The organism is Peribacillus kribbensis DSM 17871, from assembly GCF_000430765.1.
Classification (GTDB): domain Bacteria; phylum Bacillota; class Bacilli; order Bacillales; family DSM-1321; genus Paraperibacillus; species Paraperibacillus kribbensis.
Genome location: NZ_KE387240.1, coordinates 1 through 57,671, shown reverse-complemented (window position 1 = coordinate 57,671; position 57,671 = coordinate 1). Strand labels below are relative to the sequence as shown.

Here is a 57,671-nt window from a genome sequence, read left to right as displayed (position 1 = left end):
AAATTCCTCATCTTTTTCAGTCTGTATTCCACAGAATATATAAATGCCCATTGACTCTTCTTGACTCATAACAAAACTCTCCTTTATTTCTCATTGACCTTTACATTTTGACAAGCTTCCAGGATTAGTTCTTCTGCTTTCTTCAACGGCTCTTCCGCTTCGATACACCGGCTTATCCCATGCCCTAAAATATCTATGCACAAGCGCTGGAAGCTGGAGCTCTCCCCATCTATAGGAATTTCTTCTTCAGCTGCAAGTTTTGCAATCATAAGCGATGCTCGAAGGCTTGGCCCGCTTTCGGCTTTACACTTACTGCGCAGGTCGGCAACCAGGGATGTAATGGCTTGGGCCCGGTTCTCGGGGATATCCATCTTATCTGCCACGATAGCCGCCTCGCGGTCACGGTCTTTGTGATCGATATAAATGGTTATCAGTCGATCAAGCAGTGCATCCTGCGTCTTATAAACACCTGCATACTCTTCAGGGTTGCTGGTAAAGATGACAGAAAATTCAGGGTGTACACGGACAAACGGTTCCGTAAGCTTCGTCCCGTACAGAGGGAGAATCCCTTCCTCCAAAATGGACAAAAAGATATTATTTGTGGTTGGCTGTGACCGGGTAAACTCATCGTATATGAGCGTATAGCCGTTTTTCACTGCCTCCAGCAGGCGTCCGTCCCTCCATGTTTCAGTGACACTTTCATCCTTTTTATAGACTGAACGAATATAATTATCGACGACTTTTTTACTTGTATATCCGGTAAAATCTCCAATTAAGTCTTTATTGTTCAGTTCATGGTTTCCATGTATGAGCATGACTGGTCTTTTTCTTTTTTTGGCGAGAGCAAGAGCGAGTGAAGTTTTTCCTGTCCCGGAAGGACCTATAAAATGGACCGGATAGCCGGCTTTTAGGTACTGCAGTGTCCTGGACAGCAGATTTTCTGTCTGTTCATCCTTAGAAATGGCTCTTGAATCCCTGTTAACTGTTTTCTTTAGTACCGTCACATTGTTTCCTCCTGCTCCAATCCTACGCTTCATATTTAATGGAACTTCTGTAACGGATATCCCTTCTTTTATAGGAGATGACTTCCTGTTCCTGATTTAAGTGCACATCATATACACCGAGCATTTCGTCCTTTGCGTATTTTTTCATATATTCCTTTTCTTCAATGACCTCCACCGTCAGCTTCCAGCCATTGGGTTCATCAGCTTCCACAGAAGTGATTTTATGGACAGGAGCCACGAACTCATTGAAGAATCCCGTTACATTTCCAATGATTTTTTTGATTTCCATATTGGCCTCCTGCTGCAGAATGCAGGCCAGGGTTTAACCCTGGCGTTGCCTTCCACTTCTAGATACTAAATCGGGCATTGCTTCTTTCATTAGACTGAGACGGAAGTCCTCTCTCCTCCACTTCGTCACGGAGCAATCCGACTGCCTCAGCATACCGCAGCCAGGTATCCACACTTGCAATTACAACACGTGCTTCCACCGTTAAAATCTCGATACCCACTACCGACACTCTGACAAATGCGTCGATTACAATCCCTTTATCCAGGATACGGTCGATTACTTCGGCTAAGCTTGAACTGTCGGTACTCTTTTGAACTGCCATTATTGAAATCTCCTTTCGTAAAAAGGATGGATAAGAACTCTCCCCCTTACCTATCCTTTTTTGATGTTTTCATAGCTTTTAATCTTGGTTGCACCTTTAATGTCCTTAGATGTTTTTATACTGCTGATACCTTTAATATTTTTGACACCCCTCACTTTCTTGTCTTCGTCTTTATCGCCGGAGACCTTCTTTTGGAAATTCTCCCCCGCCTCTTTTACTTTTCCAAGCTTATCCCGGGCTGTAAGCAAAACATCCTGGGTTTTCCCTTTCGCTTCCCCTGCTTTATCGTACAGTTTATCAGCGAATTCATCTCTCGCACCCTCTAGATGTTCAGTGAATTCATGGGCCTTATCCTGGATATGCTCGACAACCTTCTCTTTTGCCTTGTCGACTATAAATTCTTTAGCTTTCTCCTTTACAGGTTCGGGAGCATGCTCGATAACTTTCTTTGCTGCTTTTGCCGCAGTTTTTTTAATATAATGCAATCAATCCCCCCCCTTTCAATCACACGAAAAGAGGATTCGGCTTACTTGGATCCAGCCAGGTCGCTGAGCATTTTCTCAATTCGTTCCAGACGGCCATTCAAATTTTTATTCTCTTCTTTGATTTCTTCATACTTTTGACCAACCTGGCTGGATTCATTGCTGCCTTTCCCCTTTTTTGGTGATAGCAGGTTCTCTTCGATTTTGCTTAAATAGCCCGAAGCCAGTTGTTTCACACTATTCTGCGCCTGGCCAGCCAAAAGCTCCTGGGCGGTTTTCCTGAATTCTTCTCCTGCAATCTTAAGGAATTCAGATTCTCCCAAGTTCTTCATTACTTTCTTGCTTGTTTTTGGATTAGCAAGAAGTCCGATTCCGGCTCCGACCACACCTCCAAGTAAAGCTAGATTCATAGAGAAATTAGCGCCTTCCTTTTTTTGTTCTCCCTGCTGGTTATTCTCATTTCCTTGCGTCTCAGCTTTCCGGCTTAACTCCGATTTCGTGCCTTCTGTCTGCTGGTTTTGATCTGTGTTCTTATTTATATCCTGCTGGTTCTCTACTTTCTCGTAATTCATTTTCCCAATACATCCCTTTCCTTGTTAAAATCCATCATTTAGGTTTAAAAACTAAACTGCTCGTTCTGGGTTTGTCTTCTATTACTTAGCCCCTCCTCTTGAACTTCATCTCTGAGAAGCCCAACAGCTTCGGCGTACCGGAGCCATGTATCCACACTGGCGATAACCACCCGTGCTTCCACTGTAAGAATCTCAATCCCTACCAGCGATACTCTAACAAATGCATCGATTACGATTCCTTTATCCAGGATTCTATCGATGACTTCTGCAAGACTTGAACTGTCTGTACTTTTCTGAACACTCATCTCTATTTCTCCTCTCTTAAATAGTTAATGGGGGAGTTACTTGGACAATTCAGCTTCCGGCTCTACTTTGTATATACCTTCACTGCAGAAGCAAAAACGAGGCAATAGTAACCACAGCAAGCATATTTAAGTATGATTTGAGAACATTACCTCTACTGGTAATTAATAAAGTAGTTTTCATAGAGTTTTCCCAACTTTTTATCCATGTGTTACAGATTTATTACATAATTTTAAAAATAAAACGATAATATGATGCACTTTTTGACAATAAAAAAACGTCCACTCATATAGTAGAGGACGCTCCCAAAAATTCTCGAACCAATTTTTTTGCCGGCTGGTTTTCATGAAATTCCTATAATGTGAACGGAATTTAAAATGAGATCCTCTTGAGGGACTCTCAGAATGTAGAGGATTAAGACTCCAATCATTTTTAAATTTTTGTTTTTAGCAAACTCGTCCTGAATGGAAAAATTCAAATGTAACTCGTGTAACAAAAAATCCGGCCGATAAATACCACTGTATAGTCATTTATTCCTTCATCCTCTTCATTTTTTTAATGAAAAGCAGTTTTTCATTTACCTTGTTCAACTTGTATGGGTATATAATGAAAATAAGAAAGTTTAGTCCAGTTACTTAAATGGAGGTATTTATATGGCAGAGATCACAATAAACGCAATTCTAAAAGCAAAGCAGGGAGAAGAAGAAGCACTCCGGGCCGCTATGATTAAGGTTCTGGAGCCATCAAGATCTGAAGCTGGCTGCATTCAGTATACTCTTCATGAATCGGAGGAGGATGCAGGAGTATTTGTGTTTTATGAAAAGTGGAAGGACGACGCTGCACTGCAGGCACACATTCAGTCTCCTCATTATGTGGAATATCGGGCAGTAACAAAGGATCTGCTGGCCGAACGTGAAGTGTACCGTCTTCGCCAAATTTAAGTCTCTCAGAAATTGTCGAACCAAATTTCCAATAAAGGGATTGACAGGAAGCTTGTCCATCGTGCATAATCATGTAAAATTATACGAAATCGCTATGATTAAGATTAGTAAATGAAATTATGGCAAAAGAGAGTGAAGCTCACCGGCTGAAAGGCTTCACGGCCCTCTAGTTCGTTGAACCTGCCTTATGAGCATTAGGAAAACCTAAACGCGTGATCCAGCGTTACCGGATATCAGTGCATTTCCCCATGGGAAATGAACAAGGGTGGTACCACGGAAGAAGCCTTTCGTCCTTACAGGATGGAAGGCTTTTTTATTTTCCGGCTGAGAATAGGGCTTCCCGGTTTGGGCATCCTGTGCAAAACACCCCATCTAAAAAGGAGGATTTACAATGAATAAGCTTGCATTTATCGGCGGAGGTTCCATGGCTGAAGCAATTATTTCTGGAATAACAGCAAAGGGCATTATAAATCCTCCTCAAATTTCTGTAATGAATAAAATAGATAGAATCAGGCTGGCCTTTCTGGAGGAAACCTATGGAATTACAGCCGTAGGGAACATGAAGGAACTGTTGGAAGGAGCAGAAGTCGTTTTTCTCGCGGTTAAGCCAAAGGATGTACTGGCAGCATTGACCGCAGCCAAGGACCATCTGTCAAAGGGACAGCTGATCGTTTCCGTCGCAGCCGGCGTTTCCACCGCCTGTATTGAAACCATCATCGATCAAAAAGCTGCCATCATCAGGGCTATGCCCAATACCTCGGCAGCCATCGGCAAATCGGCAACAGCCCTCTCGGCCAATGCCTTCGTAGCTCCTGGGCAGCTTGCTTTCATCAACGATATCTTCTTAACCATCGGCCTTGTCTCCCCGGTGGAAGAAGAACAGCTGGATGCCGTCACCGGGCTGTCTGGAAGCGGTCCAGCCTATGTCTATTATCTGGCGGAAGCCATGATGAAATCCGCCCAGGAAATCGGACTCCTGGACCAGACAGCCAAGGAACTGACCATTCAAACCCTGCTTGGGGCTGCTGAAATGCTCAAGACCTCCTCCAAAACTCCTCAGGTTCTCCGCAGGGAAGTAACAAGCCCTGGAGGGACCACTGAGGCAGGAATTAAGGTCCTGGAGCAATACGGTGTACAGGACGCCGTGATCACCTGTATAAAGGAAGCGTCCATGCAATCCAAAAGACTTGGAGAAAACTTAAGCAGGCAGATTTTCAGTGAATCTGTTTCCCAGGATTAACTCCAAATTCTTTCTATTTTCTTTTCAGCATCTGAATAGGTAATTTTAAACACATCCGGATTGGTCATGGCCATCAGGTCATGAAATCCATATTTAGAATCAATATAATGAAGAATCAGGGTACTCAGGTTGCCATGACTGACCAGAATCACCGATTCTTCGGGAGACGCCAGGAGATCCTTTATCAGGGATTCAACCCTGGCCAGTCCCGAATTATTGGTTTCACCGCCTTCGAGGCAAAAATCCATATCGCGGAAGGTCTGCTCAAGAAGCTCTTTCCAATTTTCCATCTCCTTCGGACTGAACACTCTCTCAGAAAGCCGGTCATCGATTTCAACAGGGATTCCCAGCGACAAAGCAAGCGGCTCTATCGTCTGCACCGCCCTGGTGAAGGGGCTGGAAAGAATTCGATCAATCGGCTTATTACGGAAGAAACGTTTCAGGTCCAGTGCCTGCTGCCTCCCTAATCCCAAAAGAGGAGCTTCAAATGCCTGGCCATCCGCTTTCGCATGACGGACGAGATAGATTTTTTTCATGAATTCCTCCTTGATTCCATCGGTATTTTCACGATTGTATAATCTTCTGCCATCATGGTTTGAGGAAAAATTTCCTTTGCTTCCTTTAGCAGTTCCCTCGATTCCTGAATCGTATATCTTGAGCTTATATGGGTAAGAATCAGATTCCCCGCTTTGGCAGCGGCTGCAGTCCGTGCCGCCTGCCTGGTGGTAGAATGAAAGTAATCATGGGCCATCCTTTCCTCATCTCCAGCAAAGGTGGCTTCATGAACCACATAATCAGCCCCATCAGCAAGCTTTACCGAATTCTCACATGTTCTGGTATCTCCAAGGATCGTAATGATCCTCCCTTTCCGCGGCTTTTCCATATAGTCCTCTCCATGAATGGTCCGTCCGTCCTCCAGTTCCACAGAAAGCCCTTCCTTCAATTTCCGGTATATCGGCCCTGGCTTGATTCCCTCCTCTTTCAGCTTGTCCGCTTTCAGTGAGCCGGGCAGATCTTTTTCCGTAATCCGAAAACCAAATGTAGGCAGGGCATGTTCCAAAAGCTTTGCCTCTACGATAAACTGATCGTCCTCGAAAACGAGTCCTTCGTGGATTTCAATTACCTTTAGCGAATACTTCAGATGCGTTTCGCTGATTCTAAGGCTTGTATGGATAAAATCTGCTATCCCCTTAGGACCGTAAACGATTAGCTCTGAAGTCCCCCCCTGGAAAGATCTGCTTCCAAGGAAGCCAGGCAGCCCAAAAATATGGTCGCCATGAAGATGGGTAATAAAGATTTTCTCTACTTTCCTAGGCTTGACCGCCGTATGCAAAATCTGATGCTGTGTGGCTTCGCCGCAGTCGAACATCCAGACAGTCCCTCTTTCCTCCAGAAGCTGAAGGACAAGAGAGGAGACATTCCTTGCTTTCGCAGGAACACCTGCACCTGTCCCTAAAAATACAAAGTCCATTAGCTCGTCCTCCATTCAGGGCAGTTAAGCCCTCCATTTTCCGTTCCGTTATGTATTAAGGCGACTTATAATCCCTGTTCATTGTTTTTGTAGAAAATTTATTAAATATTACTCAGAATAGTGTTCAACCACGTGGTCAGGCAGCTTCTATGAAGACGGTCAAACCGCTTTCCGGGGAACATCTCAATGATCCGCTGGCTGGCTGCATGAAACGACGGCATCATGCGAAGCGTTTTGAATAAGATTAATCAAGTCTACCTATACCTGCCCCCTAATTAAAAATTTTTGTGAAATTATTATTTTATTTTACTTTAAATGAGTAAACAATTAAACCAGGGGAAAATAATAGGAGGATGCCGTCTTTTCGGCAGCCGAAATAGAACAAAATACTAGACCGTATATTTGATTAATACCTCTACAATCATTTAAAATTGTATAGGAAAATGATTCCAAGGTCTAATGAAAAGTGAGGGTTCAATTGTGGCAGAAAACCATACACCGACAGCATTAATCATGATATTTGGCGCTACCGGCGACTTGGCGCACCGAAAGCTGTTTCCTTCTCTGTACAGATTACATAAGAAGGGAAGGCTGAGCGAGCGCTTTGCAGTACTTGGCGTGGCCAGGCGGTCACTTACACAGGAGGAATTCCGGGAATCCGTCAAGAAATCGATTTCTTCCGCCCTAGGCGAGCATGCGGAGCTTGAGGATTTTGTTTCCCATTTTTATTATCAATCCCATGATGTAACAGATTCCGGCTCATACATCCAGCTTCGCGAGCTAGCCAATCAACTTGATGAGCAGTATAGTCTTGAGGGCAACCGCTTATTCTACCTTGCGATGGCACCGGAATTTTTCGGTACGATCGGCGACCACTTGAAATCGGACGGCCTGACGGATACCACCGGATACAAGCGCCTTGTGATCGAAAAGCCGTTCGGGCATGACTTTGAATCTGCCCAGGAGCTGAACACCAGGCTTCGCCAGGCGTTTGCGGAAGAAGAAATCTATCGGATCGACCACTATCTTGGAAAAGCAATGGTCCAGAATATACAGGTCATCCGCTTTGCCAACGCCTTATTTGAGCCGCTTTGGAATAACCGTTATATTTCGAATATTCAGGTAACCTCCAGTGAAACACTTGGCGTGGAGGAACGCGGACGTTATTATGAAAACAGCGGTGCCCTACGGGATATGGTTCAGAACCATATGATGCAGATGGTGGCCCTGCTTGCCATGGAACCACCTATCAAGCTGAACACCGATGAGATCCGGAGCGAAAAGGTACGGGCCTTGAGGTCTCTCCGTCCGTTGGAGAAGCATGAAGTCAATGATTACTTCGTCCGCGGGCAGTATAAAGAAGGCTTGATCAATAGTGAACGGGTGCCGGGCTACCGTGAGGAGCCAAATGTGGATCCAGATTCGAACACAGAGACATTTGTAGCCGGAAAGCTCGTGATCGATAACTTCCGCTGGGCTGGCGTCCCTTTCTATATCCGTACAGGAAAACGCCTGGGCTCCAAATCAACCAAGATAGTCGTACAATTTAAAGATATTCCGATGAATCTTTACTATAATACAGAAGAGACACTCTCCCCTAACCTGCTGGTCATTCATATCCAGCCGGAAGAAGGGATCACTCTTCATCTGAATGCCAAAAAGATCGGTGCAGGGATGAAGACCACTCCCGTTAAACTGAGCTCCGCATCCAAAAGCGAAGACCGCATGAATACGCCGGAGGCCTATGAAAAACTGCTGTATGACAGCATGATGGGGGATGCAACGAACTTTACCCACTGGGATGAAGTCGCCCTTTCCTGGAAATTCGTCGATACCATCTCATCCGTATGGGAAACACAAAAAGAGCCCTCCTTCCCTAACTACGGAGCAGGCTCTGACGGCCCGAGAGTAGCAGAAAAACTGCTCGAAAAAGACGGACATTACTGGTGGCCGGTGGAAAATCTCGATATAGACAACTGCTGACAAGAAAAGCGGAGAACGGTGCTTTTCAACAAAACACACAAAATAATCACCATGATGCAGAAAACCCAGTTTAAAAAACAATCTGTATAGAAAAGCAGCCGCCTGACAGACATAAGACGAGCAGGCTGTGGGAAGCGCTTTTCTTCCCATGGACTGTTTGGCTTATGTCCGATGACGGCAGTTCGGAGCTGTACATCAAGAAAAGCGGAGAACGGTGCTTTTCAACAAAACACACAAAATAATCACCATGATGCAGAAAACCCAGTTTAAAAAACAATCTGTATAGAAAAGCAGCCGCCTGACAGACATAAGACGAGCAGGCTGTGGGAAGCGCTTTTCTTCCCATGGACTGTTTGGCTTATGTCCGATGGCGGCAGTTCGGAGCTGAACATCAAGGAAAGCGGAGAACGGTGCTTTTCAAACTAAGAACAATATGATGACAAACAAAAGGGCTGGATCCCCTCCAGCCCTTTTTGGTATGTATCATCCATGATATATTTCTTCTTTGACCCTTGTATCCTTGTAGGATTTCCCTGCCTCTCTGGCCGGGGCTTTTTCTGCCTGTTCATCGCTGTTAAGCCAGTAGGATATGCCGGTTTCCAAGGTGAAAATTAAGATAAATAAAATAATGGCAGCTATCAGTAAGGCAGTCAAGCTTTTCCCCTCCTATAGGTAAACTTACATTTTTATTACCACTATATGTATGAAGGAAAACGGTTTGTAACACAAAAAAAATGTTTTTACAGCAAAAGCCGTAAAAACATTTCTTTGTCTACTCTCGTGATTTTGAAGGCATCAGCTCCAGAAGGCTTCCCTTTTTTTCGTTGAGCTTTGTGGCATGGTAGGTCCCATTCACCCAGTCGTCAAGCTGGTCATGGTACCACTTGCTTTTAAAATGCCCCGACTGTCCGGGCCCGACAAGATGGTATCCTTTGTTGAGGTCTGCCGTGTCAATGGTAAATCTCCAGGAGCCTCCATGGTTGACGATTCCATTCTCATCAGCGGAAGCAGCCTGGACCGTCACGCTGCTTCCTCCTACAGGAAGGCCGCCGCCCCGATTAAAAATATATTTTAGGAGAGAGATGCTTGAAAGCGGATGATCAAATCGCACCTTATGGTAGGTACCCCACTTCCATTCGTCCGGATTGCTTCCCTGCATGCTTTTAATATCATCCAGAGCGTCAGCGAGGCATTTGTTAAGATAAGCTGAAAGTCCGCCCTGTTCTTTAATCCAAATACTCTCTTTGCCATTGAAGGCATTCCGCAGGAGATTATCTACAGCAGCCCTTCTGCCATCAAATAAATCCAGCATTTCATCAGAAATCTGGCCGTTAAACATTTCATCATTCAGCCGGCCCATCCATAGATTAAAAATCAGGGGAGCTGCTTTATTTTTATCGTCTTGATAGTTCCATCCGCGAAGGATCTTAAGCGCCTCTCTTTCCAGGCTTGTGAGCTTTTCCTTTTCGAGCTCTTTCAAAAATAATGGAGTAAATTCTTCCGCCTGAAGATCCAGCTTATCCATTTGCAGATTTTGCATATCCTTCACGGTTAATTTATCCTTTGACTGCAAAACTTGCTGGATCCTCATCTGCCTGTATGGCTGTGCCCAAATATTAGAGATGTGATAAGGATACTCATCCCCGGCAACCTTATTATTGGCTGTCGAGATAAACCCAGCCGCCGGATTGACCGTCTTAGGCAGCTGATTATAAGGGATAAATCCTTTCCATTCGTAATCATCATTCCATCCCGGCACCGGCAGGAGGGCCTCCCCCTTCTTGCGTATCGGGATATTTCCATTTGCCTTATAAGCGATGGTTCCGTCATTAGAAGCAAAAACAAAATTCTGGGCAGGAACCTGGAATTTCTCAAGTGCTTTTTCAAATTCATTCCAATTTTTGGCTTTATTCATATTCAGAACGGCCTCAAGCTCCCCAGAAGGATCAAGTGCTGTCCACCTTAAGGAAAGACGGACATTTTTTCCCGAGTCCCCTGCAAATTCTGATATGATCGGCCCATGGCGGGTAATGCTGACTTGATAAGGAATCGTTTTTGAATCTTTGACTTTTATCGGTTCCTTCACCACCTCTGCCTTTTCCCATTTTCCATTATGAAGAAATTCATTTTTGGCAGCAGGATTTTCCTTTTCTATGTACAAATCCTGCACATCAGGTCCGGTATTGGTCACCCCCCAGGCGATATGGTCGTTATGTCCCAGGATGATCCCTGGAATCCCAGCAAATATGACACCGCTTACATTTATGCTGTCTGTTTTAAGCTGCATCTGATACCAGATTGAAGGAGTCGCCAAAGAAAGATGAGGATCATCTGCCAGGAGAGGTTTTCCCGATCCAGATTTACTGCCCCCTACCACCCAGTTATTGCTTCCATTGAATTCATGAGGAATCACTGCCCCGGCAAAGGCAGTTTCCATATCCAGATCATTTTTTGCAATGATAGTCGGAGCGTTCTCCGGATAAGACGGAAAAAGGTCCATTGCCTTCTCCTTTGAAAACTTTTGAAGAAGATATTGATTAAAAGCCTGCGACTGCCAATGCCCTCCAAGGTCAAAGGCCATGTATTTTCCAATTGTCAGTGAATCGATCGGTGTCCACTCTTCCGGAGTGTAGCCTGCAAGCTTAAATTCTACTGGCCATTTTCCGTTCTTCTTTAAAGAATGGATAAATACATTCACCCCTTCTGCATACCATTTCAAGGCATTTTTTGCCTCTTCGGAATACGCTGCATAGGATTTTTCTGCCGCCCTCCTCAATCCAAGTGTCCTAAAATATTTATCGCGGTCGACTGTTGCTTTTCCGATGACCTCGCTCAAGGTGCCAGATGCCTGCCTGCGGCTCAGGTCCATCTGGAACAGTCTGTCCTGTGCCTGAACATACCCCTGCGCAGTAAAAAGATCATGCTCATTTTGAGCTGTGATATGAGGAACGCCGGATGAGTCCCTGAGCACACTGACAGAGCCCTTTAACCCTGTAAGCCGGATTTCCCCCTCTATCTTCGGAAGAGAACGGGATGCATAATAGTTAGCCCCTGTTATTGCCAGGATGGCAATGAACAGAAGGGCTGCCATGGACCAGGCTGCCCACTTCCAAACACGATACCTTGTTTTTCTTTTTCTGATTTCTATTTCCATCTATTCCCCCCCTTTTTCTTTTTATAATTCGACAAGCCCAGCTAAGGACCTGCCGTAAAGGATAAAATTATAAAACAGAACAGAACGAAAGAACATCAAAAAGACCGGCTCCATGAGCCGGCCCTTCATACATTTTTAACCTCTATTTAACCTCTATGGAAAGACCCCATAACTTCCTTGGTCTCTGTAACATTCACGAAAGCTTGTGAATCAGTTTCACTAATAATCTGTTTGACATCTGTAAGCTGATATCGTGTGATGACGGTCATAAGAACCTTTTTTCCGTCTCCGGAATAAGCTCCCTGCGCATCCATGATCGTTACTCCGCGGTAAAGGTTCTTTATTAGCTGCTGTCTCATTGCTTCCCCTTTCGAGGTAACAATCATGACGGTCAGCTTAATATGATTCGTGTGGATGGCATCAATGACTTTTCCTGTCACATAGATCCCTACCAGCGTATTAAGGGCAGCGTCCCAGTTAAATACAAATCCTGATACGACGACTACGATGCCGTTCATGGCTGAAATCAGGGCCCCCAGCGGAAAATCCTTATTTTTATTGAGGAGCATGGCGATAATATCAAAGCCTCCGGAAGATCCTGAAGCACGGAAGATCAAACCAATTCCCAGCCCTGTCAGGGCACCGCCAAATACAGACGACAAAATAGGCTCAGAGGAAATGGTTATGACCGGGATGACATATAGGCTTAAGGTCAGTACCACTACGGATATGATCGTATAGCTGATAAACTTCTTTCCCAGTTTCATGACGCCCAGAATCAACAAAGGAAGATTTAAAAGCAGGTTGATGATGCCTGTCCCAAAGGGTGTAATAATTCCCAGCAGAATTGCAATCCCCGCCAGTCCGCTTGACAGGACCTTATGAGGAATTAAGAAAAAATTATAGGCAAAGCCGATGATAATGGATCCAAGGATGATTTGAAGAATTCTAGACATTTTTCCCTCCGGTCTGTATACGTAATATCATAGTCTTTATTATAGTAGAGAATTAAATAATCTATAAAATAATAGTTTTTTCAGAAATATCCAGCCTGAAAGGCCGGAGCAAGATGTGCTCCTTTGCAATCAATATGTACCTTAGTATTCGCCAGTTCAAGGAGTTTGAGGCGGGAAATATGGAATAATTATATGATCGGATTAAGTTCAGACCAGAGGAGGCTGCCGCTCTGAAGAGTCTCGGGAGTCGGAGCGGGTTCGGACAGGTTCACCTTGATTCTCTGCAAAGTTGTCCCAAGTCCTAAACCAGATTCGTCCAACAGGCCTCAATAAATCCAATCACATATCCCTTCCCGCCTGAACAAAAGCAGCATGCAAAAAGAGCGTTGAGAAATCTCAACGCTCCTTCATTATTCCATCCATTCTGTATGAAAAATTCCTTCTTTGTCGGTCCGCTGGTAGGTGTGGGCTCCGAAGTAGTCACGCTGTGCCTGGATAAGGTTTGCCGGGAGTGTCTCAGTCCTGTAGCTGTCATAGTAGGCAAGTGCTGCCGAGAAGCAAGGCACTGGTATTCCCTGAGTCACTGCGGAAGCAATGACTTCGCGCAGCGCGTGCTGGTAGCTTTCCACGATTTCTGTGAAGTAGGAATCGAGAAGCAGATTGTTCAGCGCTGGATCTCTGTCATAGGCTTCCTTGATTTTCTGGAGGAACTGCGCCCGGATGATACAGCCGCCCCTGAAGATCATGGAGATTTCTCCGTATTTAAGGTTCCATTCATATTCTTCGGAAGCTGCTTTCATCTGGGCAAATCCCTGGGCATATGAGCAGATTTTGCTCATGTATAAAGCCTTGCGGACCGATTCGATAAAAGCCTGTTTGTCCCCCTTGAATTCTTTCCTTTCGGGTCCGTGAAGCACCCTGGCTGCCTCTGCTCTTTCGTTCTTTAAGGCAGAGATGAACCGGGCGAATACCGACTCTGTGATAATTGGCAGCGGGACACCCAGGTCCAGGGCACTTTGACTGGTCCATTTCCCTGTTCCTTTTTGTCCGGCCGTATCCAGAATCATATCCACGAGAGGCTTCCCTGTTTCCTCATCATACTTTTTAAAAATATCTGCCGTGATTTCGATGAGATAGGAATCCAGTTCCCCCTTATTCCATTCGGCGAAGGTTTCGTGCAGCTCCTCTGCAGACAGGCCGAGTAGATTTTTCAATAAAAAGTAGGATTCGGCAATCAGCTGCATATCACCATATTCTATTCCATTGTGGACCATCTTAACATAGTGACCGGCCCCATTCGGACCGATATATGTACAGCACGGATCGCCGTGGACTTTAGCAGAGATTTCCTTGAGGATAGGCTCTACCAGATTATAGGCTTCCTTCTGGCCGCCCGGCATAATGGAAGGACCCTTCAGCGCCCCTTCCTCTCCTCCTGACACACCGGTTCCGATAAAGTTGATGCCAAGCTCGCTTAATTCCTTATTCCTGCGCTGGGTATCCCTAAAAAAGGTATTTCCTCCATCAATCAAAATATCCCCTTTATCAAGAAGAGGCTTCAATTGTTCAATGGTCGCATCTGTCGCGCTGCCTGCCTTGACCATTAACAAGATCTTCCTTGGAGCCTCAAGTGAGGAAACAAACTCCTCCAGGGAGTATGAAGGCACCAGTTTTTTATCACTATGCTCCTTCATGACCTCCTCTGTTTTTTCACGTGAACGGTTATAAATAGAAACAGAATAGCCCCTGCTTTCAATATTCAAAGCAAGGTTTTTACCCATTACCGCCATACCGATGACACCGATCTGCTGTGGCACTGTCATCCATCCTTTCAGAAATTAGTCGTTCACAGGTGCGGTTCATGATGGTGAGATAAAATAAAGGCTTTCAAGCCCTGTATATTCTTTACACGAAAAATACATAAGTCAAACAGCATTTCCGGAGATTCATCCCTTTATTCTCCGCGGTCAAGAAAATCTTTGCTGAAAGAGGTTTGTGCTGCCCCATCAGAAGGCTTTATGGAGATGCCCTTTTGTATCACCTTTTTCCCATACTTCCCCTGGATTTTTTCCAGGGCATCAAGGAGAGGCTCTTCTTTTGCATCCATTTGATAGGAAAATAGGTCAAGCTGTTTATAGGCTTCTTCTATTTCGATCACTTCGAATGCCGTCACTCCTAATAAACGCAGCGGATCGCCGTTCCAATGTGTTTGGAACAGGGAAACAGCTTCTCTTAGAATATCTTTTTCAAGGCTGACGGGGTTGATCAGCTTTTTGCTTCTGGTTATGGTCCTGCGGTCCTTAAACCGGATGGTGATCCCGATTTTTTGTCCGGCAAGCCCTTTGCGCTTCAGCCGTTTAGCCACCTGTGAGGAGAGCCGCTCCAAGACGGAAAGAAGCTCCTTTTCATTGGCAATGTCCTGCGGCAGTGTCGTTGAATTGCCGACACTTTTGTGCTCAAAGATGGATTCCGGGTCGACCTGCCTGTGGTCCTCCCCATTTGCCCGCTGCTTAAGCTTCAAACCGATAATACCAAGGGTATGCTTTAACTGGATTTCGTTTGCCGCTGCGAGCCTGCCAATGGTATCTACGCCGATTGCCTTCAGCTTTTCCGCTGTTTTTTCCCCGACACCATGCATTTCACCAACATCCAGTGGCCAAAGCATGGAAGGTACATCTCTTTTTCTTAATATGGTGATCCCCATAGGTTTTTTCATGTCAGAGGCTGTCTTTGCGAGGAATTTATTGGGGGCAATCCCAATACTGCAGGGAAGGTCCAGCGTCTGCCTGATTCTCTGCTGTATACTTTTCGCAATCTCTACCGGAGAGCCCAGTTCATGGCATTCCGTAATATCCAGATATCCTTCATCGATGGAGACCGGCTCAACGAGAGAGGTATATTGGCGCAGAAGATCGAACATCGCCTGAGAGGCCGTTCTATATTTATCAAAGTCGGGCTCCATAATGATTAAGGATGGACAAAGCTTCTTTGCTTCCCAGAGAGGCATCGTTGTTTTGACGCCAAACATCCTGGCTTCATAGCTGCATGTGACAATGATTCCTCTCCGTTCACTGGCATTGCCCGCAATAGCCAGAGGCTTCCCCTTTAAGGATGAATCATAGGCCATTTCAACCGAGGCGTAAAAGCTATTCATATCCACATGCAAAATGACTCTGCCTTTTTTGGGGTACATCTCCTGCATATGCAGCACCTTCTTGCTAAAAAAATGATCGTTTTGCATCCAGGTCACGCCTGGTCTTCTACATAAACCTTTAATTCTTTTATTCCTTCTAGTGAATCGATCAGCTTAACCGGATTGATAAGAGGAATTAAATCCCTCTCAGGCATACTTGCCACACCGCTTATATAACTGGTTTTATGATAGGAGGCAAGCCCTATCTGCTTAATATTTTCTTCAGGAATTTCCATGATTTCCCTGGCGTCTTTGACTGCGAGTCCGGCTGTCAGATTTTCAGCCTGAATCAGTATCCATTTATAGTCGCCGGAATTCATATCCGCCTTTGTCCCATAAAGGATTTTCTCTAAATCTAGCAGCGGCAGCAATTCATCCCTTACCTTGGCCAAGCCCGCTACATATCCGGGCATCTGGGGAATAGGAGTAATATTTACGGGCCGTTCTATTGAGTATACATATGTTACCGGAATTGCATATTCGTCTTTTCCCGCAGTAAAAATAACTGCCTTTTGCATGCTGGTCATTCTGTTTGCCCTCCTGGATGGTATTCCTGTACAAAATTGATGAACAAAAGTTCACGGTTGTTTACACAAACTAGGTTGCTTTGGAACATGGTGGTTGATTTCCGCTCCAATCAACCTGACAATTCTTTAAAAAAGAGCCAAATTTTAAAAAGGAGAAAGAAGCTGTCAACGTCTTTCTCCTTTTCCTAGGGTTATCCTTGAGCTACTTCCTGTACGATGGCTACTACCATTTCAGCAAGTTTGCCAAGCTCTTCAACCGGCATCTTTTCATTAGTAGTATGGATCTCTTCGTAGCCCACTGCAAGGTTGACAGTCGGAATGCCGAAGCCTGCAATGACATTGGCATCGCTGCCGCCGCCGCTCTTTTGAAGCTCTGGTGTACGGCCGATTTTTTCAGCAGCCTTCTTAGCTACTTCGACCACATGGTCCCCATCGCCGAACTTAAATCCAGGATACATGACCTCAACTTTCACATCTGCCTTGCCACCCATATCAGATGCCGCAGATTCAAACGCTTCCTTCATTTTAGCCACCTGAGCTTCCATCTTTTCAGGCACCAGGGATCTTGCCTCTGCCAGGATATCCACACGATCTGCTACAATATTCGTCTGTGTGCCGCCCGCAAAGCTGCCAATATTGGCAGTTGTTTCTTCATCGATACGGCCAAGAGGCATTCTTGAAATGGCTTTGGACGCAATCGTAATCGCTGAGATGCCTTTTTCAGGAGCAACACCTGCATGAGCTGTTTTGCCATGGATCACAGCCGTAATTCTTGCCTGTGTCGGCGCTGCGACTACAATATTGCCGACCTTGCCGTCACTGTCCAGAGCAAAGCCATATTTTGCTGTAACCAGGGAAGAATCCAGTGCTTTTGCACCTACGAGGCCGGATTCTTCTCCGGCTGTAATAATAAATTGAATGGTGCCGTGCTCGATATTCTGCTCTTTCAAAATACGGATTGCCTCAAACATGGCAGCAAGTCCGGTCTTGTCGTCCGCACCAAGAATCGTTGTGCCGTCTGTTACAACATAGCCGTTTTCGATAGAAGGTTTAACACCTTTCCCCGGTACAACAGTGTCCATATGGGATGTGAAGTAAATGGTGTCCGCTCCCTCTTTTGTCCCTTTCAGCGTGCAGATCAAGTTGCCTGCGCCATGGCCGGTTTGTGCAGTTGTATCGTCCTCAAAAACCTCCACTCCAAGAGCCGTAAATTTCTCTTTGAGCACTTTAGAAATTTCAGTTTCGAATTTTGTTTCAGAATCTACCTGGACTAATTCCAGGAATTCGTTTAATAATCGATCTTGATTGACCATCTTGTAAAAACCTCCAATATGTATGTTCATCCCTTAGTATACTCTTAAAAGGAATTTACGGGCAAATCGCCGGATCATAAAGCGTTTACAACGGAATATTCCCATGTTTTTTACGCGGACGCTCTTCCTGTTTATGTTTCAGCATCTCCAGCGAACGGATCAGAACTTGTCTGGTCTCCCTCGGATCAATAACATCATCGACCATTCCCTGGCTTGCGGCTACATATGGGTTGGCGAACTTTTCCCGATATTCTTCTATTTTCTTTTCCCGGGCCGCATCTGGGTCTGGACTGCTGCTTATTTCCCTTGCAAAGATGATATTGGCTGCCCCCTGAGGACCCATTACGGCAATCTCCGCATTCGGCCAGGCATAGACGAGATCGGCCCCAATAGATTTGCTGTTTAAAGCCACATAAGCTCCGCCGTATGCTTTTCTCAGGATGACAGTGATTTTCGGGACTGTCGCTTCAGAATACGCATACAGGATTTTTGCTCCATGCCTGATGATCCCCCCATGTTCCTGTTTGACTCCTGGGAAGAAGCCTGTCACATCCTCAAATGTAATAATAGGAATATTGAAGGAATCGCAAAAGCGGATAAACCGGGCAGCTTTATCTGAAGAATCAATATCAAGGCCTCCTGCAAGCACCTTCGGCTGATTGCAGACCAGTCCTGTGACCTGGCCTTTTATCCGGCCAAAACCAACGACAATATTCTTTGCAAAATCCCTTTGGACTTCCATGAACGAGCCCTGATCCAGTACTTCCTGAAGGATGATTCTGACATCGTAAGGCCGGACGGCATCGAACGGAATTTTATCTGTGAGATCCGGGCGGTAATCGTCTTCCTCCTCAATCTCTGTTTCTACTGGTGCCTGCTGATTATTTAACGGAAGATATCCAAGGAGCTCCCTGACCATTTGCAGCACCTCTTCCTCGGTTTCTCCGCTGAAGTGGGCATTACCGCTGATCGAACTATGGACCCTTGCTCCGCCAAGGTTTTCAGAAGTGATTTTTTCCCCAGTAACGGTTTCGATGACTTTAGGTCCTGTTATAAACATCTGGCTCGTTTTTTCCACCATGAATACAAAATCCGTTATGGCCGGGGAGTATACGGCGCCGCCAGCACAGGGTCCTAATATAACAGAGATTTGAGGGATAACGCCTGAATAGATGGCATTCCGGTAAAAAATCTGCCCGTACCCGTCAAGCGAGACCACGCCCTCCTGAATTCTGGCACCTCCTGAATCATTTAATCCAATAAAAGGAGCTCCATTTTTCGCGGCAAGATCCATGACGGCCGCAATCTTTTTCGCGTGCATTTCACCAAGGGCGCCACCAAAGACCGTGAAATCCTGGGAGAACAGATAGATTGGGCGTCCATTTACTTTTCCATAACCGGTGACCACGCCATCTCCCGGCCCCTTTGCTTTATCCAGTCCAAAATCAGTTGAACGATGCTTGATAAAGGGATTCAATTCCACGAAAGATCCTGGATCCACCAGCAGGTCGATTCTCTCCCTTGCGGTCAGCTTTCCTTTTTCATGCTGTTTGGCTAACTTTTCATCTCCCCCGCCTAATTCAATTTCTCTCTTCCGGTCATAAAGCTCATTTATTTTTTCATAAATATCCATTTACCGCTCCCCCTGACTCTCTGTTTCGCATAGTTCCATTAATACTCCCCCGCAGGATTTAGGATGAAGAAAGGCAATCTGCGTATGATGCGCACCTTCTCTGGGCTCCTTATCAATCATCTGGACCCCGTTTTTGGTCAGATCTGCGATTCTCTCTTTAATAGACTTCACGCCCAAAGCGATATGATGAATGCCTTCTCCCCGCTTTTCAATAAATCTGGCCACTCCGCTGTCTTCAGCGGTACTTTCAAGCAGTTCAATCCGGGTATTGCCTGCCAGCAAAAAGGCGACTTTAACTTTTTGGCTTGCCACTTCCTCTGTCCCTTCAAAGGATAGGCCTAAAACATCCTGGTAAAAAGGCAGAGATTGCTCGATAGACTTTACTGCGATTCCGATATGGTTGATTTCCTGAATCATATTCTACCTCCAGTCTCTTAATGAATACGCTGTCATGATGAGTGTGATTTTGTCGAACTTTATTAAATATTCTATAATATATAAAAGATTCCTGCATGTCCTAAACACCGGCTGCTTGTCAGGAAGTATGAATTCAGTTAAAATAAGTTGAAAATTTCTCTAAGGAGAGAGAGACGGAATGCGCAGAAGAAAAAGATTTCAAAAAACGGTTGTCTATATCATGCTGATCACCCTGCTGCTTACCACTCTGTTAGCAGGATTGTCCATATTCTTTTAATTGATAAAACTGCAGGGATGAAAAAAGCTGTCCGCCAAGGCGGACAGCTTTTTCGTTATTCTATTATTTCGGGAATCAGCATTGCCCCGTACTGCCTGGCCAGCTCTTCAAAGCTTTTTGGCGAATTCACCACCAGGACCCTGCTCCCAATGGGGGCCATGCTGTACAGCTGCTCCACGTCCTTATTATTCATCCTGATACAGCCTTGGGATACACTGGTGCCGATCAGACCCGGCTGGTTTGTTCCGTGAATGCCGTAGATCCGTCCGTCAGTCTCCTTCGCATTAAAGCCGATCCATCTAGTGCCGAGCGGATTCCTCGGATCTCCCCCGGGAATATTTTTCTTACGGAAATAGGGATTTACAGCCTTAACCGTTACTGTAAAAAGACCTTCCGGCGTAAGCTCCACGGTTTTTCCTGTTGCAGCCTTGTATACATGCTGCACTTTATTATTTTCAACAAATGCCAGCTTGTGAACCTTTTTGTTTACAATAATCAAGGGCATGTTCTTTGAGTGGACTGGAAGGGCAAATGAAATCATACATATAAGGAAAAGGGCCATCAGGCGTTTCACATCATCGCCACCTAATTTTTTCCCTTATTATTTACGGTTATTTTAGGTTTGATTCTCGTTTTCTCATGCGGAAAACCTCGATAGGAATCCTTGATGCTGAGGTACAGCTCCAGTTCCTTAATCAGCTGAAGCAGGGCAGCCCGGATTTCAAACTCCTCTCTTGACTTAGGCAGGTCCATGTCACTGAATTCTTCTCTCATCACAGACAGTTTCTCTAAAAAAATCACCGCTGTATTGAAGGGATGAATATGATTGCTTAATTCATCTACAAAATCTGCAACCTTTTGACTATGCTTCACCGAAGCCGGAATCGAGGATACAAGAGGAAGGATCCGTTCGATAATTTCAAACTGTTTTTCCCTCATTTTAAAATACACATAAAATGTATCTTCATTTCTAAGAAAGTGATTTTCTACTTCCTTGGATGCCAGGGCCTTAGCCTCTTCCAGCAAAAGGGAGAGTTGGGTTATTTCCTGCCCGGACCATAGAGGTTCATTGGTCCTTAAATAATGAACGATTTCTTTAAAAATAGAATGGAAATTTTCTTCTATTTTTTCCTGATAAGTCATTAATTTATGATCCACACTCGGCATATACAAATTCATCAATAAGGCTACCCCTATCCCAATAATGATGAGAGATACTTCATTGTAAAAGATCTGCCAGGAAACCTGACCTGCCGAGTAAAAGTGAAGGATAATTACACTGCTTGTGACAATTCCTCCCTGAACCCGCAATGCCACCGTGACAGGTATGAACAACAAGAGCATGGCCCCGATGACAAGCGGGCTGTATCCCAGGAACTCAAAGAACAAGGATGAAAACCCCATTGCAATCAGGCAGGCAAGAAACCTGTCCCAGGAGGTACGCAACGATCTCTTCTTCGTCACCTGGATGCAGAGAATGGTAATGATTCCGGCCGAAGCAAAGTTATGAAGTCCGGCTAATTGGGCAAGCCATATTGCGAGTCCAGTGCCAATAGACGTTTTTAATGTACGATATCCAATTCTAAACATGAAACAGCTCCATTTATTTGGTTTTCCTTTTTGATTCTATCATGATCCTATTCCTACATTATACAAAACAGATCCTTCCGTAAACAAAGAAGCACCAAAAACCGGGCAGCCTAAAGGAAAAAAACAGGATGGCCAAAAGCCACCCTGCCCTTATAATACTTTTTCCAAGAATTCTTTTGCTCTTACTGTCTTTGGCATAGAGAAGAACTCCTCAGGGGAAGCATCCTCTACAAGCTGTCCTCCATCCAGAAATAACACACGGTCTGCAACTTCTCTGGCAAACCCCATCTCGTGCGTCACAATGGCCATCGTCATCCCGGTCCCTGCCAGGGATTTCATGACTTCAAGCACTTCCTTGACCATTTCGGGATCAAGGGCAGAGGTCGGCTCATCAAACAGCATGACTTCCGGATCCATGGCAAGCGCCCTGGCTATGGCCACCCTTTGTTTTTGTCCCCCAGATAGTCTGTTTGGGTATTCCCCTGCTTTTTCAGCAAGCCCGACTCTACGCAAAAGATCCATCGCTTTTTCTTCTGCTTCTTTTTTAGGCATCCCCTTCACTTTGACAGGGGAGTATGTCAGGTTTTCAAGGACCGTCTTATGCGGGAACAAATGAAAATGCTGAAAAACCATCCCGACATTTGTACGGACCTTTGAAATATTTGTTTTCTTGCCCGTGATTTCCTGGTCTTTAATCCAGATGGAGCCTTCTGTAGGCTGTTCCAAAAGGTTGATGCAGCGAAGGAAAGTCGATTTACCGGAGCCTGAAGGACCGATGATGGCTACGACTTCCCCTTCTTTGATAGAAGTATTAATGCCCTTCAGCACTTCAAGCCTGCCAAAATATTTATGAAGATTATCTATTTTAATCACTTCGTCTCATTCTCCTCTCAACCAGCTTACCAACGATGGTCAGAATCATAACAAGCACATAATAAATGAGCCCGGCCAGCATAATCGGCTCGAAAAATCTATAGCTCTGGCCGCCCACAATATAAGCTCTTCTCATAATATCATTTAATCCGATGATCGTAACCACCGCGGACTCTTTTGTTAGAGTGATCATTTCATTCATTATGGCAGGAAGGATATTTTTCATTGCCTGCGGAAGAATGATATCCATCATCATCTTCCTATAGGGCACTCCAAGTGCCATTGCAGCTTCTTTCTGGCCTTTATCGACCGCAAGGATCCCAGCCCTGATGATTTCAGAGATATATGCTGCCGAATTTAAACCAAAGGATAAAAAGGCTGCCGTAAACGGCTCGATCTGGATTCCAAATACCTGCGGCGAACCGAAGTAAATCAGCATCAGCTGCAGGACTAGGGGAGTCCCCCTGAATATTGAGGTATAAAAGTCCGCAATCCAATTTAAAACCTTAATAGAACTGATTTTGCATAAAGATAGTATGATCCCCAGTGCAAAGCCGAGCAATGCGGCCAGGACAACTACCTTTAAAGTTGTGCCTATTCCCTGGAGGATATATGGCAAAGAGGGGAGAACCCCGCTGAAGTCTAAATTCAATGTGCAAGCTCCTTTCAAACGTAATCAGGTAAAAAGGAATGACTTTATCAAAAAAGTCATTCCTTCAAAACTATATTTTATATTGGGGCTGTTATTTCGCGTCAGCGCCAAACCATTTGACGATCAGCTTATCCAGCTCGCCATTTTCTTTCATTTTTTTCAGCTCAGCATTAAACTCTTTTGTAAGCTTGCTTCCTTTTTGGAAGGCAATCGCTGAACCAGCTTCTTCTACCACGGGAATTTCATAGCCTGCGAGCTTTTTATCGTTTTTCAGGTACCCTTTGGCAACTGTATCCTCAATAATCGCTGCATCATAACGGCCAGCGGTTACTTCCTGAATCAATTCAGGGATTCTGTTACGGCTCTCAATTTTCAAATTGATTTTTTCTTTATTTTTAAGATCTTGTGCGATCCCTTCCTGTATGGACCCCAGCTGAACACCCACTGTTTTTCCTTTTAAATCCTCTTTTGTTTTAATTCCGCTGTCCTTCTTACTAATAATTAGATGATTAGCAGAATAATAGATATCACTAAAGTCTACGCTTTTTTTACGTTCTTCATTTGGAGTCATGCCGGCAAGCACAAAATCGATCTGTTTATTTTGCAGAGCCGTTACAAGTCCGTTGAATTCCATATCCTGGATTTGCAATTTATATCCAAGCTTCTTTGTAATCGCCTTTGCAATGTCCACATCAAAACCAATAATATTGTCACTTTTTGCAGTATCGATATATTCAAAAGGCTTATAATCTGCAGAAGTTCCCATTTTTAATACCTTTTCTTCTTTGCCGCCGTCTCCGCTTGATTTATCTGAAGTCCCGCATGCTGATAGCAAACCCGCTAGCAGTACAGCCGAGACAACCATCATCAGCCATTTTTTCATTTCATTTCCTCCTCCAATAATCTGAAAATTTAAAATTAAGTCCATTATGTACTATACTACCATAATTTTCAAGTAAATATAATGAGTAATATATATACATTTCTCTGTATTTTAACACGTCTCTTTATATATGAAAATACATTTTTAATCATTTTTACCCATAAATTATTAATATTTCACTATATTTTTTTATATTTATACATATTGTTTATAGAACAGGTGTTTCAAATTGAATAATCATACACTTTTTTATGGGATTGTCGAATATTATAGAGGAATACATGCAGAAAAAAAGCCGGCTCTCCTGATTATTCAGGTCAGCCGGCTCTTTGAAAAACAAACTATTAATATTCTTCGCAGTACTCGTCAAAATAAGTCTGAAGTTTATTGACTACTGACATTGGGTCATGTCCTTCGATTTCATGGCGTTCAACCATTTTAATGAGCTTCCCGTCCTTCAGAAGAGCAAAAGATGGAGAAGATGGCGGGTAGCCAACAAAATAGCTGCGCGCTTTTTCAGTAGCTTCCTTATCCTGGCCGGCAAATACCGTAACCAGCTGTTCAGGCCGCTTATCAAAATGTATAGAATGGGCAGCTGCAGGGCGTGCAATCCCTCCTGCACATCCACAGACAGAGTTGACCATAACAAGTGTGGTGCCGCTTTTATTCAATGCCTCATCCACTTCTTCAGCAGATTTCAATTCCGTATAGCCGGCAGCCGTAATCTCCTGCCTTGCCTGGCTCACTATATCATTCATGAATAAGTTAAAATCCATGCTCATTTCTCTTCCTCCTTAAAAAATACTTCCATTTATACTATATCAATTCAGTATGATATTCACAACAGAACAGTTTCGCTTTCATCATTTACATATACTGCCGGCATTCGAAGCTATATGCCATATAATTACAAAAAAAATCAAAAAAAATCCCTATTTACAGTTTAATTCCACCCAGGGCGGGAATCATATAACTACATCTAGTACCATACCCCTAAACTCCCTAGATTCGGATAGCGCAGCATAAGCGCTATCCATTTTTTTATGAAAAGCGGAAAGCGGTGCCTTCCGTATCATCTATTTTTAAAATCCATGTAACTCGAACATCGTTTTTTATCCTAATCTTTTGGAAGGCAGAGGCCTGATAAAGAAGACTTGCTGATTGGCGAGCGATAGCGAAGACAGAAGCTTAGTCGTACTTATGCTTTAGTGCAAGCATAAGACGAATCAGCTATGGAAAGCGCCCTTTCTCTCCATAGCTGATTTGGCTTATGACTCGAGGGCCTCAGCTTGGAGCGTGACACCATGAAATGCGGAGAGCGGTGCCTGCATACTAAAAACTTTTTAAACAGCTATGTGGATCCATCTTATAAAAAAATCATTCCTAATTGCAGGCAGAGACCCGACAAGCATAAGACGAGCAGGCCGTGGGAAGCGCTTTTCTTCCCATGGACTGATTGGCTTATGACTCGAGGGTCTAAAGTCTCGCAGCTGGACAATTGAAATGCGGAGAACGGTGCTTTGATTTCATTTAATGCCGGCTATGAAAGCAGCAAACAATTCTTCTACCGCCAGCGGGGCGGTCTTTTGTCCTGCGAGGACATCGTTTTGAAAGGAAGAGAGCCTTCCATGGACTGCTTCGCTTTGATAGAACAGGGAATGAAGTCTGTCGGTAATCAGAGCCTGCATCCAGTCCTTCAGCTGTTCTTGCCGCCTTCCATCAAACACTCCCGAGTCCTTTGCCGTCCGCTGAAAGGTTTGGATGACTTCCCAGAATTCTTTGATCCCCTGTCCGGTGGCAGCGGAGCAGGTATAGGCCTTTGTCGTCCAGCCTTTAGTGGCCGGCTGGATAAAATGAAGGATACCGTTATATTCCCCCATCGTCTTCCGGGCGGGTCCCAGGTTGGCTCCATCCGCCTTGTTTACGAGAATGGCATCGGTGAGCTCCATGATTCCCTTTTTCATTCCCTGCAGTTCATCTCCGGCGCCGGTCAGCACCAGCAGTAAAAAGAAATCGACCATTTGCCGGACTGCCGCCTCACTTTGTCCCACACCAACCGTTTCCACCAGAATCACATCATAGCCCGCTGCTTCGCAGAGGGTGATGGTTTCCCGGGTTTTCCTGTGGACCCCGCCAAGCGTTCCCCCTGTAGGAGACGGTCTGATAAAGGCACGGGGATTCCTGGAAAGCTCCTCCATCCTCGTTTTATCGCCGAGGATACTGCCGCCGCTAAGATTGGAGCTCGGATCTACGGCAAGGACGGCTACTTTATGGCCCTTGGAGCAAAGGAAGCTGCCCAGGGCTTCTATAAACGTGCTTTTGCCAGCGCCGGGAACCCCTGAAATACCAATGCGGATGGAGTCCGATTCGATATCTGAAAGCTGCTGAAGAAGGATTTGGGCCATTTCTGCATGATGAGCCGAATGGCTTTCAACCAGCGTAATGGCCTTTGCTAAAATAGCACGGTCTCCTTTCAGGATGCCTTCCCGGAAAAGGCCGGCATTAAAGTCTGCTGTTTCTTTTTTTCGGAACACTCTTTTTGGCTGATTACCCATTACGGAGACACTTCCTCATAGCCAAGCCTGCTATAAATCTCCTGAATCAGCAGCACAGCTGCTCTGGGTATGACTGTTCCAGGTCCAAAGACCGCCGCCGCTCCGTTTTGCTTTAGAAACTCGTAATCCTGGGCAGGTATGACTCCTCCTACAATAATCAGGATATCTTCCCTTCCGAGCTTCTGTAATTCTGCTGCCAATGCAGGCAGCAAGGTTTTATGTCCTCCGGCAAGCGAGCTCATCCCGATGACATGGACATCGTTCTCTACAGCCTGAAGCGCTGTTTCCTCCGGTGTCTGGAAGAGCGGCCCTATATCTACGTCAAAGCCTAGATCGGCAAAGGCAGTGGCAACCACTTTTGCTCCTCTGTCATGGCCGTCCTGTCCCATTTTGGCAACCAAAATTCTTGGCCTTCTCCCTTCATTGTTCATGAACTCCTGAGTCATTTCCTGTACTTCGGTGATTTCTTCTTCATTCGAATAGGCACTGCTGTAGATTCCGCTGATCGACCTGATCACCGCCTTATGCCTGCCGCACACTTCTTCAATGGCTGCTGAAATTTCTCCTACGGTGGCCCTTTCCCTAGCTGCTGTTACAGCCAGCTGAAGCAGATTGCCTCCGCCTGTTCTTGCTGCTTCTGTCAGCGCTGCCAGTGCTTGCTGGACTTTACCATTGTCTCTTGATTCTTTGACCTGCGTTAATTTCTGAAGCTGGCTTTGCTTTACAGCTGTATTATCGACTTCCAGAATATCGATTTCATCTTCCTGACCGGGCTTGTAGGCGTTCACTCCAACAATTACTTCTTTTCCAGAATCAATCTGGGCCTGGCGCTTTGCTGCGGCTTCCTCAATCCGCATCTTAGGCAGGCCTGTTTCATTTGCCTTGGACATTCCGCCAAGCTCCTCTATTTCCTCCAGGTGCTGCCATGCACGTTCAATCAAGCCGTTTGTCAGGGACTCAACATAATAAGAACCACCCCATGGATCAATGACAGATGTGATTCCTGTTTCCTCCTGAAGGTACAGCTGTGTATTCCTGGCAATCCTGGCCGAAAATGGGGTAGGCAGGGCAATCGCCTCATCCAGGGCATTGGTATGAAGGGACTGCGTATGTCCCATGGCCGCGGCATGTGCTTCAATCAGCGTCCTTGTGACATTATTGAACGGATCCTGCTCTGACAGGCTCCAGCCTGACGTCTGGCTGTGTGTCCTCAGTGCCATGGATTTCGGATTTTCCGGATTAAATTGCTTCATCAGTTTAGCCCAAATAAAGCGTGCCGCCCTCAGCTTAGCCACTTCCATGAAATAATTCATGCCGATTGCCCAGAAAAAGGAGAGACGCGGCGCAAAGGTATCAATATCAATGCCCGCTGCAAGTCCGGTCCTGACATATTCAAGGCCATTGGCAAGGGTATAGGCCAGTTCGATATCTGCAGGGGCACCTGCCTCCTGCATATGATATCCCGAGATCGAGATACTGTTAAATTTCGGCATATACTTCGAAGTATAATCGAAAATATCCGCAATGATTTTCATGGACATTTCAGGAGGATATATGTAAGTATTGCGAACCATGTATTCTTTTAAAATATCATTTTGAATCGTACCGGACAGCTGTCCTGTACTGACCCCCTGCTCCTCAGCTGTTACGATGAAAAACGCGAGGACCGGCAGTACTGCCCCATTCATCGTCATTGAAACCGACATCTGATCCAGAGGGATTCCGTCAAAAAGGATTTTCATATCATTGACTGAATCTATCGCCACGCCTGCCTTTCCAACATCACTGACAACCCTTGGATGATCGGAATCGTAGCCCCTGTGTGTAGGCAGGTCGAATGCAACGGATAATCCCTTTTGTCCCATAGCCAGGTTCTTTTTATAGAAGGCATTGGACTCTTCTGCCGTTGAAAAGCCTGCATACTGTCTGACAGTCCAGGGTCTGTTTACATACATGGTCGGATACGGCCCTCTTGTGTAGGGGGCAATCCCCGGAAAACCCTCATGATGGCTGAGCCCTTGCAGATCATCTGCCGTATAAAGCGATTTCAAGGGGATACCCTCGTTTGTCTGGTATATATGCAGCTCTTTTTGAAGATCTTCTTTTCCATGTGCACCGCCTGTTATATCTGCAGGGTTTATTTTCTTAAAGTCTGGTTTAGCCATTATGCAGCGCCTCCAAATCACTTAAAATCCCATCAAGGATTTCAAAATCGGAATATACGGAAATAAAACCGGAAAGCCCTGTTGAAAGGGCCTGCTCTACCAGCTCTCCTTCCATCCTTCCCGCAAGATACAGATTTATTTCAGGGAAATCCCTTCGAATTGTTTTCATGAGCTGCATGCCCTCTTCCTTGTAGGAAAAATCGCTGCCGCAAAGAATATAATGCTTAAATCCAGAGGAACGAATAAACTCGCAGGCCTCCTGAACAGAAGTGACAGGTGGACTCCACGCTCCTTCGATGCCTCCTGCTGCCAGGAAAGCAGAGACAAAATCTGCTCGCGGCTTAAAGTTTTTAAGAGTACCAAGGCAGATCAGCCCTGCTCTGGACCCGCCGGGTATACTTTCTGCACGGATTCTGATTCTTTCAATCTTTTCAGAGAGTCTTCTTGGCACCACTCTATCCAAGACTTTTCCTTTATCTGTTCGATTTACAGGATCAGCTTTCAGTTCTGCTGATTTTTGTGATAAATCCGCATAGACATTTGTGCCGACAATCCGTTCTTTTCGTGTCATTACGTTTTTTCCTCTTGCTTCATAAACCTTTTGGATCTGCCCCTGTATCCAGCCGCTCTCAAGTACAGCAAGGGCTCCTCCTTGACTTTCTATTTCCAAAAAGAGTTTCCATGCCTCCGATACGAGTGCATCTGTCTGTTCTTCTATGTACCAGGATCCTCCTGCAGGATCGGACACCTTTTTCAGATGGGCTTCTTCCCGCAAAAGAAGATGGATATTCCTCGCGATCCTTTCCGAAAGCCCGCTGCTGCTTTTCTGAACAGCATCATAGGGAAGAACCTCCAAATACTGTACTCCACCGAGAACCGCAGCAAATGCCTGATTGGCTGTCCGGAGAATATTTACATGAGGATCAAAAAGAGTCTGTGTAAAGGCGGAGGTTCGTGCGTGAATATCCATTCTGAAACCTGCCCCGTCTGCCCCATAGGCTTTTCCAACCATGGACCAAAGTTTCCGGGCTGCTCGAAGCTTGGCGATGCCTCCGAAAAAATTGGAGTCCAGCGAGAAAGAGAATATTATTTTCTCTGCGAGAAGTTCCGCCGCAAGGCCCTGTTCATGCCCTTTATCCAGGTATTCCACAGCGAGTGCAAGCCCCATGGCCAGTTCCTGCACAGCGTGGGCACCCGCATCATGGTATACATCTGTTTTAATCAGAATGGTCTTTGCCAAGGGAATGGCTTTGTGTAATTTTTTTACCCTTTTAGACCATTCTGAGAAAAAACCTGCTTGTTCCTCAGGAAGGCTCCCCTCTTTTGCCCATTCGGAAATAGGATCCTCCGCTGCAGCTCCTGTAAAACCAGCCGCTCTGCTGTCCAATAGTACGCTGAACTGCTCCTGCGCTCCCTTTAGGTCTAAATAGAAAGGAAGATTTTTTTCCAGCAGAGGTTGAAAAAAGCGCTCCATTTCTTCTTTCCCGCCTTCCTCCAGAAGCGTGAAATCAAAGGCAATCACGTTTTGCCCCCTGGAGATGGACTCTTCTATCTTTTCAAGCAGCTTTTGCGGGTGTTTTTCGCGATGAGTCTGGCAGATCCCCCATGGTTTTGTATCATAAGGGGCTGCTGTAACGCCGCGGGTATATGGAAACACCCCTGGATTTCCTGGATCGATGCCTCCTTTCTCATATATGGGCTGGATTTCAATTCCCTCGTATGTATTCGTCCGTAAACTTTCCATACTTTTTCCTTTTAAGCTTGAGGCTGCAGACTTTTTCCAAGTTTCATAATCTGCTGCAGGAAAGGTAAATTGTTTGATTTCCTTCATTTTCATGTAATCGCTTTCAGTTCCTGAAAGCTCCCTCCCTTTGGTTATTTAAAGGTTGTATTCTACAAGATAATAGCGGATAAAAACAGGTCAGAATCTGGCTGATCATGGTCATCAGTGCGAGTATGCCGGCACGACAAATCAAGCTGCTGCTTTAAAGCAGCCTACTTTGCGAAGCTCGTTTAAGAAATCATGTACTCATGTATATTTTAGAACAGTCAGTATATTTGTGCAATTATAGGCTGAGTGAGCCGGGGGCTTTAAAAAAGCGCCGGAAATTCCTTCCGGCGCGATGGAGTTTTATTAATAAATCGGTGTATTTTCCTTTGAAGTGTTTTCCAGGATTTCCTTCACTCTTGCCAGGAAACGTCCGCAAACCAATCCGTCCAGCACTCTGTGATCCAGGGACATACAAAGGTTAACCATGTCACGGACCGCAATCATGCCATTGATGATCACAGGTCTTTTAACGATGGATTCAACCTGAAGAATGGCCGCCTGCGGGTAATTGATAATCCCCATAGATTGGACGGAACCAAAGGAGCCAGTATTGTTGACTGTAAAGGTTCCTCCCTGCATTTCATCAGATTTCAGTTTCCCTGCTCTCACTTTGCCTGCAAGCTCGTTAATTTCCCTTGCGATTCCTTTTATGGTCTTTTCATCTGCATTCTTGATGACAGGTACGAACAAGGCATCCTCTGTCGCAACGGCGATGGAGATATTAATATCCTTTTTCTGGATGATTTTATCTCCTGCCCACATGGAGTTGATCTGCGGGAATTCCTTCAGCGCCTGGGCAGCAGCCTTAACGAAGAAGGCAAAGTAAGTCAGATTATAGCCTTCCTGCTTTTTAAAGCCGGCTTTCAATGAATCCCTGTATGCGACAAGCTCTGTAACATCGACTTCAATCATGGTCCATGCATGCGGAGCCTCGTGCTTGCTTCTCAGCATATTGGACGCAATAGCCTTTCTAACACCTGTTACCGGAATCTCGACATCACCGGCTGCTGTTGGAATGTAGACTTCCGCCGGCTTCTGTTTTTTCTCAGGAATTGGAGCAGCAATCTCAGACTTTGGTGCTTGCTCCACGTCAGCCTGCTCCGGCTCAAGGGATGCAGGAACACCGCCTGAAGCTGCAATGGCCAAAACATCTTTTCTCGTAATCCTGCCGCCGGCTCCTGAACCGTTGACCTTGGTTAAGTCAATACCATGCTCCTGGGCGATCCTCAGCACGGCCGGGGAAAAACGGGCTTTATTCGGGTTTGCTGGCGGGGCTTCAGCTTCGGCCGCTTTTTCTGCCGCTGCAGCCGTAGGACGAACGTCCTTCACTTCTGCAGTACTGCCTTCTGTTTCAATGGAACAGATGATTTCACCAACCGAAAGAGTTTCTCCCTCTTCTGCGATCAATTCCTTGATTGTACCTGTAAAAGATGACGGCACTTCAGCATTCACTTTGTCTGTCATCACTTCTGCAATCGGATCGTATTTGTTGACTTTATCCCCGGGGGAAACAAGCCATTTTGAAATGGTCCCCTCTGTGACACTCTCGCCAAGCTGGGGCATTTTTAAATTTTCGACAGCCAATGTATATGCCTCCTTTCACATCCAATGATTAAAATTCTGCAAGCTCCCGCATTGCTTTTTCCACTTTATCAGGGTTTACCATAAAGTATTTCTCCATGGTCGGAGCATACGGCATAGCAGGAACATCAGGGCCGGCCAGCCTTTTAATAGGAGCGTCCAGGTCAAAAAGGCAGTTTTCAGCGATAATGGCAGCCACTTCCCCCATGATGCTTCCTTCTTTATTGTCCTCTGTAACAAGAAGGACCTTTCCTGTTTTCGATGCTGCTTCGATGATGGCTTCCTTATCGAGCGGATAGACCGTTCTAAGATCCAGAATATGGGCGGAAATGCCGTCGCTGGCCAGCTTTTCAGCAGCCTGAAGGGCAAAATGCACACATAAGCCATAAGTGATGACTGTAATGTCGTCCCCTTCTCTCTTGACATCAGCTTTCCCAATTGGAAGAACATAATCATCGTCTGGAACTTCCCCTTTGATCAGCCTGTACGCACGTTTATGCTCGAAGAAAAGAACTGGATCCTCATCCCGGATCGCGGCCTTTAAAAGTCCTTTCACATCATATGGTGTGGAAGGCATGACAATTTTCAGTCCAGGCTGGTTGGCAAACACGGCTTCAACAGACTGAGAATGATATAATGCTCCATGAACGCCGCCGCCATAAGGGGCGCGGATGACAATCGGGCAGCTCCAGTCATTGTTGGAGCGGTATCTGATTTTTGCAGCTTCTGAAATGATCTGGTTGACAGCGGGCATAATAAAATCAGCAAACTGCATCTCGGCAATCGGCCTCATTCCGTACATGGCTGCACCAATTCCCACTCCTGCAATGGCTGATTCAGCAAGAGGCGTATCCAGAACTCTGGCTTCACCAAACTTTTCATAAAGGCCATGGGTCGCCTTGAATACCCCGCCTTTTCGGCCAACGTCTTCTCCCAGGACAAAAACGCGGGAATCTTTCTCCATTTCCTCTCTGATTGCCATGGTCACGGCATCAATATAAGAAATTACTGCCATTAAAATTCCCCCTCCTGCTCCGCGTACACATATCTCAGTGCTGACTCCGGCTCTGCATATGGAGCATTTTCAGCATAGTCCGTCGCTTCATTTACGATCTGCATGATTTTTTTATTGATTTGTTCTTCGAGCTCATCCGTAAGGACACCAGTTTCCTTCAGATATGCGCCAAAGGTAATGATCGGATCTTTTGTTTTGGCATCCGCCACTTCGTCCGGTGCCCGGTAGGTACGGTCATCATCGTCACTGGAGTGAGCTGTCAGACGATAAGAGACCGTTTCAATCAGGGTAGGGCCTTCCCCTCTGCGGGCCCGATCTGCGGCTTCCTTAACAGCCTGATATACTTCAAGCGGGTCATTTCCATCTACCGTAAAGCCCGGCATCCCATATCCAATCGCACGGTCCGAGACTTTTGCACAGCCCAGCTGCTTTTCAATCGGCACCGATATCGCATACTTGTTATTTTCACACATGAAAATGACAGGCAGTTTATGAACCCCGGCAAAATTTGCGCCTTCATGGAAGTCTCCCTGATTAGAGGAACCCTCTCCAAAGGTTACAAAAGTCACCAGATCCTCTCCCTGCATCTTACCGGCAAGGGCAATTCCTACCGCATGGGGAACCTGGGTCGTCACCGGAGATGATCCAGTGACGATCCGGTTTTTCTTCTGTCCAAAATGTCCTGGCATCTGGCGTCCGCCTGAGCTTGGATCCTCTGCTTTAGCAAAACCAGACAGCATCAGGTCCCTTGGGGTCATGCCGAAAGCCAGGACCACACCTACATCACGGTAATAAGGAAGCACATAATCCTTATTGCGGTCGAGTGCAAAAGCAGCCCCTGCCTGTGCCGCCTCCTGGCCCTGGCAGGAGATCACAAACGGAATCTTCCCAGATCGGTTCAGCAGCCACATCCGCTCATCAACACGGCGGCTCATCAGCATGTTTTCATATATTTCCAATACGGTTTCATCAGTTAAACCCATTGCCTTATGGCGGTTTTCAACCATTTAAAACCCTCCCAGCTTAAAATAACTTCTAACTATCAGGAATGAATCGCCAGTCCATCCACTGCAAGTGCAGCTTCTCCGATTGCCTCTGACAGGGTCGGATGGGGATGGATGGTATGTCCGATTTCCCATGATGCGGCATCTAGCACCTTGGCCAGGCCCGCTTCAGAAATCATGTCCGTCACATGTGGACCGATCATATGAACTCCAAGGAGATCATCATTTTCTTCATTTGCAATGATCTTTACAAATCCGTCTGATTCGCCATACACCAGGGCCTTTCCGATCACTTTAAACGGAAATTTCCCGGTCTTGATCTTAAAGCCTTTTTCCTTTGCCTCTTCCTCCGTCAAACCTACACTTGCCGCTTCTGGGCTTGAGTAGATGCACTTAGAGACAGCTGTATAGTCAATGGGGGCAGGATTCTTCCCTGCAATGTGCTCCACAGCGGTAATTCCCTCGTGGGAAGCTACATGCGCAAGCTGAAGTCCGCCGATTACATCGCCGATTGCATAAATATGTGATTCCTTTGTCTGATAAAATGCATTGGTCCGTATGTATCCTTTTTCTGTTTCAATATCCGTGTTTTGAAGGCCGATTCCTTCAGTGTTTCCTGCACGCCCTACTGAAACCAGCAATTTCTCTGCCTCATATTGTTTGACCTCTCCATTCACCTCGGCAGATACGGTGACAGAGGAAGAAGCATTCAGGGTTTCTGGAAGGACTTTAGCATTAGTCACGATCACGACGCCCTTTTTCTTCATGAGCCGCTGCATTTCCTTTGAAATCTCTCGATCCTCAGTCGGGACAATTCGGTCTGCATATTCTATAACCGTTACCTTCACTCCAAAATCTGACATCATGGAAGCCCATTCGATGCCGATCACACCTCCGCCGACAATGATGAGGGACTCAGGCAATTTCTCAAGCATCAATGCCTCATCTGAAGTAAGGACCTTCTCCCCGTCAATTTCCAGTCCCGGCAATGTTCTCGGCCTGGAGCCAGTAGCAATGATGACGTTTTTCGGAATCAGCATTTCGTTTTCTCCGCCGTTGTTCATTTCGACTGAAATGGTCCCGGGCATAGGGGAAAAAATAGATGGGCCCAGGATTCGTCCAAGACCTTCATAAACATCGATTTTCCCTTTTTTTATGAGAAATTGGACTCCCTTGTGAAGCTGGTCCACAATTCCGTTCTTTCTCTCCTGTACCTTTAAAAAGTTTAAAGTTACTTCTCCGGTTTCCACACCGAACTCACTGCTTTTTTTGGCAGTTTTATATACCTCGGCGCTCCTCAGCAAAGCTTTGGAGGGAATGCACCCCTTATGCAGGCATGTACCGCCAAGTTTGCCTTTCTCAACGATAGCGGTCTTGAGCCCAAGCTGTGCAGCACGGATAGCCGCTACATAGCCGCCGGTTCCTCCGCCCAATATTACCAAATCATACTCGTTTGCCATGTCATTTTACACTCCTTTCTTAGATGCTGCTTTTTTTCGTTTTTTTGAATAATCCTTTGCCTCTTCTTCCCCGTTCAATACGCGCAGAGCGCCCTCGGCCAGGGCCTGAAGTTCATTTTCTCCAGGATATACCAGACAATCAGCAATCCAGTTCACCCTTCTGGTGATTTCTTTCACCAGGCTTTTTCCATATGAAAGCTCTCCTGTGAAAACAATGGCATCCACCCTGCCCTCAAGTACCGTGCTCTGGGCTCCTATCTCCTTTGCTACCTGACAGGCCATAGCTGAATAGAGCTGTGCTGCTTCTGAATTTCCGGCAGCAATCATTTCCTCTACTTTAACCGCATCATCTGTGCCAAGATAGCCGGCAAGACCTCCCCGCCCGGCAAGCATTTGCATAATTTCCTCACGATCATAACGGCCGGAGAAGCACAGCCTCACCAGGTCCCCGGACGGAACGGTACCCGCTCTTTCAGGACTGAAAGGCCCTTCTCCGTGAAGGCCGTTATTGACATCGATTACTCTGCCTTTCCTATGGGCTCCGATGGTGATGCCTCCAGCCATGTGGACGATAATCAGATTCAGTGACTCATAAGAGCTTCCCAATTCCTTCGCAGCTCTTCTAGCAGCTGCCTTATGGTTGAGGGCATGGAAAATACTCTTTCTTTCTATCAAGGGGAAACCGGAAACCCTTGCAGGCGGCTCCAGCTCATCCACTACTACCGGATCGACGATAAAAGCAGGAATATTTAATCCCCTTGCAATTTCACAGGCGATTGGAGCACCAAGATTCGAAGAATGCTGGCCATTAAAGGCCTCTTTTAAATCCTTCAGCATTTCCCGGCTGACCAAGTACGTCCCGCCTTCTATCGGCCAGAGGAGTCCGCCGCTGGCGCAGACAGCCTCCAGTTTTGAAATGTTGATTCCTTCTTCATCAAGGGCTTCCAGAACAGCCTTTTTCCTAAATTCGTATTGGTCAAAGATATATTTATATTCCTTTATCTGACTGGCTTCATGCCTGATGGTCCTTTCCAGGATCGGGACTTTATCATCAAATATCCCTATTTTTGTGGAGGCAGAACCGGGTCTGATGGCAAGGATACGTTTGCAGTGCTCCTGCATGCTTCATACCTCCAGTTATCGGATGCTGAAAAAAGGATGACAGGCCTTTGGGATATCCTCCGGAGTTCCAGCGCATCAGCGGCGGCGGTTTAAAATATGTTTTCCGTTTTGAAGATAGAGATTAGTTGAAGTTCTTACACTTTCGATCCGCTCTTCTGCCATACGGTCAGCTGCTTTGTAGGTAGGGATGCCGTCGCGTTTTGCGATATCGATTACTTTTTCGATGTTGTTATAAATCAATTCAACCTTTTTCATGGCACGCTCGCGGTTATAGCCGTAGAGCTCATCAGCAACATTAATTACTCCGCCGGCATTAATAACATAATCTGGGGCATATACGATACCCATCTCATGGATCTTGTCTCCGTGGCGTGTTTCCTTCAGCTGATTGTTTGCTGCACCGGCAATGACCTTGGCTTTCAGCTGGGGAATGGTATCGTCATTGATTACAGCTCCTAAAGCACATGGAGCGTAAATATCACATTCCACTCCGTAAATATCAGCAGGATCTACAGCTTTTGCACCAAATTCTTCTACGGCCATTTGAACTGCTTCTTTATTGATATCGGTTACGATTAAGTTTGCTCCTTCTTCGTGCAGGTGCCGGCAGAGATTATAAGCGACATTTCCTACCCCTTGGACAGCAATGACTTTCCCTTCCAGTGAATCGCTCCCGAAAGCAGCTTTGGCGGCAGCCTTCATCCCTCTGTATACTCCGTAGGCTGTTACTGGAGATGGATTGCCTGAAGAACCGAAGGCAGGGGAGATACCAGTCACAAAGTCTGTTTCTTCATGGATTATATCCATGTCAGCGACCGTCGTACCAACATCCTCTGCTGTGATATAACGTCCATTCAAACCCTGGATATACCGGCCGAATGCCCTGAACATAGCTTCATTTTTATCTTTTTTAGGATCGCCGATGATGACCGTCTTTCCTCCGCCGAGATTAAGTCCTGCGGCAGCATTTTTATAAGTCATACCCTTAGCAAGCCTCAATGCATCTTCAATCGCTGCTTCTTCACTCTCATAGGTCCACATGCGGGTACCGCCGAGCGCTGGCCCTAAAGTTGTGTCATGGATGGCAATGATTGCTTTCAATCCGGAGCGTTTATCCTGGCAGAAAACCACCTGTTCGTAATCGTATGTTTCGAGATATTTAAAAATTTCCACGTCTGAATCCTCCAATATAGTGTTTTTAACATTCATTTTGTCAGTAGCATCCGTTTAGCTTATTGCAAGTTCCATGCCAACTTTTCAGACTTCATTTATTAAGGATTCGCCCCGAAGACCCTTGCAGAAATTTGCAAACCCTGCAATTTATTGCATGCTGATATCTTCAAGATGATATTTTTCTAATTTGTAATATAAACTTCTGATTGATATCCCCAGGGATTTGGCAGCAGCCGTTTTATTGCCTTTGTGGTGTTTCAGGGTTTCTTTAAGGACATTCGCCTCAAATGCTTCCACTTGTTCAGACAATGGCTGTTTCATGCTCATTGGCTCGGGTAGATTTATTTCTCCAATCTTATCTCCAGGATCCGATAATTCAGGAAGATGGGAAAAATCGATCCAGGTTTCATGCAATTTCATGAAAATCATGGCCCTCCCAAGGATGTTTTCCAACTCCCTCACATTTCCAGGCCAGCTGTAAAGCTTTAGTTTCGTAAGGGCACTCTCTGTTATGCCTTCAATATTGCGGCCATATTCTTGATTCAGCTTGTGAATCAGAAATTTGCATAATGGCTCAATATCCTCACGGCGATTCCTGAGCGGTGATATGTGGATGGGCATTCTGTTCAGCCTGAAGTATAAATCTTCACGGAAATTGCCGTTCATAATCGCTTTTTCCAAATTCACATTTGTCGCTGCAATGATCCGGACATTGATTGGCAGGGGCTTTGTTCCTCCCACCTTCATAATTTCCCGTTCCTGAAGGACTCTTAAGAGCTTCGCCTGGGTCCCGAGGGAGATTTCACCTATTTCATCAAGAAAAATACTGCCATTGTTCGCTTCCTCAAATAGACCTCTTTTTCCTCCGCGTCTCGCTCCTGAGAAAGCACCCTCTTCATAGCCGAAAAGCTCACTTTCCAGCAGGGATTCAGACAGCGCCGCACAGTTTACTCTGACAAATTTATTGTACTTCCTGTCACTTCCATTATGGATCGCATGGGCAAAGAGCTCTTTTCCAGTCCCTGACTCACCCCTTAACAAAATGGTTGCAGGAGTCTGGGCTGCGAGCTTTGCCTGCCCTATGGCAATCTCCATTTCTTCTGAAACACCAATAATATCATCAAACAGATACTTGGCTTCCAGTGTCCTGATGATTTGCCTTGCACGGTCAAGCTCCCTGGTCAGGCTTTGGATTTCTGACATGTCATGGATGACTCCGACGCTTCCCTGAAGTCTCCCGTCCACAATGATGGGGGCAACGTTGACGATCACTTCTTTTTTATTGGGCCCAACCCTCATTTTTGCGCCGCGGAACGTCCTGCGTGTCTTGAGCACCTGCATATGAATGCTCTCCCCTTCTGAGATGTCGGCTGTTGCAGGCTTCCCGATTACTTCATCTTCCTTCAATCCTGTCAGCCTTGTATAGGCCGGATTAATCAGAGTTCCTCTGCCGTTTTCATCAACCACCGAAATCGCCTCGTCACTCGAATGTATGATCGCCTGAAGCATAACCTGAATGGATTTTAAGTTGGTGATTTCTTCTGCCAAATTCACGACCTCTGTAATGTCTTTAAAAACAGCAAAGGCCCCGACGCTCTTTCCGCTTTCATCTAAGAGCGGCACACGGGTTGTGATAATCTTTGTTCCGTTTTCAAGCATCTGCTCTTTATTTGCTTCAATTCTGTGGCTGCGGAGGATTTTCGGCAGCCTGCTAGTCGGGATGACTTCCAGGATATTCTTTCCCATAGCCTCCCAGGCAGAAACTCCGATAATCCTTTCAGCACTTTTATTGAAAAGAGTAATATGGTTTTTCGTATCAACGACAATCATGCCGTCATCTGTTGAGTTAAAAATTAAGTCATGCTTATAGGACTGCTCCTTAAGCTCCGAAATCAAATTTTCCTTTTCCGAAAAGACATCCGCCAGCAATTTTGCGACGGTGCCAGGCACAAGAACAGTATCAGCCCATTTGCTTTTCCTGATACTCCTAAATACATCGTCATCCCCGGTTACCTCAATAATGATATCAAGGTCTGGCGTAATATACTCCTCCCACTTTGTTCCGGTCGCTATGCCTAAACTCTTTGCAAGGAGAATCCCGGGAGCATCGCTGTTTGTGTCCACGACTGCAATTACAGTGAGGGATTCAGTTTCCCGAAGAATCTTCAGTATAGCCTTTCCACCATTTCCTGCACCTACTACCAATACCTTCTGCATCCTAACCCCTCACTCTGCTGCGAGTCATGCAATTTTCTTCACACTAGTTTGTGCAATTTTTTTCATAACAGTTAAATTTTATTCTATTTATGTACTCCTTGACAAATTTTTATTATATTTTATGATTTTGATAGCGACTTTTTTAAATGATGGCAATTTTCAACCAATACGCCTTAGGGCTTAAGGAAGGGACAACTTATGAAGCGATTGATTGCAGTTCTGATCCTTTTTATCCCCGGCGCTTTTGCTGTTTATGGAATAAAGCTGATGAGAGATATGCTGTTCGCCATACTTCAGCCGCCATTTCCGGCACTGTGGCTTCAATTTATCTGCGGCTTGCTTTTCTTTGCAGGCGGACTCGGGTTTGTCTCTGGATTTATCTTCTACAGGGACCGCAAACGAAATAAAGTCCAGGACAAATTCAGAAAAAGTGTCCGGCCGCTTCCCACCAGGTCAAAAGCCGAATAGAAAAAGCTGGCCCCATATGGAGCCAGCTTTTTATTGTTTATAGGTATTCCGCAATTTTACAGCTCTTTCAGGAAAGTCGGTGATAATAGCACTGCAGTTCAAGGCAAATAGTTTTCTGATTTGCCCATCCGTGTTCACCGTGTAAGGCCGGACAGCTACCCCTGCGTTCATGGATTCAAGCACGATCTCATCATTTATGGTTTTGATGCTGGGATGGATTGCCGCTGCACGCAGAGCTTTTGCATATACCCACGGCATGTACAAGCCATTGCTGTATAAGGGAGCGATTTCGATTTCAGGTGCCAGGCTATAGCAATGCACCAGGCTGTAATGATTAAAGGATGACAGGATCATTCTTTTTTCAAAACCGAAGGACTTAATCATCCCTATTAATTTTTCTTCCATCCCGGGATACCTATATCCTCCATTCTTCAATTCAATATTACAAAGGAGGGTCGTATCCCTCATCCAGGAAAAAAACTCCTCTAGGGAAGGTATACTTGTACGGCCGTAATCAGCTGAAAATTTGTGGCTGGCATCGTACGTTTGGATCTCCTTTAACGTCATCTCCCTGACAATGCCTTTTCCCGTAGTAGTCCTATCGATCGTTTCATCATGGATGATGACGAGATGTCCGTCTTTAGTTAGATGAACGTCCATCTCAATCCCATCGGCCCCGCTCTTTAATGCTTCCTGAAAAGAAAGCATGGTATTTTCTGGATGTGTTCCTGCTGAACCTCTGTGTGCATAGATTTGAGTCACCCTAGTGTACCTCCTTATCATACCCATCGCATAAAGGCTGCTTCAATTTTTGGATAAGTGTAATCTAAGTTTATAGGCATTCCGAACTTTTTATAACTCCTTCATTTTATCATGGACAGCCCCTTTGCTTAAAAGAAAGCTATATGGGCAAAGTCTAAAATTTATCAGCATGTTAAAGAAAAAAAGACCCGGTTCCAAAAAAACCAGTCCTTCTGATGATGTCAGCAGGAATCAATGATTTTCGCGCCTGATTCCGCCCCTCCGCATACATTAATCTTTCCAAAGGCCCCCGTTATAATCGTATAGACATCCCTATCTGGATTTCCGACAATTCGATATCGCTTCCCTGCCTGCTTCCTCAGATTTAAATAGCCGATCTCATTCCCCGCTGCCGCAGCCTTATCAAGAGGGTATACCTTCCAGTACCCTTCAGACGGAATCTCAATCAGCTTTACTCCGGAGTCTTTCTTTTTCCTTACCATTTCTCCTATATAATCTTTAGGGTCGAGCGCATTAACTCCTGAAGCCGTCCATTTACCCCTGTGTATTTCAAAATGAAGATGCTGCCTTTCAGCTGAACCTGTTGTGCCCATATAGCCAATGACTTGTCCCTGCTTTACCCATTCACCCAAACTAAATTTCCTGGACCCTTTTCTCAAATGAGCATATACCGTTTCAAAAGGCTGTCCATTCAGCTCATGGAAAATAAAGATTACTTCCCCATATTTTCCGGACACACATGAGCGGGAAATGATGCCGTCAGCAGCTGCTTTTACGGAAACATTCCCGCCGATTGCCAGATCGATTCCAAGATGCTTAGGTTCACCGCTGCAAAAGGGGGTTATTAAAGTTCCAAGAGAAGGCATAATAAAATCCATGAATTCACTCCCTGAAACCAGAATTACTATATCGTATGCCAAAACGGACAGGCTGAACAGGCTGTCCGCCTGCTCAGGAAAAATAATCGGGAGGATTTGAAAGAGTTTATCCATTCAATTACACACACAGCCCTGCTTCTTCTCCGTTGGATCTCTTTACAAAATAAAAGGCCAGCCTTAAATAGACTGACGCAATACGTGTACTATAACCAAGCGAATACAGTAATAAGGTGAAAAAAGTTGTAAAAGGTTATCGGTATTGTCACGGTAATTTCATCGGAACAGGACCAAGACATTCATCGCATTTAAGCCGCCAAATTCTCGATTAAAATTCCCGTCAAATCCTACCGCCTAACGCCTTCAACTGGCGTTCGCTTCCAGGCGGAGCTTGTCCGCAACCATGGCAATGAACTCTGAATTGGTCGGCTTTGCTTTCGTCATGCTCACTGTATAGCCGAATAGGGATGAAATTGAATCAATATTCCCCCTGCTCCAGGCTACTTCGATCGCATGGCGGATGGCCCGCTCTACACGGCTTGCTGTTGTATTGTATTTTTTGGCGATATCAGGATAAAGTACTTTGGTAATGGATCCCAATAGTTCAATGTCATTAAAAACCATCGAAATGGCTTCCCTCAAATATAAATACCCTTTGATATGGGCAGGTACACCGATTTCATGAATGATGCTTGTTATGCTGGCATCCAGATTTTTCGGTTTAGATTCCACAGAAGAGGACTTATAAGAAAAGGATGATGACTTTTTAATAAAAGAATTGCCTTTTCCGCTGATCTGGCGGATATGGCTGGCAAGTGCGTCCATATCGAAAGGCTTAAGTATGAAATAGGATGCGCCGAGATCCACCGCTTTTTTCGTGACATCTTCTTGTCCGAAGGCAGTCAGCATAATTACCTGAGGCATGCTGCTCATCTCAAGGTCGCGCATCCGCTCCAGCACCCCAAGACCATCCAAATGCGGCATAATGATATCCAGAATGAGAACATCCGGCTCCACTTGTGCCAGCATCTGCAGGCATTCCTGGCCATTATGTGCTACTCCGGCTACTTCCATATCATCTTGAGACGAAATATATTCTTCAAGGAGCCCAACTAATTCCCTGTTATCATCCACTACACATACTTTTATTTTCTTCAACCTGGGTTTCCTCCTCTATTCGGTCCTACTGTCTATTTTCTATTGTAGTTTAAGTTTTCGACAATGCAACTCAAAATCCTTTTTAATTTTAAAAAAATAGAAAAAATAACATATTATCTTAGTTTTTCTTCTGTTTTCTCTCATTTTCGACTGAATTCGATTTCATCCTCTATGATTGTCGAAATATTTTTCGACTAAGACATAGAAAAAGCAGGCACAGGTGCCTGCTTAACTTGCCCTTGAATTCGCCTGCCCGCCTTCATAAATATTGATGCCTGCCTCGGAAAGCATCCATTCTATATGGACAGCATAGCCGCTTGTTGGGTCATTTACGAATACGTGTGTCACTGCACCAACCAGCTTTCCTTTTTGGATGATCGGACTCCCGCTCATTCCCTGGACAATCCCGCCGGTTTTATCCAGCAGCCTTGGATCTGTCACTTTAATGACCATCCCTTTTGTGGCAGGGAACTTTTGAGGTATTGTACTGACAATTTCAATACCATATTTTTCCACTTTATCTCCATCGACCACTGTAAGTATCTGGGCCGGCCCTTCCTTTACCTCATGGGAAAGAGTGATGGGGATGGCTTTATCCATGATATGGTTGTCAATTCCAGTATTCAGCCTGCCAAATATTCCAAAGGAACTATTTTTATTGATATCTCCGATGATTTTATGATCGGACGAGAAACGGGCCAGCTTTTCACCGGGGTCTCCATGCGATCCTTTTTCAATCGAAGTTACGGTAGATCTTACAATCTGTCCATCCTTCACCACGATCGGGCGCTTGGTATCCATATCTGAAATAACATGACCCAGTGCCCCGTATTTCTTGGATTTAGGCTCAACAAAGGTCATTGTACCGATGCCTGCCGCCGAATCCCTAATATACAGACCGAGCTTATAATGATCCTCAGATTGTTCCTTCAGCGGCATTAAATTGGTTTTAAACTGTTTATGGGAGCGGAATATTTCAAGCCTCAGCGGTTTATGCGCTTCTCCGGCCTGCTGGACAAGCGGCGCCACATCCTCCATCCGCTTTATATGTTTTCCGTTGATTTCAGTAATAATGTCTCCGACGCGTACTCCGGCTATTTCACCTGGAGATTTTTTACCGCTGGAGGTGGTTACTAAATGATGCCCCACAACCAGGACTCCCAGCGTGTTTAATTTTACACCGATGGACTGTCCGCCCGGAATCACTTTAAAATCCTTCAATACCTGTACATCGACTTTTTTTACAGGAAATCCTGCAAAATCGAGGAGCAGCTCGTTAGTACCCGGCTTGTCCGCATCCAGTGTCAACAGATTTCTGCTGTCATGGATGCTTATATTATTTCCATCTGAAACAGATGCTGTAACAGATAAACCTTTTGGAATTTTATAATTCTCTCCCTCAAATAACACAATCTTATTTGGTATTGTGACATAACTCTTTATGGAATGATTAAAACCCAGTAGTAAAAGTGAAACAAGGAGAAGACCGCCAATAATCCTTCTAATCCAAACTGCTTTCAAACCTTTCACTCTCCTCGCTTCTAGTCCACACTCACTTTATGGCTACAGCTTTAATTTAGCCTAGAAAAGGGCCATTTATAACCCCGGAGAGAAATAAAAGCTATCCGTTTATGGATAGTATTTGCAAAAATGAAAAAATATAATAGAGGAAAGGAAGCGAGGTTTGGGCAGTGTTTTGGAATTAAATTAAAATATTCGGAACACTGCCAAAGGGAAAAGGCCAGCCTTTAAAAAAAGACTGGATCTCCATCGGGCTCTAGAGCTTCCTAAAAAAAGAAAGCCCTCAGAAGTCTTGTCTGACAAGACCCTGAAAGCTTATTATCTCCTTACGCACTTTTTATCTGGCTGGCCAGCTGAAGCAGCTCTCTGGCATGCTCCTTTGTTAATTCTGTGATCTCGACTCCAGAAATCATCCGGCCAATTTCTCTGATTTTTTCATCCTGGCTCAAAGCATGAACCTTCGTCCTCGTTCTTCCGCTGAGGGTCTGTTTGGAAATGAACAGATGAGTATCGGCCATGGCAGCTACCTGAGGAAGATGTGAGATGCATAAAACCTGTGAGCCGACAGATACTTTGTATATCTTCTCTGCCATGGACTGGGCAACCCGGCCGCTGACGCCGGTATCCACTTCATCAAAGATGATGGAGGTGATGCCCTGATGCTCTGAGAAGATATTCTTCAGGGCAAGTATGATCCTCGACAGCTCGCCGCCTGAAGCAATTTTAGAAAGAGGCTTCAGAGGTTCTCCAGGGTTTGTGGAGATATAAAACTCCACCACATCCATTCCGTCTTTTTGGATTCTTTCATTCATACCTCCGTGCTCTGAGGCAGACTGAAGAAACTCCACATTGAACACTGTTTTTTCCATATATAAATCCTTGAGTTCTTTATGAATCTGCCCCACCAGTTTTTTGGCATATTTCTGCCTGATTATGGAGAGATTCTTCGCCTCGACGAGCAGATCCTTCCGTATGGAAGCCATTTCTTTTTCGATTTTGGCAATATGCGTTTCCCGATTCAAAAGTGTTTCGATTTCCTCTTCGATTCCAGCCGCATATTCCAGGATATCTTCGACCGTTTTTCCGTATTTCCTCTTTAGTCCATTGATTTCATTCAGCCTTCCTTCAATGAAGTCCAGCCTCACTGGATCAAATTCCAGGGAATCGAGCTGATTCCTGATCTCAGATATTGCATCCTCCAGAAGATAAAAACTATTGGCTACATTCTCATTCAGGCCATCAAAGGATGAATCAAGCGAAGCTGCTTCTTCGAGGTCATTCATGGCCATTCCGATAAAATCCAGACCTTTTTGCTCCCCGCCTAAAGAATGATAGGCAGCCTGAAGACTGGCATGAATCCTCTCAAAGTTGGAAATACGCTGTCTTTCTTCATATAGTTCTTCATCTTCTTTAAGCTTCAAATCTGACTTTGTGATTTCATCAAACTGAAATTGAAGTAAATCCAGCCTGTGAGCCATCTGCTGTTCATCCTTATTTAAGGATTTAAGCTGCTTGACAGCCTGTTCGTAACGCTTATAAAGCTCCTGATACTCCTTCAGGGCTGCCGCTGCCTCCCTGCCTCCAAAATGATCCAGAAGCGGGAGGTGCAGATCCGGGTTCATCAATTCCTGATGCTCATTCTGGCTGTGGATATCCACCAGGGCACCGCCAATCTCTCTCAAAACGGCGATGGTAACAAGCTTCCCATTTACCCGGCAGACACTTTTCCCCGAGCTGGAAATGTCCCTTCTAAGTACGGCCATCCCATCACCGGCATCAATGCCGAATTCCGTTAACTTCTGGATGACCTGATGGTTCTCGCCTTCAATTAAAAATAATCCTTCAAGTTCAGCTTTATCTTCCCCGTGACGGACGAATTCAGAGGATCCCCTGCCGCCGATCAAAAGGTTTATGGCATCGATAATAATGGATTTCCCTGCCCCTGTTTCCCCCGTCAGCACAGTCAGTCCCTTCTCAAATGAAATCGATAGAGACTCGATGATCGCAAAGTTTTTGATTGATAATTCCGCTAACAAATCCCGCACCTCACCTTTTTTAGAGCATATCCAGGAACTTGTCCCTGATCGTCATGGTATCATCCGGCGTCCGGCAGATAATCAGGCAGGTGTCATCTCCACAGATGGTACCCATAATCTCTTCCCAATCCAGATTGTCTATAAGCGCACCAATCGCCTGAGCGTTGCCGGGAAGGGTCTTCATGACCAGGAAGTGGCTTGCAGAATCAATCCGTACAAAGGCGTCCATGAGATTCCGCTTCAGCTTTTGAAGGGGATTAAAGCGCTGATCTGCCGGAAGGCTGTACTTATAGCGGCCGTCCATTAATGGAACCTTTACCAGATGAAGTTCTTTTATATCCCTGGATACCGTCGCCTGTGTGACATTGTACCCGCCATTCTTCAATTCATCTACCAGGTCGTCCTGTGTTTCAATATCATTATTGGCAATAATTTCTCTTATTTTAATATGGCGTTGCCCTTTATTCATAGTAATCCGCGCACCTCTCGAATTTCACTTATATACATGTATGTTAGCGTTTTTTGCCGGATTGTACAATCTTTCGAGACTCATTATGTTTAATCCTTCCCCTGCAATCTGCCTAAAACTCAGGAACAGCATTCAAAAAAGAGGCGGTCAAACAGATAGAGCCTCGGGAAGCCTAAATCCTGCTGTTACACTTCCTGCAAGAAATCCAAAAGCTTCATAGTCCGTACCTGTTTATCCAGCCTCAATTTGTGCCTCAATCGGCTTTATTTTCTTTTAATTCTTTAAAGGTCTGATGCGCTTCCTCGGCCACTTGATCCAGAGTGCCATCCAGCGCCATGGTTCCTGCTTCCTTCCCATTCCACTGTAAATGGAGAAGGAATTCGATATTCCCATCTCCTCCTGTAATAGGGGAGAAGGAAGCTCCCTGCACATCATAGCCTTCCTTCACGGCGAAATCAGCAATCTTGTGAAGGACCTCTTTATGCACCTTGATATCCCTGACGATCCCTTTTTTGCCTACCTGCTCCCTGCCGGCTTCAAATTGCGGCTTAACCAGCGCCACTATATCCGATCCAGGCACAAGCAGCGTTTTTAATACAGGAAGTATGAGAGTCAGCGATATAAAGGAAACATCGATGGAAGCAAAATCCGGCATTTCGCCTGCAAGGTCAGCAGGTGTAACATACCGAAAGTTCGTTCTTTCCATTACAATGACCCTCGGATCCTGACGCAGCTTCCATGCCAGCTGATTATATCCAACATCCAATGCATAGGACTGCTTTGCCCCATTCTGAAGGGCGCAGTCCGTAAAACCGCCGGTTGATGATCCAATATCAAGAAGAACCTTCCCGTTAACATCCACTTCGAAAACCTTGAGTGCCTTTTCCAGCTTCAAGCCTCCCCGGGAAACATAAGGCATGACTTTGCCTTTAATGGTCAGGGGCGCATCTTCCGGAATTTTTTCACCCGGCTTATCAAGGCGCACTTCATTGGAATAAACGAGACCGGCCATTATGGATCTTTTTGCTTTTTCTCTAGTTTCTGACAGACCTCTTTCTACAAGAAGTACATCCAATCGTTCTTTTCTTATTTTCATATTCAAGCCCTTTTTTGCTTTTTAGGTAATATCTTTATCAGCTTACGAACTGCGGAATTTACAGTGAAATTGATCTCTTCGAGCAGCTGGTCCACATCGCCATGCTCGATGAACTGATCAGGTATTCCCATCCGGCTGATGACCTGGGAAGAGAAACCATTCTCTTCGGCGAATTCAAGGACCGCACTTCCAAAGCCCCCTTGAAGAATTGCTTCTTCGATGGTCAGGACAGGCATTCCATCTTTGAATATCTCTGTGAGCATCTGCTCATCTAGAGGCTTAATAAACCGTGCATTCACTACTTTTATAGAATATCCTTGTTTCTCAAGAAGATCGGCTGCCTCAAGGGCCATGCCAATGGTGGTCCCAAAGGTAAGAATGCAGGCATCCTTCCCGTCCTTCAGCACCTCCCATGTACCAATCGGAATGGACTTTAATTCTTTATCCATTTCTACCCCAAGACCGTTTCCGCGTGGGAACCTCATGGCAATAGGGCCGTCATTATACGTTAATGAAGTATATACCATATGCTGCCCTTCATTTTCATCCTTCGGCATCATCAGCACAAGGTTTGGCATGTGGCGAAGGAAGGCGATGTCGAACACACCCTGATGAGTTTCCCCATCGGCACCGACAAGCCCTGCTCGATCAATGCCTATGAAGACATTGAGATTCTGTCTGCATACATCGTGCAGCATCTGATCGTATGCCCTTTGCAGGAAGGTTGAATAAATGGCCAAAAATGGCTTCATATCCTGAGATGCAAGGCTGGCGGCTACGGTTACGGCATGCTGTTCGGCAATCCCGACATCAAACATGCGGTCAGGAAACTCCCTGGCAAAGTTCTCAAGCTTGGATCCTACCGGCATGGCAGGAGTAATGGCCACGATTCTTTCGTCTTCCCGAGCCATCTGGCGGACCGTTTCACTGACAAGCGAGCTCCAGGATGGAGCAGCGGCAGCAGGCTTGACGAAAGCACCTGTTTCCGTTTTGTAGGGACCCGTACCATGCCAGGTCCCGATTTTATCGTTCTCGGCAGGATAATAGCCTTTCCCTTTTTTGGTGATCACATGCAGCAATACTGGTCCGCCTGTTTTCTTTGCATATCTGAGCTGCTCGAATAACGCTTCATAATTATGTCCATCCACAGGTCCCAGGTACGTAAAACCAAGTTCCTCAAAGAACATGCCGGATACAAGAAGGTACTTGACCGTATCTTTTATTCTTTCTGCTGTTGCCGCAAGCTTACCGCCTACAGCAGGGATTTTCTTCAGAAGAAGTTCAAGCTCCTCCTTGGCCCAGTTATACTTTCCAGCTGTCCTTAGACGCCCAAGAACATTATGAAGAGCACCGACATTCGGTGCTATGGACATTTCATTGTCATTCAAAATCACAATCATGTCTTTTTTCTCAGAGCCAATATGGTTCAATGCTTCCAGTGCCATTCCCCCGGTCAGGGCACCATCGCCGATCACCGGAAGGACAAAGCTTTTTTCCTTCTTCAGATCCCTTGCAATCGCCATGCCCATTGCAGACGATAAGGAAGTGGAGCTGTGGCCTGTTTCCCACACGTCGTGCTCACTTTCGGAGCGCTTCGGGAATCCGCATAAGCCTTTGAACTTTCTAAGCGAATCGAATTCACCGGCGCGGCCGGTTAATATTTTATGAACGTAAGATTGATGGCCGACATCCCAGATGATTTTATCCTTTGGGCTGTTAAACTCTCTATGAAGGGCAATGGTCAATTCAACCACCCCTAAATTCGGTCCAATATGTCCGCCTGTCTTTGAAAGCTTTTCAATAAGGAAATCCCTTATTTCCTGGCTCAAACCCTCAAGTTCATCTATATTTAATTTTTTTAAAAAGGAAGGGTCCTTTATAGATAGAAGATCCAAACTGGATCACTCACTTTCATTTCGGTTTCTTTCCACTTGTTTTTTCTCCACTGTCCTAATTATAAACAACTGTTTTATTAACTCAAGCTATTTTCCATCACTTTAAGGACCGATAAGGAAAAAACCGTTAGCACCAAAGTGATAACGGCAGCGGCCGAAGCCAAAAAGCAGAAAAAAATCCGAATTTCTAATAACGATATTATACCACAATTATAATAAATTTAATTCAATAATCTCTCTGGGCCACCATATCAGTGATTTCCATAAGAATTTCAGCATCCAGTCCCGTTTCCAGCAGATCCTGTTTCGCCAGGCTGATATGGTGATGGAGCTTCTCTTTTGCCCCTTCCAGGGTAAGGAGAGATGGATATGTGTTCTTGTTATTATGAACGTCGCTGCCCACCGGCTTTCCTATTTTCTCTTCCAGGCCTTCGATATCAAGGATGTCATCCCTGATTTGGAAGGCGAGGCCCAGATGATAGGAAAAATTCTGAAGCTTATTTTTAGCTTCAATGGAAGCCTCTGCAAGAACGGCTCCCATCAGCACACTGGCGGTGAGAAGCCTTCCTGTTTTATTTTCGTGTATATACACCAGCTCACCAAGCTCGAGTGTCTTTCCCTCCGCCTCAATGTCAGCCGTCTGGCCCCCTACCATTCCCTCGGGCCCTGCAGCTGCAGCAAGCTCCCGGATCAGTGCTACAACGACAGATGGAGAGGCATCCTCTGGTTTCATTTTTGTGATTACCTGAAAGGCATAGGTGAGAAGCGCGTCTCCTGCAAGGATGGCTGCCGCTTCCCCAAATACTTTATGATTTGTTGGTTTTCCCCTTCGCAGATCATCATTATCCATACTTGGAAGATCATCGTGAATCAATGAGTAGGTGTGGATCATTTCAACGGCAGCCGCCGGGAGAATTCCAGCCTCCGGATTTCTTCCAAAAGCGTTTAAGACCGCAAGAACGAGCAGAGGCCTTATTCTCTTGCCTCCTGCATTTAATGAATAAAGCATGGCGTCCTTTAATACCGAAGGCGCCTCAAGCATGTCAACCTGCTTTCGTGCTTCTTCCTCAAGAATGGGTATATATTGGTTGGCAAAATCTTTAAACAAGGAAGAAGTCAATGTTTACTCCTCCTCGGCCTGTGAGAAATCCTTAAGCTGCCCGTCTTCGCTTAAGATTTGAGTAAGCTGATTTTCTACTGATTTTAATTTTGTATGACAGACCCTTGAAAGGTCCATCCCTTCTTTATAGATTGCGATGGCCTTTTCTAATGGCACTTCACCATCCTCTAGCTGCTCCACTATTTTTTCAAGCTTCTCCATTGCCTCTTCAAAGCTTAACTCTTTTTCTTCACTCATCTATCGGTCTCTCCTTTTTTTGTTCTACTGTACAAAATAGCTCTCCATCCTTCAGGCGGACAGACATCTTATCCCCCGGCGCCACGGTTTCGATTGTCTTGATCAATTCATTTTGTTCTGTGTAGGCCAGGCTGTATCCTTTATCCATGATCTTTAGCGGGCTTCTTGCATCCAGGGCCGAAGCCTGATAGAGAAAGCGCTGCAGTTTGGCCTTATAAATAGCGTCCATGCTCCGGTTCAGCATTTTGGCCTGGGCGGCCAGCTTAGAATGGGCGGCTTCAAGCATCCCCTCTGGATCTCTTCGTTTAAGTCCGGCAGCGAGTCTTTGAACTTCCTCTTTCTTGCGGGTGAAGTACTTTTCAAAGCCCTTATGGAACCTTTCCTTTGCACGGTCCAGCTGCTCTACTTTTTGTTCATACAGCCGTCGGGGATATCTGAACGCATAGGATTTTTCAAGAGTCTGCAGCCTGTTCAGATTGGAAGAGAGCTGCTTCTGGATTTCCCGTGTCATCCGGTTTTTCTGGTTAATGATCCTCTCCAGAACCTCGTTGATGTGGGGTACTGCAAGCTCCGCAGCCGCAGTAGGTGTAGGCGCTCTGAGATCGGCCGCAAAATCAGCGATCGTAAAGTCCGTTTCATGGCCGACTGCAGAGATGACTGGAATCTTCGATTGAAAAATCGCACGGGCTACGATTTCCTCATTGAAAGCCCATAATTCCTCGATCGAACCGCCGCCTCGGCCCATGATTAAAATATCGGTTTCCCCGCGGCTGTTTGCCGTTTCAATGGCCTTCCTGATGGATGGAGCTGCCTGTGTGCCTTGAACAAGGGCTGGATAGATGACAATGTCCGCAACGGGATATCTCCTTTTTAGGGTTGTCAGAATGTCTCGGATTGCAGCGCCAGTCGGAGAGGTTATTACCCCTATAGATGCAGGATATGGAGGCAGTTTTTTCTTATACTTTTGCAGAAAAAGCCCTTCCTTTTCAAGCTTTCCCTTCAATTGCTCATAGGCAAGATAAAGCTCCCCAATCCCGTCCGGAGCCATCTCCTTAACATAAACCTGATACTGGCCGCTTGGCTCGTAGACCGTTATATCGCCCCGAATCAGCACATGCATGCCATTTTCGGGAACAAACTTCATGCCTGTCCTGTAGGTTTGAAACATCACAGCTAGAATTCTGGATTTTTCATCCTTCAGGGTAAAATACATATGGCCGCTGGAATGCTGCTTAAGGTTGGAAATTTCTCCTTTTATGTACATATCCTGAAGATGGGGATCGGCATCGAATTTTCTTTTTATATATTTAGTTAGTGCATGAATCGTTAAATAAATAGGCTGCTTCATGATAAACTCCCATTTCTTTGGTACCAGCTTTGTTCCATTTCACAAGAAAAGCTGTCTATTTGCTATTATAAAGCAATCAGACAGCTTCGTTTAGTTTTTTAGGAAGATTACGCGTTAATTTTATTTCCATCAAGCAGTTTTGCTGATTTTAATGTATTAAATAACAGCATGGTAATAGTCATCGGACCTACACCGCCAGGTACAGGGGTGATATATCCGGCTTTTTCTTTGACTTCTGCAAAGTCCACGTCGCCGCAGAGCTTTCCCTGACTATTCCGGTTCATGGCCACATCGATGACAACTGCTCCATCTTTCACATGTTCAGCTGTTATAAGGTTTTCCCTACCTGCGGCAGCAATAAGGATGTCCGCCTGGCTGGTGATGGCTGCCAGATCCTTGGTTTTGGAATGGCAGTAAGTCACAGTCGCATTTTTATTCAGGAAAAGCTGGCCTACAGGCTTTCCTACAATATTGCTTCTTCCTACAACCACTACATGGCTGCCCGCCGGGTCAATGTTTATGTATTCAACCATTTTGATAATCCCATAAGGAGTACATGGATAAAATGTATCCTGGCCAGTCATCATTTTCCCAATATTAATAGGATGGAAGCCGTCGACATCCTTTTCGGGCGATATGGTTTCGATGATCTCTATTTCATTAATATGCTTAGGGAGGGGAAGCTGAACCAATATTCCGTGAATCGCAGGATCCGAGTTCAGCTCCTTGATTTTGCTAACCAGTTCATTATGGCTCACTGTTTCAGGAAGCTCAATCTTCAGTGAATAAATGCCTAGTTCCGCGCATGCTTTTTCTTTCATCCCAACGTAGGTTCTCGATGCCTGATTTTCGCCAACCAGCACAACTGCTAAACCTGGAACAATATTCTGCTCCTTCAATTCCCTGACTTCGCTTTGAATCTGTTTTCGGATTTCCACAGCAATTTCTTTACCGTTTATGATTGTAGCAGTCATTTCCCTTCCCCTTTTCTATTTATATTTTACTTCAGCTGTCCAGTCCGTCTTTTACTTTCGATAGAACGGCGTTCACAAATTTAGCGGACTGATCGTCCCCAAAGACTTTTGCGATTTCGATGGCTTCGTCCAGAACCACGTTAATGGGTACGTCTTTGGAATATTTCATTTCAAACACGGCAAGGCGCAGCAGATTTCGGTCAATGGCAGCAAGTCTTTCAAGCTTCCAGTTTTCTAAATTCGCTTTAATGATTCCATCAATGGTTTCCTGATTCTCTGCCGTACCCGTAACCAAAGTCTCGAAATATTCGTCTTTTTCTAAACCATCGAGGACGTTTTCCATTGCTTCCTGGACTTCCGCCTTACCGACTTCTATTTGAAAAAGAGCCTGCAAAGCCTTTTCTCTTGCGGTTCTTCTTTTCATTGTATAACTCCTTTACATATTAAATCAATTTATTAAAATATAGCATAAACGAACAATATAAGGTAGGGCTCCGATAAATATTAGGAAAATTCATTTTATTTCACTTCCAAGTGAGCAACATTTAAAAGAGCCGCTATTAGGGCATTCCTATTCTATTTTGCACCAAAAGAAACATTCCAAACCAAAGCCCCGCAAGCTGATAAAAAAAGAAAAAACCAAAGGCAGATGCCTTTGGTTACATTTCCTGCTCGTACTCCACTTCAGGCTTTTGGTTTTCAAACTGAATGCCGACAATATGGACATTGACTTCTTCAGGTTCCAGAGCGGTCATATTAATCAAAGCCTGACGGATATTGTCCTGTACCTCACCAGCAACCTTTGGAATCGAGACACCAAACTTCATGGTGCAATACACATCAATCTTGATGCCTTCCTCGGCAAGGTCGACCCTGACTCCCTTGCCATGGTTTTTCTTGCCAAGCCTTTCAACAACACCGGAGGCAAAGTTGCCGCGCATCGTGGCGACTCCTTCCACCTCATGGGCAGCAATGCCTGCAATGACTTCAATGACTTCCGGAGCAATCTCGACTTTCCCAAGTCCTTTATGGTTATTCATTTCAAGAGTAGATTGGTTTTCGCTCAATATAAAGCACCCCCTGTAACTTCATTATGAATTCATTACATCATAGATTTCAAGGAATTTTGTGTTAAAATTCCCATCCACAAATGTTTCATGCTGAAGGAGTTTTTGGTGAAACGGAATAGTAGAATGAATCCCATCAACCACAAATTCCCCTAACGCCCTTTTCATCCGGTTTATTGCCTCTTCTCTAGTTTTGCCATGGACAATCAGTTTGGCAATCATAGAATCATAATACGGAGGAATGCTATAACCCGGATATGCGGCTGAATCCACACGGACTCCATAGCCGCCCGGCGGGAGATACATTTCAATCTTTCCAGCAGACGGCATAAAGTTTTTAAGCGGATTCTCCGCATTAATGCGGCATTCAATCGCCCAGCCATCGAATGTTACATCCTCTTGTTTCAAGGACAGCTTCTCACCCGAAGCCACTCTGATCTGCTCCTTGATCAAGTCTACACCCGTCACCATTTCAGTGACAGGATGCTCAACCTGAATCCTGGTGTTCATTTCCATAAAGTAAAATGTATTTTCTTTACTGTCAAAAATAAATTCTACCGTTCCGGCACCTGTATAATCGACCGCTTGGGCGGCCTTTACCGCTGCCTGTCCCATTGCATCGCGGGTTTCACTGTCCAGCGCTGGTGAAGGAGACTCCTCAAGGAGCTTCTGCATCCGCCGCTGAATTGTACAGTCACGTTCACCAAGATGGATCACGCTGCCAAAGCTGTCAGCCATGACTTGAATTTCAACATGCCTGAAATCTTCGATGAACTTTTCTATATATACCCCAGGATTGCCGAAAGCAGTCATAGCTTCCTGCTGGGTAACCTGGATCCCCTTTACCAATTCTTCTTCTGTACGGGCAACCCGGATTCCTTTACCGCCGCCGCCGGCAGTGGCCTTAATGATGACAGGAAAACCAATGGTTTCTGCTAATGCAAGAGCTTCCTCCGTATCTTTAATGATCCCTTGAGATCCTGGTACGATTGGAACTCCAGCTGCTTTCATCGTTTCCCTGGCTACATCCTTTGTTCCCATTTTGGAAATAGCCTCTGGTGACGGACCCACAAACGTGATGCCGCACTCTCGGCAAAGCTCAGCAAATGCTGAGTTTTCCGCTAAAAATCCGTAGCCGGGATGAATGGCATCGGCCCCTGTCAGTGTGGCAGTAGAAATAATATTTGTAAAGCTTAAATAGCTGTCTTTTGAAGCCTTCGGTCCGATGCAGTACGCTTCATCCGCCATCTGAACATGAAGGGCTTCTCTATCCGCTTCAGAGTAAACTGCGACAGTCTCAATGCCGAGCTCTTTACAGGCCCGGATGACCCGCACCGCAATTTCTCCTCTATTTGCAATCAAAAGCTTTTTTATCATAGTATAAACGCTCCTTACTCAGGCTTGACTAAAAATAACGGCTGGCCATATTCAACAAGCTGGCCGTCCTTTACAAGAATCTCTGCAATTTCACCGTTGACTTCTGCTTCAATTTCGTTGAAAAGCTTCATTGCCTCAACTATGCAGACAACACTATTCTTGGAAACCCTGGAACCTTCCCTGACATAGTCGTCAGCTTCCGGTGATGGAGACGAATAAAAAGTTCCTACCATCGGTGATGTAATGGTATGTAAATTCTCGGCAGCCGGCTGTTCTTTCTTTTCCGCCGCTGCTTCTTGTACAGCTGGAGCTTGTGCCGCAGGAACTGCTGCAGGTCTTGTCATTTCAACAGGAGCTGCAGGCTGGACAAATACTGTTCCAGCTGCTGGCTCAGCATTCTTTTTCATTTTTATTTTTGCACCATCAAGTTCAAATTCAAATTCATCAATGCTGGATTGATCTACCAGTTTAATCAGTTCACGAATCTCTTGTACCTTCAAAACTTCGCACCCCTTGTCTTTTTTAGCTAATCGTATCGTATTTTTTGACTCACAGCAAAATGGCATAAAAAAAACCATCCAGGTTTTTAAGATTACTGTCTTTTTTAAGACTAGCTATTAATATCATACGATAATACCTTGTCCAAATTCAATAAGGAGCTCCGTGGAATCATAATTGAACATAAATTCTTTTGTTTTTATCCTAAAAATATCCTTTATTTCCAGATAGAGTTTTCCGTTTATAGGCCTCTCTTAAATTTTGCTAAAACCTGCCTGTTTTCATACATCGGAACAAAAAATAAGCCGCCTGCGGAAAGACTGACTTTCAACAGACGGCTATCGTTATAATTTATCCATCCATTTGTGTCGGGTCTCTGCCTGCTAATAATTACGGAGAATAATTGGTTCCTGCATCAATGTGCCTTAAATACATCTTATTTAGCAGGCACCGCTTTCCGCTTTTTATTTAATCCAACTCCGAACTGCCATCCTCGAGTCATAAGCCAGGCTGTCTATGGGAAGAAGACCGCTTCCCACAGCCACCCCGTCTTATGCTTGTCGGATGGCTGC

55 protein-coding genes and 1 other annotated feature (1 of these 56 running past the window's edge) are annotated in these 57,671 nt (G+C 45.3%); of the genes, 5 read left to right on the top strand and 50 right to left on the bottom strand.

The features are described 5' to 3' along the window. The 7 genes in view from H539_RS0118400 to gvpA are tightly spaced (at most 58 nt apart) and all read right to left on the bottom strand, a layout consistent with a single transcriptional unit that may run on beyond the window. Positions 1–69, bottom strand: partial view of a GvpL/GvpF family gas vesicle protein gene (locus H539_RS0118400; RefSeq protein ID WP_026694728.1) — the 5' portion only. It extends 699 nt beyond the left edge of the window; the window shows 69 of its 768 coding nt (coding positions 1–69); the start codon lies at positions 67–69; its stop codon lies off the left edge, out of view. A 14-nt stretch (positions 70–83) separates the two neighbouring features. Further along, positions 84–1,004 (bottom strand): gas vesicle protein GvpN, encoded by a 921-nt coding sequence (gene gvpN, locus H539_RS0118395; protein ID WP_026694727.1) that lies wholly within the window; start codon positions 1,002–1,004, stop codon positions 84–86. Between the two features lie 22 nt (positions 1,005–1,026). Continuing rightward, positions 1,027–1,293: a gas vesicle protein GvpO gene (gvpO, locus tag H539_RS0118390; protein ID WP_026694726.1), complete on the bottom strand. Its 267-nt coding sequence runs from the start codon at positions 1,291–1,293 to the stop codon at positions 1,027–1,029. Positions 1,294–1,351: 58 nt separating this feature from the next. Further along, on the bottom strand, positions 1,352–1,615 hold the full coding sequence (gvpJ, locus tag H539_RS0118385) for a gas vesicle protein GvpJ (protein WP_026694725.1): 264 nt from the start codon (positions 1,613–1,615) through the stop codon (positions 1,352–1,354). Between the two features lie 50 nt (positions 1,616–1,665). Next, the gene (gene gvpQ, locus H539_RS0118380; RefSeq protein WP_026694724.1) at positions 1,666–2,100 is read right to left on the bottom strand and encodes a gas vesicle protein GvpQ; all 435 of its coding nucleotides are present in this window, start codon (positions 2,098–2,100) and stop codon (positions 1,666–1,668) included. Positions 2,101–2,141: 41 nt separating this feature from the next. Continuing rightward, positions 2,142–2,669 (bottom strand): YtxH domain-containing protein, encoded by a 528-nt coding sequence (locus tag H539_RS29050; RefSeq protein ID WP_245602219.1) that lies wholly within the window; start codon positions 2,667–2,669, stop codon positions 2,142–2,144. 44 nt (positions 2,670–2,713) lie between these two features. Next, a complete protein-coding gene (gene gvpA, locus H539_RS0118370) occupies positions 2,714–2,974 on the bottom strand; it encodes a gas vesicle structural protein GvpA (RefSeq protein ID WP_026694723.1) in 261 nt (86 codons plus the stop codon). Between the two features lie 651 nt (positions 2,975–3,625). Here gvpA and H539_RS0118365 point away from each other — a divergent pair. Both H539_RS0118365 and proC read left to right on the top strand, forming a co-directional pair. After that, a complete protein-coding gene (locus H539_RS0118365; RefSeq protein ID WP_026694722.1) occupies positions 3,626–3,913 on the top strand; it encodes a putative quinol monooxygenase in 288 nt (95 codons plus the stop codon). Between the two features lie 85 nt (positions 3,914–3,998). Further along, positions 3,999–4,211 (top strand) — a binding site (T-box leader). Between the two features lie 93 nt (positions 4,212–4,304). Then, positions 4,305–5,153: a pyrroline-5-carboxylate reductase gene (gene proC / locus H539_RS0118355; protein WP_026694720.1), complete on the top strand. Its 849-nt coding sequence runs from the start codon at positions 4,305–4,307 to the stop codon at positions 5,151–5,153. Here proC and H539_RS0118350 read toward each other — a convergent pair. After that, a complete protein-coding gene (locus tag H539_RS0118350) occupies positions 5,150–5,689 on the bottom strand; it encodes a histidine phosphatase family protein (protein ID WP_026694719.1) in 540 nt (179 codons plus the stop codon). The two genes, proC and H539_RS0118350, sit on opposite strands and share 4 nt — an antisense overlap. Continuing rightward, entirely contained in the window at positions 5,686–6,624 is a 939-nt protein-coding gene (rnz, locus tag H539_RS0118345) for a ribonuclease Z (protein WP_026694718.1), read from the bottom strand. Before rnz ends, H539_RS0118350 begins: the two co-directional genes overlap by 4 nt. 513 nt (positions 6,625–7,137) lie before the next feature. On the opposite strand from rnz, the gene zwf reads away from it, so the two are divergent. Continuing rightward, a complete protein-coding gene (gene zwf / locus H539_RS0118340; RefSeq protein ID WP_035323463.1) occupies positions 7,138–8,607 on the top strand; it encodes a glucose-6-phosphate dehydrogenase in 1,470 nt (489 codons plus the stop codon). A 483-nt stretch (positions 8,608–9,090) separates the two neighbouring features. Here the strand turns inward: zwf and H539_RS31675 are convergent, their stop codons facing one another. The 9 genes from H539_RS31675 to mce form a co-directional block, all read right to left on the bottom strand. Further along, positions 9,091–9,261 (bottom strand): hypothetical protein, encoded by a 171-nt coding sequence (locus H539_RS31675; protein ID WP_155890141.1) that lies wholly within the window; start codon positions 9,259–9,261, stop codon positions 9,091–9,093. A 118-nt stretch (positions 9,262–9,379) separates the two neighbouring features. Then, positions 9,380–11,761 (bottom strand): penicillin acylase family protein, encoded by a 2,382-nt coding sequence (locus tag H539_RS0118330; protein WP_026694716.1) that lies wholly within the window; start codon positions 11,759–11,761, stop codon positions 9,380–9,382. Between the two features lie 146 nt (positions 11,762–11,907). Continuing rightward, positions 11,908–12,717 carry a YitT family protein gene (locus H539_RS0118320; protein WP_026694715.1) on the bottom strand — a complete coding sequence of 270 codons (810 nt, stop codon included), beginning with the start codon at positions 12,715–12,717 and terminating at the stop codon, positions 11,908–11,910. 410 nt (positions 12,718–13,127) lie between these two features. Then, positions 13,128–14,540 carry an NADP-dependent phosphogluconate dehydrogenase gene (gndA, locus tag H539_RS0118315; protein WP_026694714.1) on the bottom strand — a complete coding sequence of 471 codons (1,413 nt, stop codon included), beginning with the start codon at positions 14,538–14,540 and terminating at the stop codon, positions 13,128–13,130. A 131-nt stretch (positions 14,541–14,671) separates the two neighbouring features. Next, positions 14,672–15,919 (bottom strand): DNA polymerase IV, encoded by a 1,248-nt coding sequence (locus H539_RS0118310; protein ID WP_026694713.1) that lies wholly within the window; start codon positions 15,917–15,919, stop codon positions 14,672–14,674. Between the two features lie 44 nt (positions 15,920–15,963). After that, positions 15,964–16,437 carry a chemotaxis protein CheW gene (locus H539_RS0118305; RefSeq protein WP_026694712.1) on the bottom strand — a complete coding sequence of 158 codons (474 nt, stop codon included), beginning with the start codon at positions 16,435–16,437 and terminating at the stop codon, positions 15,964–15,966. 191 nt (positions 16,438–16,628) lie between these two features. Beyond that, the gene (locus H539_RS0118300) at positions 16,629–17,750 is read right to left on the bottom strand and encodes a tripeptidase T (protein ID WP_026694711.1); all 1,122 of its coding nucleotides are present in this window, start codon (positions 17,748–17,750) and stop codon (positions 16,629–16,631) included. Between the two features lie 85 nt (positions 17,751–17,835). After that, positions 17,836–19,383: an acyl-CoA carboxylase subunit beta gene (locus H539_RS0118295; protein WP_026694710.1), complete on the bottom strand. Its 1,548-nt coding sequence runs from the start codon at positions 19,381–19,383 to the stop codon at positions 17,836–17,838. After that, the gene (gene mce / locus H539_RS0118290; protein WP_026694709.1) at positions 19,384–19,800 is read right to left on the bottom strand and encodes a methylmalonyl-CoA epimerase; all 417 of its coding nucleotides are present in this window, start codon (positions 19,798–19,800) and stop codon (positions 19,384–19,386) included. Positions 19,801–19,978: 178 nt separating this feature from the next. On the opposite strand from mce, the gene prli42 reads away from it, so the two are divergent. Beyond that, positions 19,979–20,077, top strand: a complete 99-nt coding sequence (prli42, locus tag H539_RS31670; protein WP_155890139.1) for a stressosome-associated protein Prli42 — start codon at positions 19,979–19,981, stop codon at positions 20,075–20,077. 55 nt (positions 20,078–20,132) lie between these two features. Here prli42 and H539_RS0118280 read toward each other — a convergent pair whose 3' ends face one another. From H539_RS0118280 to H539_RS0118205, 16 genes are all read right to left on the bottom strand, one after another. Further along, positions 20,133–20,639 (bottom strand): L,D-transpeptidase, encoded by a 507-nt coding sequence (locus tag H539_RS0118280; RefSeq protein ID WP_081415966.1) that lies wholly within the window; start codon positions 20,637–20,639, stop codon positions 20,133–20,135. 23 nt (positions 20,640–20,662) lie between these two features. Beyond that, complete coding sequence (locus H539_RS29045; RefSeq protein WP_035323277.1) at positions 20,663–21,667, bottom strand: aromatic acid exporter family protein; 1,005 nt, start codon at positions 21,665–21,667, stop codon at positions 20,663–20,665. 150 nt (positions 21,668–21,817) lie between these two features. Further along, entirely contained in the window at positions 21,818–22,540 is a 723-nt protein-coding gene (locus H539_RS0118270; RefSeq protein WP_026694707.1) for an amino acid ABC transporter ATP-binding protein, read from the bottom strand. Continuing rightward, positions 22,533–23,192 carry an amino acid ABC transporter permease gene (locus tag H539_RS0118265; RefSeq protein ID WP_026694706.1) on the bottom strand — a complete coding sequence of 220 codons (660 nt, stop codon included), beginning with the start codon at positions 23,190–23,192 and terminating at the stop codon, positions 22,533–22,535. Before H539_RS0118265 ends, H539_RS0118270 begins: the two co-directional genes overlap by 8 nt. 91 nt (positions 23,193–23,283) lie before the next feature. After that, complete coding sequence (locus tag H539_RS0118260) at positions 23,284–24,075, bottom strand: transporter substrate-binding domain-containing protein (protein WP_026694705.1); 792 nt, start codon at positions 24,073–24,075, stop codon at positions 23,284–23,286. 344 nt (positions 24,076–24,419) lie between these two features. Further along, positions 24,420–24,857, bottom strand: coding sequence for a BrxA/BrxB family bacilliredoxin (locus tag H539_RS0118255; RefSeq protein WP_026694704.1), 438 nt, complete (start codon positions 24,855–24,857; stop codon positions 24,420–24,422). Between the two features lie 744 nt (positions 24,858–25,601). Then, positions 25,602–26,630, bottom strand: a complete 1,029-nt coding sequence (gene meaB, locus H539_RS29040) for a methylmalonyl Co-A mutase-associated GTPase MeaB (protein WP_051348674.1) — start codon at positions 26,628–26,630, stop codon at positions 25,602–25,604. Beyond that, on the bottom strand, positions 26,630–28,795 hold the full coding sequence (gene scpA, locus H539_RS0118245; RefSeq protein WP_026694703.1) for a methylmalonyl-CoA mutase: 2,166 nt from the start codon (positions 28,793–28,795) through the stop codon (positions 26,630–26,632). Before scpA ends, meaB begins: the two co-directional genes overlap by 1 nt. Then, positions 28,788–30,632 carry a methylmalonyl-CoA mutase family protein gene (locus H539_RS0118240; protein WP_026694702.1) on the bottom strand — a complete coding sequence of 615 codons (1,845 nt, stop codon included), beginning with the start codon at positions 30,630–30,632 and terminating at the stop codon, positions 28,788–28,790. Before H539_RS0118240 ends, scpA begins: the two co-directional genes overlap by 8 nt. A gap of 297 nt (positions 30,633–30,929) precedes the next feature. Then, complete coding sequence (locus H539_RS0118235; RefSeq protein ID WP_026694701.1) at positions 30,930–32,210, bottom strand: dihydrolipoamide acetyltransferase family protein; 1,281 nt, start codon at positions 32,208–32,210, stop codon at positions 30,930–30,932. A gap of 28 nt (positions 32,211–32,238) precedes the next feature. Beyond that, complete coding sequence (locus H539_RS0118230) at positions 32,239–33,222, bottom strand: alpha-ketoacid dehydrogenase subunit beta (protein WP_026694700.1); 984 nt, start codon at positions 33,220–33,222, stop codon at positions 32,239–32,241. After that, complete coding sequence (locus H539_RS0118225) at positions 33,222–34,229, bottom strand: thiamine pyrophosphate-dependent dehydrogenase E1 component subunit alpha (RefSeq protein WP_026694699.1); 1,008 nt, start codon at positions 34,227–34,229, stop codon at positions 33,222–33,224. The genes H539_RS0118230 and H539_RS0118225 overlap by 1 nt, the downstream gene beginning before the upstream one ends. Positions 34,230–34,264: 35 nt before the next feature. After that, a complete protein-coding gene (gene lpdA / locus H539_RS0118220) occupies positions 34,265–35,686 on the bottom strand; it encodes a dihydrolipoyl dehydrogenase (RefSeq protein ID WP_026694698.1) in 1,422 nt (473 codons plus the stop codon). Between the two features lie 6 nt (positions 35,687–35,692). After that, complete coding sequence (buk, locus tag H539_RS0118215) at positions 35,693–36,808, bottom strand: butyrate kinase (protein ID WP_026694697.1); 1,116 nt, start codon at positions 36,806–36,808, stop codon at positions 35,693–35,695. 75 nt (positions 36,809–36,883) lie between these two features. After that, positions 36,884–37,981 (bottom strand): branched-chain amino acid dehydrogenase, encoded by a 1,098-nt coding sequence (bcd, locus tag H539_RS0118210; RefSeq protein WP_026694696.1) that lies wholly within the window; start codon positions 37,979–37,981, stop codon positions 36,884–36,886. 147 nt (positions 37,982–38,128) lie between these two features. After that, positions 38,129–40,198 carry a sigma-54 interaction domain-containing protein gene (locus tag H539_RS0118205; RefSeq protein WP_026694695.1) on the bottom strand — a complete coding sequence of 690 codons (2,070 nt, stop codon included), beginning with the start codon at positions 40,196–40,198 and terminating at the stop codon, positions 38,129–38,131. Positions 40,199–40,396: 198 nt separating this feature from the next. Between H539_RS0118205 and H539_RS0118200 the strand changes: the two genes are divergently transcribed. After that, entirely contained in the window at positions 40,397–40,666 is a 270-nt protein-coding gene (locus H539_RS0118200; RefSeq protein WP_026694694.1) for a DUF2627 domain-containing protein, read from the top strand. 30 nt (positions 40,667–40,696) lie between these two features. Here H539_RS0118200 and H539_RS0118195 read toward each other — a convergent pair whose 3' ends face one another. The 16 genes from H539_RS0118195 to accB all read right to left on the bottom strand — a co-directional run bounded on the left by H539_RS0118195 (position 40,697) and on the right by accB (position 57,101). Then, positions 40,697–41,428, bottom strand: a complete 732-nt coding sequence (locus H539_RS0118195) for a glycerophosphodiester phosphodiesterase (RefSeq protein WP_026694693.1) — start codon at positions 41,426–41,428, stop codon at positions 40,697–40,699. Between the two features lie 221 nt (positions 41,429–41,649). Next, complete coding sequence (locus H539_RS30250) at positions 41,650–42,420, bottom strand: M23 family metallopeptidase (RefSeq protein WP_051348673.1); 771 nt, start codon at positions 42,418–42,420, stop codon at positions 41,650–41,652. A gap of 246 nt (positions 42,421–42,666) precedes the next feature. Further along, a complete protein-coding gene (spo0A, locus tag H539_RS0118185; protein WP_026694692.1) occupies positions 42,667–43,461 on the bottom strand; it encodes a sporulation transcription factor Spo0A in 795 nt (264 codons plus the stop codon). Between the two features lie 228 nt (positions 43,462–43,689). Further along, a complete protein-coding gene (spoIVB, locus tag H539_RS0118180) occupies positions 43,690–44,991 on the bottom strand; it encodes a SpoIVB peptidase (RefSeq protein ID WP_081415947.1) in 1,302 nt (433 codons plus the stop codon). Positions 44,992–45,308: 317 nt separating this feature from the next. Continuing rightward, on the bottom strand, positions 45,309–47,018 hold the full coding sequence (recN, locus tag H539_RS0118175) for a DNA repair protein RecN (RefSeq protein WP_026694690.1): 1,710 nt from the start codon (positions 47,016–47,018) through the stop codon (positions 45,309–45,311). Positions 47,019–47,037: 19 nt separating this feature from the next. After that, positions 47,038–47,487 carry a transcriptional regulator AhrC/ArgR gene (ahrC, locus tag H539_RS0118170; RefSeq protein WP_026694689.1) on the bottom strand — a complete coding sequence of 150 codons (450 nt, stop codon included), beginning with the start codon at positions 47,485–47,487 and terminating at the stop codon, positions 47,038–47,040. 253 nt (positions 47,488–47,740) lie between these two features. Then, a complete protein-coding gene (locus tag H539_RS0118165; protein ID WP_026694688.1) occupies positions 47,741–48,583 on the bottom strand; it encodes a TlyA family RNA methyltransferase in 843 nt (280 codons plus the stop codon). A 2-nt stretch (positions 48,584–48,585) separates the two neighbouring features. Beyond that, complete coding sequence (gene dxs / locus H539_RS0118160) at positions 48,586–50,478, bottom strand: 1-deoxy-D-xylulose-5-phosphate synthase (RefSeq protein WP_026694687.1); 1,893 nt, start codon at positions 50,476–50,478, stop codon at positions 48,586–48,588. Positions 50,479–50,704: 226 nt separating this feature from the next. Further along, positions 50,705–51,598 carry a polyprenyl synthetase family protein gene (locus H539_RS0118155; RefSeq protein ID WP_026694686.1) on the bottom strand — a complete coding sequence of 298 codons (894 nt, stop codon included), beginning with the start codon at positions 51,596–51,598 and terminating at the stop codon, positions 50,705–50,707. Between the two features lie 3 nt (positions 51,599–51,601). After that, positions 51,602–51,835, bottom strand: coding sequence for an exodeoxyribonuclease VII small subunit (gene xseB / locus H539_RS0118150; RefSeq protein WP_026694685.1), 234 nt, complete (start codon positions 51,833–51,835; stop codon positions 51,602–51,604). Then, on the bottom strand, positions 51,828–53,183 hold the full coding sequence (xseA, locus tag H539_RS0118145) for an exodeoxyribonuclease VII large subunit (protein ID WP_026694684.1): 1,356 nt from the start codon (positions 53,181–53,183) through the stop codon (positions 51,828–51,830). The genes xseB and xseA overlap by 8 nt, the downstream gene beginning before the upstream one ends. Positions 53,184–53,290: 107 nt before the next feature. Continuing rightward, positions 53,291–54,157, bottom strand: a complete 867-nt coding sequence (gene folD, locus H539_RS0118140; protein ID WP_026694683.1) for a bifunctional methylenetetrahydrofolate dehydrogenase/methenyltetrahydrofolate cyclohydrolase FolD — start codon at positions 54,155–54,157, stop codon at positions 53,291–53,293. Positions 54,158–54,188: 31 nt separating this feature from the next. Next, positions 54,189–54,581: a transcription antitermination factor NusB gene (nusB, locus tag H539_RS0118135; RefSeq protein ID WP_026694682.1), complete on the bottom strand. Its 393-nt coding sequence runs from the start codon at positions 54,579–54,581 to the stop codon at positions 54,189–54,191. A gap of 235 nt (positions 54,582–54,816) precedes the next feature. Then, positions 54,817–55,224: an Asp23/Gls24 family envelope stress response protein gene (locus H539_RS0118130; RefSeq protein WP_026694681.1), complete on the bottom strand. Its 408-nt coding sequence runs from the start codon at positions 55,222–55,224 to the stop codon at positions 54,817–54,819. Between the two features lie 24 nt (positions 55,225–55,248). After that, positions 55,249–56,601: an acetyl-CoA carboxylase biotin carboxylase subunit gene (gene accC / locus H539_RS0118125; protein WP_026694680.1), complete on the bottom strand. Its 1,353-nt coding sequence runs from the start codon at positions 56,599–56,601 to the stop codon at positions 55,249–55,251. Positions 56,602–56,615: 14 nt separating this feature from the next. After that, positions 56,616–57,101 (bottom strand): acetyl-CoA carboxylase biotin carboxyl carrier protein, encoded by a 486-nt coding sequence (accB, locus tag H539_RS0118120; RefSeq protein ID WP_026694679.1) that lies wholly within the window; start codon positions 57,099–57,101, stop codon positions 56,616–56,618. Between the last annotated feature and the right edge of the window lie 570 nt (positions 57,102–57,671).

Bases quoted from the DNA above. Each gene is read 5' to 3' on its own strand.
- accC (WP_026694680.1), bottom strand. From the start codon at position 56,601: ATGATAAAAAAGCTTTTGATTGCAAATAGAGGAGAAATTGCGGTGCGG.
- H539_RS30250 (WP_051348673.1), bottom strand. From the start codon at position 42,420: ATGGATAAACTCTTTCAAATCCTCCCGATTATTTTTCCTGAGCAGGCG.
- xseB (WP_026694685.1), bottom strand. From the start codon at position 51,835: ATGAGTGAAGAAAAAGAGTTAAGCTTTGAAGAGGCAATGGAGAAGCTT.
- H539_RS0118330 (WP_026694716.1), bottom strand. From the start codon at position 11,761: ATGGAAATAGAAATCAGAAAAAGAAAAACAAGGTATCGTGTTTGGAAG.
- gvpO (WP_026694726.1), bottom strand. From the start codon at position 1,293: ATGGAAATCAAAAAAATCATTGGAAATGTAACGGGATTCTTCAATGAG.
- meaB (WP_051348674.1), bottom strand. From the start codon at position 26,630: ATGGGTAATCAGCCAAAAAGAGTGTTCCGAAAAAAAGAAACAGCAGAC.
- H539_RS0118310 (WP_026694713.1), bottom strand. From the start codon at position 15,919: ATGCAGGAGATGTACCCCAAAAAAGGCAGAGTCATTTTGCATGTGGAT.
- mce (WP_026694709.1), bottom strand. From the start codon at position 19,800: ATGATTCAGGAAATCAACCATATCGGAATCGCAGTAAAGTCTATCGAG.
- scpA (WP_026694703.1), bottom strand. From the start codon at position 28,795: ATGGCTAAACCAGACTTTAAGAAAATAAACCCTGCAGATATAACAGGC.
- gvpJ (WP_026694725.1), bottom strand. From the start codon at position 1,615: ATGGCAGTTCAAAAGAGTACCGACAGTTCAAGCTTAGCCGAAGTAATC.
- prli42 (WP_155890139.1), top strand. From the start codon at position 19,979: ATGCGCAGAAGAAAAAGATTTCAAAAAACGGTTGTCTATATCATGCTG.
- H539_RS0118320 (WP_026694715.1), bottom strand. From the start codon at position 12,717: ATGTCTAGAATTCTTCAAATCATCCTTGGATCCATTATCATCGGCTTT.
- H539_RS0118280 (WP_081415966.1), bottom strand. From the start codon at position 20,639: ATGGCCCTTTTCCTTATATGTATGATTTCATTTGCCCTTCCAGTCCAC.
- H539_RS0118205 (WP_026694695.1), bottom strand. From the start codon at position 40,198: ATGCAGAAGGTATTGGTAGTAGGTGCAGGAAATGGTGGAAAGGCTATA.
- H539_RS0118230 (WP_026694700.1), bottom strand. From the start codon at position 33,222: ATGGCAGTAATTTCTTATATTGATGCCGTGACCATGGCAATCAGAGAG.
- H539_RS0118240 (WP_026694702.1), bottom strand. From the start codon at position 30,632: ATGAAAATGAAGGAAATCAAACAATTTACCTTTCCTGCAGCAGATTAT.
- H539_RS0118300 (WP_026694711.1), bottom strand. From the start codon at position 17,750: ATGGTCAATCAAGATCGATTATTAAACGAATTCCTGGAATTAGTCCAG.
- zwf (WP_035323463.1), top strand. From the start codon at position 7,138: ATGATATTTGGCGCTACCGGCGACTTGGCGCACCGAAAGCTGTTTCCT.
- H539_RS0118200 (WP_026694694.1), top strand. From the start codon at position 40,397: ATGAAGCGATTGATTGCAGTTCTGATCCTTTTTATCCCCGGCGCTTTT.
- H539_RS0118225 (WP_026694699.1), bottom strand. From the start codon at position 34,229: ATGGTTGAAAACCGCCATAAGGCAATGGGTTTAACTGATGAAACCGTA.
- folD (WP_026694683.1), bottom strand. From the start codon at position 54,157: ATGACTGCTACAATCATAAACGGTAAAGAAATTGCTGTGGAAATCCGA.
- H539_RS0118295 (WP_026694710.1), bottom strand. From the start codon at position 19,383: ATGGATATTTATGAAAAAATAAATGAGCTTTATGACCGGAAGAGAGAA.
- H539_RS0118165 (WP_026694688.1), bottom strand. From the start codon at position 48,583: ATGAAAATAAGAAAAGAACGATTGGATGTACTTCTTGTAGAAAGAGGT.
- ahrC (WP_026694689.1), bottom strand. From the start codon at position 47,487: ATGAATAAAGGGCAACGCCATATTAAAATAAGAGAAATTATTGCCAAT.
- H539_RS0118260 (WP_026694705.1), bottom strand. From the start codon at position 24,075: ATGAAAAAATGGCTGATGATGGTTGTCTCGGCTGTACTGCTAGCGGGT.
- gvpA (WP_026694723.1), bottom strand. From the start codon at position 2,974: ATGAGTGTTCAGAAAAGTACAGACAGTTCAAGTCTTGCAGAAGTCATC.
- H539_RS0118365 (WP_026694722.1), top strand. From the start codon at position 3,626: ATGGCAGAGATCACAATAAACGCAATTCTAAAAGCAAAGCAGGGAGAA.
- H539_RS0118255 (WP_026694704.1), bottom strand. From the start codon at position 24,857: ATGAGCATGGATTTTAACTTATTCATGAATGATATAGTGAGCCAGGCA.
- buk (WP_026694697.1), bottom strand. From the start codon at position 36,808: ATGCAGGAGCACTGCAAACGTATCCTTGCCATCAGACCCGGTTCTGCC.
- H539_RS0118350 (WP_026694719.1), bottom strand. From the start codon at position 5,689: ATGAAAAAAATCTATCTCGTCCGTCATGCGAAAGCGGATGGCCAGGCA.
- H539_RS0118305 (WP_026694712.1), bottom strand. From the start codon at position 16,437: ATGACCAGCATGCAAAAGGCAGTTATTTTTACTGCGGGAAAAGACGAA.
- rnz (WP_026694718.1), bottom strand. From the start codon at position 6,624: ATGGACTTTGTATTTTTAGGGACAGGTGCAGGTGTTCCTGCGAAAGCA.
- gndA (WP_026694714.1), bottom strand. From the start codon at position 14,540: ATGACAGTGCCACAGCAGATCGGTGTCATCGGTATGGCGGTAATGGGT.
- proC (WP_026694720.1), top strand. From the start codon at position 4,305: ATGAATAAGCTTGCATTTATCGGCGGAGGTTCCATGGCTGAAGCAATT.
- H539_RS29045 (WP_035323277.1), bottom strand. From the start codon at position 21,667: ATGTTTAGAATTGGATATCGTACATTAAAAACGTCTATTGGCACTGGA.
- xseA (WP_026694684.1), bottom strand. From the start codon at position 53,183: ATGAAGCAGCCTATTTATTTAACGATTCATGCACTAACTAAATATATA.
- nusB (WP_026694682.1), bottom strand. From the start codon at position 54,581: ATGAAAAGAAGAACCGCAAGAGAAAAGGCTTTGCAGGCTCTTTTTCAA.
- H539_RS29050 (WP_245602219.1), bottom strand. From the start codon at position 2,669: ATGAATTACGAGAAAGTAGAGAACCAGCAGGATATAAATAAGAACACA.
- lpdA (WP_026694698.1), bottom strand. From the start codon at position 35,686: ATGGCAAACGAGTATGATTTGGTAATATTGGGCGGAGGAACCGGCGGC.